This window comes from Nitrospirota bacterium (assembly GCA_016207885.1).
Classification (GTDB): Bacteria; Nitrospirota; Thermodesulfovibrionia; order UBA6902; family UBA6902; genus JACQZG01.
In genome coordinates, this window is the sequence record JACQZE010000006.1 from 115,344 (window position 1) to 165,625 (window position 50,282).

The following is a 50,282-nucleotide window of genomic DNA, read 5'->3' on the forward strand; positions in this document are numbered from 1 at the left end:
CAAAGATAGCAATATCAAAAATTATCCCTGCTTTGATAGCTGCCTCTGAAAGAACTTTGCTTGACTGGTATGTCGAGAAGAGGATTGAGACTGTTGCAGTTTTGGTTGTGAGATACTCCTTCACTGTTTCAACATCGGTTGTAACAGGAATATCCATTTCATAAAGATGCTCAACAGGTGAGTCATTCCCCAGATCAACTGTTGTATCACTGCACAGGCACAAGTAACGAAATGGTTTGATGGAAGAATTTTCAGCCCATTCTCTTAATGTCTGACTCATGAGGGAAAGACTTGGCAACAGCACAAGTATATGTTCACCGCCAAGCTTCTCAGCGATCCACATGGAGACGAGTGTTTTACCTGTTCCGCACGGCAGTATCAGTTGCCCTCTTTTGTTATCCTTAAAATAGTCTGATGCTTTATCTATGGCTTCCTGCTGGGTCATGTTAGGAGTCTTCTTCTCCTGCGGCGGGACAGACTGTTCCTTCAGATATGCCCTGAGACGCTCAAAGAAATCAGGAGCAAGGCTGTCAAGACGGTCAATAAGCACACGGCTGTTTCGAGTCCTGTCATTTATGGCGGAAGGAAGTTTTTTAGCGTTTGTTATTGTGATGCGCCAGTCAGCCTTGTCTGACATCGTAAAGAATGTGGAGAGTTCCCTGAGTGTGGGAGTATTATCGGGATTCTTTCTGAACTTCGCCTGATACGCGAAAAGCTTTCCATCTATCGTTACTGCCAGGCCGTCTATCCCGATGTCCTGAATTCCCGGGTATCCAAGTCGGCTGCGTAAAGAAGGCGAAATCTCATTATGACGAAAGACCTCATTGAACTGATACGTGGGCTCCAGAAGAAAGAACGGTTTACAGAACTCCTCAAACGCCTCTCCTCTCTCATTTTCAGTGGGCAGATTTGAGATACGGGACTCAAGTTCAGCCCACGATGAAACACCATCCAGCAGCTTTAATAGCATTTTCAATTATAATCACCTGAACTATTATACCGAGTAGTGAAAAATTAGAGAATATAAAAAAGTTGTGAACTAATCCTAACCACTTTCATAATTTCAACCGGACTCCTTATTAGTATCAATTATCAATACTTGACAATATTGGTAAAGTATTATAATTTAAATCATGTTAAGGCTTTCTACAAAAGTACAATACGGCGTAAGGGCGATGTTCGAGATCGCGAGGGATTATAAGACCGGCCCTATCACCATCAGGGAGATCTCAAAAAGGCAGGACGTCTCAATATCGTATCTGGAGCAGCTTTTAAATCAGCTCCGTAAAGGCGGTTTGATCACAAGCCAGAAAGGCCCGGGCGGAGGCTACACGCTCTCAAGAAAACCGGAGGAGATCAATATAGGCGAGATACTGAATATTCTTGAAGGGCCGATCGCGATAACTCAATGCCTTGATACGACGGACACATCAGACTGCGGCCGTGTGGACGGCTGTGTTGCAAGGCTGCTCTGGAAGTCACTTGGCGAAAAGATATCAGGATTTCTCACAACGATCACTCTGAAAGACCTTTTAAAAGAAGAAGCAAAGCTTGAAGGATAATTAAATGGATACAAGAGATAATCTGAAATTCCTAACTAAACCGTTGCACGCGGATGCAACCACTGACATAATATATATGATGTGCCCTATTCATCTTCTTACGATAGCGCAGAAGATCAAGGAGATAAAGGTCGGCCAGACGCTTGCGGTGCTGACTGACTATGAAGGCGCGCTTGAGGACATACCGGCATGGTGCGGCACAACAGGCAATGATTTTTTAGGAGTGATGGAAGAACCTGACCACTTTAAATTCTTTATCAGAAAGCTTAAGGAGTCATCATGAAAAATATCTATATGGATTACGCAGCAACAAACCCTCTTCATCCTGAAGTGCTGGATGCGATGATGCCGTATTTCAAAGAGGATTTTGCAAATCCGTTAAGCGTGTATGAACCGGCTGTAAAGGCAAAAGAAGCGATAGAGAATGCGAGGCAGCAGGTCGCTTCGCTCATAAACGCAAAACCGAATGAGATCATCTTTACATCAAGCGGGGCTGAGTCCAATAACTTTGCAATCAAGGGCGCTGCCCTTGCGAACCAGAAGAAGGGCAAGCACATAATCACAACAAAGATCGAGCATCACTCTATCACAAATTCCGCGCGCTTCATGGAGAGGTCGGATTTTACCGTGACATATCTTCCTGTAGACAAATACGGGATCGTCTCCCCTGAATCTGTTGAAAAAGCGATAATGGATGAAACGATCCTGATATCCATAAATCATGCCAACTCTGAGATAGGAACCATTGAGCCGATCGCAGAGATCGCAAAGATAGCAAAGAGTAAAAATATAATTTTCCACACGGACGCGGTTGCATCAACGGGTAATATACCGGTTGATGTCAGGGAGTTGAATGTTGACCTTTTATCGCTCTCCGCGCATCAGTTTTACGGCCCAAAAGGCGCTTCAGCACTTTACCTGAAAGAAGGCACAAGGATAATGCCGCTCATATACGGCGGAATACAGGAAGGCGGAAGGCGCGCAGGCACTGAGAATGTCCCGGCGATAGTCGGCATGGGTAAAGCAGCAGAGATGGCAAGAGAGAACCTCACTGCCCGAATTGCACATAACATTAAATTACGAGACAAAATAATAAGAGATGTTTCATCAATAGAGAAGGTTCACCTTACTGGCCCTATTGAAAATAGGCTTCCGGGACACGCAAGCTTTGTTGTTGAATACATTGAAGGCGAGGCCATGCTTCTGCTTCTTGCTGCCAACGGAATCTATGCCGCGAGCGGTTCAGCCTGCACATCAAAGGCGCTTAAGGCATCTCCTGTCCTGACATCCATCGGCATACCTTCGCACATGGCGCACGGCTCCGTGGTATTCACAATAGGCCAGGAGATAACTGAAGATGATGTTGACTACTTTACTGATAAATTCAAAACTATCATAAAGAGATTAAGAGAGATGTCTCCTATCGCGCAGTGACAGGAGAGAACGGAGGATAACATGTACAGCAAAGAGGTAATGGACCATTTTACAAACCCGAGGAATGTAGGCGAGATACCGGATGCGGACGGCGTAGGCGAAGAGGGAAACCCTACATGCGGCGACATGATGAAGATATTTATAAAGGTCGAGGGCGATAAGATAGTTGATGCCAAGTTTAAGACCTTCGGATGCGGGGCTGCTATCGCGGTATCAAGCATGATAACTGAGATGGTCAAGGGCAAGACGCTTGATGAGGCACTGGCGATATCAAAAGAAAAAGTGGCTGAAGAGCTCGGCGGACTGCCGGCTCAGAAGATGCATTGCTCAAACCTGGGCTCTGACGCACTGAGAAAGGCGATAGAAGATTACAGAAGCAGGAAATAAGGCTAATCCGGTTTTATGGCTTTTATCTTCTTGCTCAGACTTTTTATCACAGGCCTTGTGAATCCCTGATCTTTATAATATATCTCGTTAAAGTCAGTGACAAATGCCGCTGCCTTGCGCCTTATCTGCTCATCATCGATTCGCAGCAGAAACTCATCCAGCCCCTCACTATGGCCGCGCTCATATCCATGCTTACGCATTCTTTTATGGAATTTACGGATGATCTTTATTTCAGCCGGGGTCTTATGAGTAATTACCCTGTAAGTAATTATTAGAACCAAAATTATAGGGATGAGAATAATTATAAAACTGCCAGCGCTCTTTTTGCCGACAGAAAGATCTATATCGAGCCCGGGATTTTTTATGCCCTGCCCTAATCTCATAAAAAGTGTGAACTGTTTTCTAAGGTCATAGTCAATAACAAAGCCGTTCCAGAAATAGTTGACAACATCAAGCGCCATCCCCAGTTTAAAGAATACACCGCTCTGGTAACTCCTGATGATCACTTCACGGGATGCAGGTGTCGGATCAACCCTGACCCAGCCGCGGCCCTTTATATACGCCTCAACCCAGACATGCGCGTTTCTCTGCTGTACTACATAATATCCGCCCACCGCGTTATAGTCAGCGCCTTTGTAGCCGCCCACAACCCTTGCCGGAACACCTGACAGCCTGAGCAGCACAGCCATTGAAGAAGCGTAATATTCACAATTGCCGTACTTGAGATCGAATAAAAAATCTTCCAAAGGCGTTGTTGATACAGGCAGTCCCTCCATCGAGTATGTAAATTTTTCATCAGAATAAAAGCGCAATATTGAATCAAGTTGTTCCTGCGCATCCTTGCCTGCAGAAAGCCTTAATGCCAGGCCGGTTATCTTCCTGGAAATATTATCAGGAAGCTGCAGATAGATATCCTCATTTATAGCATCTTCATAAATGGTCTCATCTAATACAGAGACAACATCATATTTAATCCTTTTATCCGGGCTCCGCGGCAGAGTGTAAGTGAATACCTTGCTTGTTCTGGACCTGTTAATTGACACTGGCCGGTCAATGGCAAAAAGATATTTATAATTATACGGCTCTAAAAATATCGTCTGCTCTACCCTTTCACCCTTTAACGCCTGCTTCCCTAACTTTACCATCTCTCTCTTATCTGACATCTTCCAGCTTTTGCCGTCAAAGTAGTCAAATACAATGCCCCTCCAATAAAGCAGTGAAGACGGTATCTCTTTCATCTCTGCCCTGAATATCGTGCCGGTATCCTCCTGTATCTCAGATACCATGCCGAGATTAATGTCCTCTGAAAAACCTGTCATTGCCTTTTGTCCCGGTGTCGATACCTTTAGAAGAGGCGAGAACGGCCTGGGCAGAATTATAAAGAAGATCACAGTCAAAGGGATCGCTGCCGCAGGGATGAGCAGAGCTTTTGAAACTATCTTAAAGAGAACATCTTTTTTCAGGAGCAGATCCGGTTCCTCGGACAAGTATGCAAGAAGGACTATCGCGACTGTGAATAAAAATACCAGGCTGAGAAAGTATATCAAGAACAAAAGATCCGTAGAGAGCAAAGCAGAGCCAAGGAGGAGAAAGACCGAAATGGTATATATCTGAAGGTGGTCTCTTGTCTTCTTGTCTTCAAGGAATTTAACTGCAAGAAGAAAGATGAACATCTCTATCATCTTTTCGATCAGGTTTTCATAATTCATGTTCATAACCGTAATGAATATGAATATGACCGCTATGGAATTTAAGTCCCATCGCGGGAAGATGAACCTGTTTGTCTTCTCAAATATGGCGGATGTTATTAAAAGCGAAACAAATAGCAGAGAGTATAAATAACTGACATGCTGTACAACAGAGAGAAAACCTATGGCTCCTATCAGGAAAGTTATAAGCTTGACCGCTAACTTAATACTGATATCAGCTTTCATCCGCGGCACCATATAAAGCCAGCTCATTTAAGACTGTGTATTTGTGGGAATTGGCAGTTTCCGGTAAATAGAGTTTATCTCTTATCTTGAAACCGAAAGGCACGCCCTTTTTATAGAGCTGCAGGATTGTATATGTAATGCAGGAGACCTTTTCTTCAAGTATCTTCATATCAATATCATCGAAATCAATTATTAGCGGATTAAAAGAGGCTGAAGATAATTCCTTTGTCTGGAGCTTATCTGTCTTTGCAGTCGCCTTCCAGTTTATATATCTAAGCGGGTCGCCGCTTATATAATCACGTATGGAGATCATCTCAGGATAGAACCCGGCTTTATTGACCGGCAGTTCGCCGGACCTTCGAACCTTCTCTTCAACATGGCTCAAAAGCTCACATCTCTTTGGTTCAGGAAATACTATGAAGTCAAAGCTCTTTTTGATCTTCCTGCACCTTACAAAGAAATTAAAAGGAAACGCGGAACACAGATACAGCTCGTCTATGCTCTGCCTGCCCCTGGCCTCAAAGGTGAAATTAACATATGCTGACGATTCGGACTTTACGCTTATAAACGGCAGGAAGGCGCTTTCTCCGGCGACATGCACCCTGAACATAAAGCCCGGAAGATATCTTCGCCTGTTGATGTTCCTGATCTTTAATGGAAAGGGCCTGTTAGCGTATACTTCGAGCGAAGGCTCAAGCTCAATGTCAATTCCCGATATATTGGCTTTTCCGAGAAGGCCGGAGATAACCATGAAGCTCAAGAGCGCGGAGACGATAAGATAAACAAGATTAAGGCCGCTGTTTGCTGCGACAAGGGCAAGAAAGATAGTTATGACAATATACAGCTTGCCGGCTTTTGTGATCCTGATTAAACGGGAACTGGGACCTCTTTTACTATCGATCTTATGATCTCCTTTTTATCATAGCTCTCATACTCATCCTTAAAAATAACCCTGTGAGGAATAGTAAACTCAGCCATCTCTTTGACATCCTCAGGGATCAAAAAGTCTCTGCCGCTGAAAAAGGCGTTTGTTCTTGCCGTCTCGGTTATGGCAAGCGCTCCTCTTGTTGACAGCCCTGTCAGAAGATACTTGCAGCTCCTTGTAGCCTTTACTACATCCAGAATATATGCAAGAACATTATCAGATATATAGACATTATCCCTGATGCTCTTCTGGATGCTGACAACCTCATCCTTGTCTATCAGGCGCTCAGTCAAAGCCGCTGACTCGCTGCCCATGACCTCTTTGATTATCCTTTTTTCAGAATCCTTGTCAGGATAGCCGATATTGATCTGCATCATAAACCTGTCGACCTGTGATTTGGGAAGCGGGAAGGTTCCGTGATGCTCTACAGGGTTCTGTGTTGCGATAACAAAAAAAGGTTGCTCAAGCTTATAAGTCACCCCCTCCACCGTTATCTGCCTCTCCTGCATCGCCTCGAGCAGCGCGCTCTGTGTCTTTGAGGTAGCCCTGTTTATCTCATCTACCAGAACAATATTGTTGAATATAGGGCCGGGGTGAAACTCAAATGAATCAGTATTCTTGTTGTATATTGATACGCCTGTAATATCGGAAGGCAGAAGGTCATTTGTACACTGGATCCTCCCGAACTTCAGCCCGAAGGCATTGGCGATGCTGACGGCAAGTGTTGTCTTGCCCAGTCCCGGAAGATCTTCTATCAATAAATGCCCCTGTGAAAAGAAGGTGATAAGCGACAGGCGAAGCGCCTTCTCCTTGCCGTGAAGATGCAGCAAGAGCGATTGGAGTATCTCATTGAATTTCTGTATCTTTGTATCCATAATTGCCTTCGTCCGGCCGTTTTCTTATATGATATAATACAAGCGATATAATTGTAAGGATCGCGATATGAAAAATCTATCACTCGGCTACTCGCCCTGCCCTAATGACACATTTATCTTCTATGCAATGGTTCACAGCCTTATTGATTCCATGGGTTTTACATTCAACGAAGTATTGCTTGATGTCGAAACATTAAATCAGATGGCCTTGAGAAAAGAACTGGATATTTCAAAGGTCTCTCATCATGCATTCGGAGGGCTAAGAAAAGATTACTGCATGCTTCGTTCCGGAGGCGCGCTCGGCAAAGGCTGCGGACCGCTTCTGATCGGAGCAGAAGCATATTCCATCAGCGAATTAAAGGATAAAAGGATCGCAATCCCCGGAAGGCTTACAACCGCATACCTTCTGCTTCAGTTGTTTGACCCGGACTTTAAGATCGGAAAAGCAGATATTTCAGTAATGCCTTTTAATGAGATCATGCCAGCCATTAAAAATGGAGATGTCGATGCAGGCCTGATAATCCATGAGAGCAGATTCACATACCCCTCATATGGATTAAAAGAGATTATAGACCTTGGCAAATGGTGGGAAGAAGAGACAGGGCTGCTCCTTCCTCTGGGATGTATAATCGCCAGAAGAGGACTTGGCGCTGAGGCTATCAATGCTGTCGATAATACAATTCATAAGAGTATTGAGTTTGCTTTTAATAATAGAGATGCCGTGATGCGGTATATCAAAGAACATGCTCAGGAACTTTCTGATGATGTAATAAACAGGCACATTGACCTCTATGTCAACAAATATTCGCTGGATACAGGCGCTGACGGTGAAGAGGCTGTTAAAGAGCTGCTGTTACGGGCTGAAGGCGCAGGGATCATTCAAAAGGCTGACGAACCGCTTTTCATATGAAACCCAGACTCCTTGCAGGCATTGACATAGGAACAAACACCTTCAGGCTTCTGATCGCTGAGGCAAGCAATAACAGCCTGAAACCTGTCTGTTCAAAACGTATGATAACAAGGCTGGGCGAAGGTGTCTCCATTAATAATATGCTCAGGCCTGAAGCGATAAAAAGAAGTATTGACGCGCTTAAAGAGTTCCGGAAAATCATTGACGCTCACAAAACGGAAGCAACCTCTGCCATTGGAACAAGCGTTCTCAGGGAAGCAAAAAACAGATCCCTGTTTTTATGTGAAGCGATGCGGGAGACGGGAATTGAGATAAAGACAGCGTCAAAAAGTGAAGAAGCAGCCTTCTCAGCTTCAGGCATGATGATGGACCTGCATGTTCCTGAGTCAGCGCTTCTTATTGACATAGGAGGGGGGAGCACGGAATTCATTTTGACAGATAAAGGGGAACAGGTATTTTTTGAAAGCCTCAATCTTGGCGCGGTTTATTTACACGACATGTATATTAAGAGCAATCCGCCTGCTGCTGAAGAAATATCTATGATGGAGAAGGAGATTTCCAGACAGCTTGATTCAATCGCAGGATCTCTTCATGAACATCTATCAGGAGAATCATCCCTTATCGGAACTGCCGGCACAATAACCGCTCTCTCAGCAATGGTTCAGGGCCTTTCCGAGTTTCAGCATGGCAGAATACATAACTCAAAGCTAACGCTTGAGAATGCAAATTACATATATTCAGAAATGTCAAAAGTTACCATAAAAGAGAGGCTGAGGCTATATCCGGTGCTTGAGCCTTCGAGGGCGGACATTATACTGTCCGGGACTTCCATTCTTTTGAAGACAATGAAAACATTTAATTTCCAGGAGATAACTGTCTCGGATTACGGGCTGAGAGAAGGGATCATTCTGAATCTGTATAATATATTATCTGCCGGTAACTGATATTAAAAAGGAATATGGATAATGAATATAAATAAAGCAACAATTAAAGATGTCAGAGGCATGCAGTCGCTTATAAATAATTTCGCAAAAAAAGACCTTATGCTTCCGAGATCGCTTAATGAGATATACGAGAATATACGGGATTTTTATGTATGTGTTGAAGATGACAAGGTCATTGCCGTATCAGCCCTGCACGTCCTATGGGAAGACATCGCTGAAATAAAATCTCTTGTAGTCTCAAGCGAATACCAGGGACAGGGCATAGGTAAAAAACTGATAAGAAAATGCTTAAAAGAAGCAGCAGCCCTTGGATTAAAGAAAGTCTTTGCCCTCACATATAAACCTGAGTTTTTTATCAGTCAGGGTTTCAGGGAAGCAGATAAGAATGCCCTGCCTCAAAAGATATGGGGGGAATGCCTTAAGTGCCACAAATTCCCTGAATGTGATGAATCAGCTGTTCTTATCGAGCTTTAAGTTTATTTTTTTAGCACAACAAGTATTGTTAATCAGCAGTCTTATGATCATCACCAGGCTGCACTCTTATGTAAGCATTATCTCTTAATTCTTTTATATGCTCAGAAATTCTTATATTTAACTTTTCATCGACAAGTAAAGCCTCTACCTGATCCTGAACATCATAAAAGTTTTTCCCTTTAAACAAAGATGAATTCTTTATGTAATAGTCTTCAACTGCTTCGAATGGTATATGGATAAAGGCTTTTATCCTTCTTTCAAGATATCTTTCTACAAGCAAGTTATCAGAAACCTTAGTGTCAGGAGAAATTTCAAAACTGAATTTCTTTGCCTGTTCCAGGATCAGCTCCGTGTTGACCATCTCATCAAGAAATTCCTCTTTGGATATGCCTCTTCCCGAGGCTATGGCGTTTTCATAGGCATTATTGAATTCACTCAGCAATATCACCTCATCATTGACAATGGCAACCACTCTTTCAATGATCTCAGTATCTGCAAGAACGGATGAGATCTGCAAGAAAAGAATGAATGAGGCAGTCATTGCAATATTAAAGAAAATATCTGCTCTAAGCCGCATTATACATTTACCTTTCCTTTATTAAAATGCATGGCCAAAACTGAAATGGATCTCCCCGGGGCTCTCACCGGCATCCCTGTCAAATTTATGCCCATAATCAATCCTTACCGGGCCGACCGGCGTGATATACCTCAAACCTCCGCCCGCTGAAAACTTTAATTTACCATCGATATCATCTGAAACCTGCCAAACATTCCCGCCATCAAGAAAAATAACACACCCGATACCCTTTCCTACATCTATTCTTAATTCCTCATTAATAAGCGCAAAGATATTGCCTCCTGTCGGAACATCTGCAATCCCCTTTGGCCCGAGCGTATCATGGCTATACCCCCTTACCGTAGTCCTGCCGCCAAGAAAAAATCTTTCAACCAGAGGCAGCTCATCATCCTCTTCATAACTATAAGATGCGCCTCCTTTTAGAGATGTCGCAAAGACCAGGCCTTTCCTTAACTCGTGATACCATGAGCTCTGAAAAGTTCCTTTAATGAATTCGACCTCAGACAGAAAGGCCTTTGACGCAAACTTAATTACAACACCATTGATAGAACCGCTGGAAGGGTCAAACGGATTATTTCGAGTATCATAAAAAACAGATGTTGAGATACTCCCGATAGCGAGCGTGCCGGCATCTTCCCTGCCTAATATCACACCAGGTTCAAGATTTGAAGTTTCATTTAACGAGTACTCGTAACTGACATTGGTTTTTAAACCATCAGCCAACTCTTTTTCAATGCCTGCAATGATCGAGAGTTTGTCAATCTCAAACAGGACATCTCTTGTATCAATGTTTACATTCTTTCTGCCCTCTTTGCTCAGAGACGCCCTGAAATCCAGGCCACGCTTATTAAAAAGCCATGGCTCAACATATTCAATTCCAAACTTTTTTTCCACAGAACTGACCTCTGCCCTGAACCCTGCCTGCCTGTTAGAGCCGCCAAGATTGTTGTAGTTGACATCCAATGAACCCCTGAACTGTTCATAATCACCATATCCAAGAGCAACCTCAACTGAGCCGGCCATGTCTTCCTTTAATGTTACCAGTACGTCCCTGACAGTCTTGTAGGAAAGCTTCTCAGAGGAGAGTTCATCTATTGAGACTTCATTAAAAAGTCCCATTTTATATATGCTCTGCTTTATCTTTAATATCTCATCATAATTGTAAGGGCTCCCCTCAGTAAGGGTAAACTCACGCCTGATGATCTTCTCCTTTGTCTTCCGGTTGCCTCGAATAATGACCTTGCCGAGGACAGAAGGCCTGTTCTCGGTTATATTAAAATGAATGTCAGCCTCGTTTCCGTTTATCTCAGTGGCAATATCAACATCGGCATCAATATAACCAAATCGTTTATACAATGCAAGAACACTGTACCGTGCATCACGGATATCCACGAGATTTAAAGGAGTATTCATTCTAAGGCTGATAGCATTCCTTATTTCTGATACTGACAGATCACTGTTGCCGTTAATATCCAGCCCTTTGACCATGACCTGAATACCTTCATTAATCTCAAAAACAAGGTTAACGATACGCCCGTCATTTTCAAATGCCTTCCTTACATTGATAACTTTCATATTGATATAGCCTAAGGCATTATAGAAATTTTCAATGGAATCGCTGCTGCCGGCCAGAAGGTCTTCATCATACAGGGCATTTTCTTTAAGAGGTATCATTCCTTTGACAATTTTCTCATCAATGCTCATTCCTTCAAAATCAACACTTCCAACAGTAACCTTCTTGCCCTCAAATATAATAAAAGTTATTTTTGTCAGATCTTCAATATTCTCTACTCCAGCAGCAACCTGAACATGATAATAGCCGCTCTTAAGATAAATATCCCTGATCCTGTTTGATGCTTCTTCGATCAGTTCATCCGAAACCATTTCACTCTCGATGAAGGGCATCTCTTTCAATAGCTTTTTGTTGCTGAATACCGTATTCTCCCTGAATTCTATCTCAAACCTGCCACCGGGGTTGACCGGGACATAAAGCTCTCCATCCCTTAATTCATATGGGCCGACCTCAGGCCGGATATAACCTTGCTTTATGTAATAGCCCTTTAGTTTGGTAATTTCCTTATCAATGATATCGCTGTCATAAATATCATTTACAGATACGCCGGTGCGCCTCAAAGCTTCATCAGGCATATTTATACTTTTAATTCTGAGAGGCATCCCCTCATCAATGTTCACATCGATATCGACCTTTGAAATGCTTTTCGGGGTTTTAAAGCTTATTTTTACGGCCGTATTATAAAAACCCTTTCTTTTATACAGGCTGATAATATTCTTTTCCGCTTTTTGAACAAGCTCTTCCCTGAAATCATCGCCTTCATCAAGAGACATCGCCTTCATGACCTGCTTTTTTGAGACTCCATTATTGCCTTTGATATAGATATTGCTGATAACAGGGAACTCCCTCACAAAATATGTAAGTTTTACACCGTCACCGGTCCATTCAGAATCAACCCTGATATCGAGAAAAATACCTTTTTTAAACGTTCTCCTGATACATTTTTTCAAAACTTCCTTATCAAATGTTTCCCCGGCATGAAAACACATCATATCAACAAACGCTTCACTCTCTATCCTTGAAAGCCCGACAACCTTGATATCACGGATCAATTCACGGCCCACTGATTCAGCAGACAACTTAAATAAAGGAATAAAGAAGACAATAAGAAACAAGATTGCCGCAGATATTCTGCTATATGTTTTTTTAGATTTTGAATTACACATCATATATTCAAGCTCTGCCGCTACTTAAATTTAAACTTATATTTGACATCCGCCCCTGTGCTTCCTATTTCATCTCTTGACCCGACGATGGAGATATTGTTGCCAAGGTCATATTCCATTCTCACGACATTCTCTTCTGTGGAGCCTATTGAAGTTGAGTATACAACTGACAGTTTTTCATCCAGAAAACGCTTTCCGACTGTGATCTTGGGGCTTACCGATCCGGTTGCAGTAGTATGCGGCTCGACTTCAAAACGGTCAAAGCCTGTAATATACTTGAATCCCTCTTCAACCTCACTCGTAATTCCGCCTGTCAAAATAGATGTGGCCTGGCTTGTTGCCATCCCGCCCTCGACTCCCTTGCCTTCATTGCTCACGCTTCCGAATGAAAGGAGCGTAAGAATATCCATTTCTGAAAGGTGCGGGTTAGAAAAGAGCGAAAGTGTAAAATTATCAAGCGGGCCGTCAAGGTTCATTTTTACGCGATATCCGCCTGTTGAGGTCTCAGCCTTTAAATGTAATACCGGAGAAACTTTATCAGCTGCGACAAAATCCACACTGCTGGCTTCCAGAAGCTTAAACTCATTTCCCCTGAAAAATATCGATCCCCCGCCGGACTCGACAAGTCCGATCAAACCGTATCTGGCAGGAGTTCCGGTCAGAGTCAGATCAACCTTGACAGGAGTTTTAGCAATATTGTTATCAATATATATGTCTTCAATTCCAACAATTCTTATATTCAGCAATGTCTTGTCAAACCATATCTGATTTGATGAGATCACATCGATTTCTTTAAGCCCCAGAAACAGTTTTTTAAACTCGACATCTTTCTTATACTGAGCTTTTTTAAGAAGTATCTCGCCGGTCAGGCTTGACCCTTTAGATGATGCTTCAAAAAAAAGCTTACTGTCAAAAGCGGCATTGACACCCTTTATCGGGCTGAGTTTAATTGCTGTCATATCAGCTGAAACAAGAAGCCTGTTAAATGATAATTTATCAAGATATCCGGCGCCGTAAAAAACCACCTTCCCTCCGGCAAAATCACCCTTAATTGAATCAAGAATAACCTTGTCCCTGTTAAAAAAGACCTTTCCGTTAAGCGGGCCGGCCTTATGAGGGAAACCTTTAAATCCAAGAGTGGTACCTCTGACATCAAGCTCTCCGATGATCTCCGGTTTCTCCCAGTTTCCGTTAATGTCAACTGCAAAATTGCCGCGCCCCTCAAGAGACGTTATCTTATCTGTCAACACCTGAAGCGGTAACAAGTCAATATCCCCCTCTATGTTAACATCGTAGCTTTTACCCAGGAAAATATCCCCTTGAACATTCAGGTTTGCATCCTTTCCGACAAGAGAAAAAGACTTTATGCTGAGGTCATCATCCTTAAGGTCAAAAATAATATCCCCGTTATTCCTGAAGTCATAACCGTAAAGGCTGAAAGTCAAGGAATTAATCCTGGAGCCCATGGATATCCTGCCTTTTTCAGACTTCACGTTGATATGGCCTTCCACAAATGAGGAGATATCCTCAGGAGGATCTTTAATTAGCGCAGCCAGAAGAAAATCGTATCTGCCTTTCTTAAAATCAACATCAACAGCCCAGGAAGGCACTTCTGACAGAACCGCATTTATATCTGCAGTTATTCTATCGTCTAAAAGACTTCCCCTTGCGGATAACCTCTGCCCTTTTATGCTCCCCGTGATCTCACCTTCACCTGCATCAACCCCTCTAAAACTGCTGTCCATCATGCCAGCAGAAAATCTGATGTCAGGTTTTTCAAATGTGCCCGAGCCATCCAGTTTCAGTGTAAAGAGAGAAGCGAACTGCATACCGGTTAAATATGAGATATCCTCAGAACTGATCTTATCGCTTCTGGCTGATATTTTAAATCGTTTATCAAAATATAAACTCCCGCTTGCTGCAATGCCTGAAACTCCCTTTTTCATATCAACTGCACTAAAATCCAATTTTTCAGAATCAAGCGCAAGATCAGCAGATAGTTTGTCGAACTTCTGGCCGTATATATCGCCTTTAGTGACAATGAGACTTCCGTTACCTGTGAAATTCTCATTATCACCTCTAAAGCTCATTTCACCATTTAAACGGCCTGTCAGTTTCAGCGTTTCAAAAAATGCATCTGTCAATGACCTTGCCTCTATATTATTGAAAACAGTTTTCGCATTGTAATAAGGAGAATCAAAGGAAAAGAGCCCGGGTAACCCTCGGAAATCAATGCCTCCTTTGAGATTAAGGCTGGCTTCGGATTGATTAACGGTCAAGTCACTTACAACGAGCGACTTAACACTGCGGGTTATATCAGCAGATGCATCAGAGATTACGAAACCATTGATGTGCCCCGGCCCCATTTTAAGAGTTCCTCTAATCCCGGGGGCTTCAAAAGGGCCTGACGCCTTACCTGTAAAATTGCAGGAGCCTTTTATATTGCTATAGTACGGCGCTGAAAGGTCTGAAATATCCGTACCGTCAATCTGAAGGTCAAGGTCAAGCATCTTTTTATCAGTATCGGCCATGCCGTCTATAGATAAAGAGGTATTCAATGAAGATATCTTTGAGCCGCTTATGGTTACAACGCTGTCAGAAAAATCAATATTACCTTCAACGCTCTTTATCCTGTCTATAAATTCTTCATCGGAATCAGTGGTATTTTTATAGCTCAAAAATGCATTAACATCTATATCCTTGCCGATGATCTTCAGTAAATCAAAATTACCGCTTATCCTGCCGGGACGGAATGGAGCATCCCACCCGATATAGTTCATAAGCTTGACACTGTCAACTTCTGTGACCGATGCAGCAACTGCAAAATCTCCTTCAGGTATGTCAATATGCGCAGTGCCGCTAAGCACACCTTCATAAGCATGTGCGGTAAAATTTGTCAGAGCGAACCTCTTGTCCTTATATTCTATCTTGCCCAACCCGCTATCAATAGGCAGCGTTCCGAACTCTGCGTCACTAAGCTTAACATCCCCTTCCCCGGCAAGCTCAGGAAAGATGCCTGTAATCTTCCCGTTCACAGCTATTCTGCCATTTACATTCTCATTAACTTTAAGAATATCCATCAGAGTTTCAAGATAGAAATGACCTTTGCCATCCAGATTCAAAGCGAAAACCGGAATATCAGAATGTTCATCCATGGAAATACCGGCTGTACCTGACAATGTCAGTACCCCGTCTGTTTTATTTTCAGCGCCAAAAATTCTGCCGATGTCAGCTTCATGGATAATTGCCTTGCCGCTAAACTCTCCATTACCCATCCTCCAATTATTAAAGGCCGCCTCGCCGGCTGCAGCAACAGTTGAATCTGCGTATGACACGACTATTTCAGGCACCCTGACCCTGCCGTTCGCTATAATAAATCTCCCTTTAAGTTTATAATCAAGCCCGCCGAGATCATTGATATTCAGTGTTCCATTTTCAAGTTTAAAATCAAGTTGGGCAGTGTCTTTGATAAGCATATCCGCATAAAGCCCATTTCCAAGAAATGTATTCAAACCGTCATTAACCGTGTAAGTGAATTTCCCATCGGTCAACTTAAGGCTCTTCAGGCTCACATTGAACTGATCCGGGCTGGAAACTGAAAGCCCGGCTTTTATGTGGTCTACTATTTCAGCTAACTCGTCCTCAGTTATGGTCAAGTTCGGTTCTGTCAGAACAATCCTTCTTATCCTGACTTCTTTTGAAAGAAGTCCAAAGACGTCTAAATAAATTCGTGACTTTGTTATCCACAACAGCCTCTTGCCGTCCTCATCTATAAACTTGACACTCTTCCCCTGAATATAAAAAGGAAAAAGGTTGATGACAGCCTTGTCCATTATTACTTTTTTGCCGGTAACATTTTCCAGAACAGGGATTACGACCCTCTTGATAGAATTGGAAAGGTACGGGCCTCTAAAAAGAAAATGTATGATCGCAAGAATGAATACTGCTATCAGAACGCGTATTACTATCTTTCTTTTTTTATTTGTCTTAACTTCAGCCATTGATTTTGTTATGAATAATGTAAAATGATAATATGTTAATACAGCTTATCAGGCAATGCTTTTGTGTTATATTTATTTAAATAATATATTCAGTATAACAATACAAATGTTATAATACTAAACAATTATTTAAGCGTCAATTAAGTCATTACACTGCCGAAATACAAAATGTTTGAAGGATACGGCTATCTGAGATTTGTTTAATTGGGGAATAAACACTTAGTGATTATCCCCTTTACTGGTTTGACAGGGCGGTTAGCTCAGTTGGGAGAGCACCACGTTCGCAACGTGGGGGTCGGGGGTTCGACTCCCCTACCGTCCACCAGCTATCATATGTAGTCACAATAACATATATATTCATAGTAATAACATAATTGCATTGATATCCTGCATTAAGTATAATATTTCATTCATTTACCATATATAACAGGAGGACTCATGCTGAAGAAACGTGTTGTTATGCCTATGATTTTTATCGCATTATTTCTTGTTTTATTCATGTTCTCAGGCTCATATACGCGCTCATTTGCCCAGGAAACAGGGTGTATCACTTCAGATTGTCATCCCAAGCTCGATAAGGATAAATATGTTCACGGGCCTATAGCTGCCGGAGCATGTGAAGTCTGTCATGGGGCATCACCAAACCATAATTCAAATCCTAAGAAGAACAAATTCAAGCCGTTAGGCGATGTAGCCAAAAAATGCTTTGAATGCCATGATACTTTTGATCCCAAAAAGACCACTCATGCACCTGTCAAGGAAGGCGAATGTCTTGCATGTCATGACCCTCACGGCTCACCCTACAAGTTTCAGCTTAATAAAGAAGGTTCCGCGCTCTGTTTCGATTGTCATGACGATAAGATAGTGGGTGAAAAGTTCGTTCACGGGCCTGCGGCTGTGGGAGGATGTATCGCATGCCATGAACCCCATACTGCAAATTACAACAAAAACCTTAAGGCTCAAAGCCCCGCTCTTTGTTACACATGCCATACTGACAAAGCTGCCGAGTTCCAGGATGCCAAGGTTATTCACACTCCGGTAGCGGAAGACTGTGTAAACTGTCACAACCCGCACTCCGCTCCCAAAAAATATATGCTTTCTGATGAAGCCCCGAACCTCTGCTATGGATGTCATACTGATATGAAAGAGTGGGTAAGCAAAGTAGCTAACAAACACGGGGCTATTGACAAGGACAAATCCTGCCTTAACTGCCACGAACCGCATATTTCAAATATCCCTAAGATGCTCGCAAAACCCCCTATGGATCTGTGCTTAAGCTGCCATAATCAGGACAGAAAAACCCCAAGCGGAGTCATTGTAACCAATCTAAAAAAACTTCTTGATGAGAACAGTGATCATCATGGCCCGATAAAACAGAAAGACTGCTCCGGATGTCACAACACACACGGCTCGGATAATTTCAGAATGCTGAGAGAATTTTATCCAGCTTCTTTTTATGAGCCTTTTTCCGCGCGCAACTACGCACTATGTTTCAGCTGCCATGAGGAATCGATTGTAAAGGACCTGGAGACTACAACACTTACAAACTTTCGCAACGGAAAAGTTAACCTGCATTTCAAACACGTTAACAAGCCTGCCAAAGGCCGTACCTGCCGTTCGTGCCATCAGACACACGCCAGCAATCATCCCAAACATATAAGGGATTCAGTTCCATTCGGTTCATGGGAAGTCCCTATTAACTTCAAGAAAACAAATGAGGGCGGCAGCTGTCTGCCCGGCTGTCACAAGATCAAAGAATATAACAGGACAAAAATGGTAACAAACGAATGATATTATCAATTCTATTGTCAATAATACTTCTGCTAAGCCCTATTGCATACGCTGATGATATTCAGGCCGGTGACGCAGCTCCTGATTTCAGGCTGATGACATTAAAAGGCGAGGTTCTATCATTAACTGACTATAGAAACAGCATCCTGGTTTTTATTTACTGGAATCCGGAACATAAACGTTCAGCCCTTGCCCTTAATGATGCTCAAAGTATCTTCAATAAATACGGCAAAAAGGGTGTTCAATTTGCTGGGATAACGGCTGACGCCGGCAAAAAGGATGTTGTCCTGAATATTGTTGATACTGACAAGATTGAGTTCCCTATTCTTTTAGATAACGAGAGAAAGGTATATGATAATTATCAAATACGTGTTTACCCCACTACAGTGATCATCGATAAAGAGGGCAAACTTTCATATATACTTCCCGGACATCCCCTTACTTATGCAGCTGCGCTTGAAGGCTATATCAGGTTAGCTTTAGGAGAGATCGATAAGGATTCACTGACTGAAATTCTATCGCCCGGAAAAGAGGATGTTGATGAATCTGCGAATGAAGCAGAGAGAAGATACAACCTTGCTCTGGAATTTGCAGGCTCAGGACTTTCAGGCCAGGCAATTGAGACAGTAAAAAAATCTATTGAGTCAAAGCCCGATATCGCAAAGTCTCATATACTGCTGGGCTTTCTGCTGCTTGGGAATAAAGAAGCTGATCAGGCCCTTTCAAGCTTCGACAAAGCCATCGAGCTGGATCCTGACTCCAAAGATGCTAAAACAGGTCTTGGCGAGGTTTATATTCTTAAAAATGAACTTGATAAAGCTATTGAGATCCTCACTTCGGCAACAGTAGCAAACCCCTACTCTCAAAAGGCTTATTATGATCTGGGAAGGGCCTATGAGTTAACGGGTGAAAAAGACAGATCAATTGAAATGTATAAAAAAGCAGTACATAACATATTAGAAAAGAACCTGCTCCCATCATCTTTTTCAAAATGCAAGTAAGATATCTCTATCTGCCTATCATTCTGTCATTCCTTATCCTGCTGAGTCAAAATGTATCCGGTGAACAAAAGATCATTACGATTAATTACCCGCCTGACAAGACGATTAGGGAGTTCTTTGATGCCGGCATCTCTTTAAGTGTGCCTTTAAGCCTGGTAGACAAGATACATGTAAAAGCAGAAAACAACATTGAGGGCGATATCATACCTGACAGCAAATTTGAGTGTTTCAATGTTCCCTTGATCTACGGATTGAACAGTATCACTATAACAGCTTATAAAAATAACAAAACATTAGAACAAGTCATATTAACTATCTTCCGCCGTTCAGACATTGAAAGCTCCTATAAAAATCCACCTTCTGATTTCACAAAAGACCTGTTTCATATGAATGCCCGTAAAGAATGTTCTGCCTGTCATGAACTTACTCCCAGGGAAGCGGATAGAACGCCTGTTAATATTGCTACATATTCAGAGTTATATTTCAAGGATAATTTATCTTATATAAGCAAGACGTCAACATGCTATTCATGCCATAAAAAGATTACATCTTATCCCTTTGTACACGGCCCGGCCTCCGTGTGGAGCTGCCTAAGCTGCCACAACCCTGAGAGCATCCCAAGATACTCAGTTAAGCAACCCGAATCCGATGTCTGTTTTGGGTGCCATACGGAACAAAAAACTGAATGGAAAAGCAAAAAGATCATCCACGGCCCTGTGAACATTGGACGGTGTGCAATCTGCCATAGCCCCCACTCTGCTCCGAATGAATATAATCTCGTCAAACCGGTCTGGGATCTCTGCACGAGCTGCCATGACGATAAAAAATCAGGACAGCATATCGTTGGAGGAATGTTCTTTAAGGATGGGCATCCTACAAAGGGAAAACCCGACCCTGTAAGGCCGGGAAAGGAACTGTCTTGCGCAAGCTGCCACAACCCGCATGCATCAAATTTCCCAAACCTGTGGGCACTCGAAGCTCAGGGGCCATTTGATCTATGTCTGAAATGCCATAAATATTACTATAAATAGCAATAAGATTATTGCTCTCCACTCAGCCCTGCAATTCAATTTCTATTTCTGAATTTTTTCTACTCTGTCATCCGGATCATGATAATATTTGAACCTGAAAAGAGCATCAAGCCCGTGGCAGTCAATACAGATATTGTTATAGCTCACATTTCTTAAGAAGCTGTTTGTGACATCACCATCAAGGTTTTTATTCGGCCCTTTTTCTTTCAGAACAGGGTTCCATTGATGGGCGTTATGGCATGTAGGGCATGATATATTGCCTACACTTATGTAACTACCGTTCTTCTCATCAAACAATGGAGAAAAGTCTATGGAATGTTTATCAGCCCTTAAAATATTATCAACAAGCATGCCAGTGGGATGAGTTGCGATAGGAGGGATCTTTGCTTCAGCGGATTGGCCTTTTGAATGGCAACTGATACACAACGACTCCATAAGGCCACCGCTCACATAATTAAGGATATAGGGTCTTGCCCAGAGCTTAAAGCTGCTTGGGCCGTTATGCACCAGATGGCACGCGCTGCATGCCCCGGATTCAGCTGCAGTATGGCCATTAACATTTTTTTCATCCGGAGCAGTAATATTCAGGTCATGGTCTGTTCCTACAACCAAACTCTGTTTGGCATGGCAATTAACACAGAGCCGGGAAGAATAAGAATTATCCAGCCTCAGAAAACTATTTCTTGAATCACCCTCAATCTTTGAATGATCTTCAGTGATTATATCATCCGGGTCCCAGCGATGGGGGTCATGACAGGTCTGGCATGTCATAAGCCCGTTTTTTGATACTTTACCGTTAAAATCAAAAAGCGGGAGAGTCGTATCAATCTCTTTTTCAGATGGCATGATATTAACCGGATGAGAGTAATCTTTTACGACTTTTTTTCTGGCAATACCTTTATCATTATGACAATTTACACATAAATCCTGAACAACAACCCCGCTTTTTATTTCTATAGGCCTTGCCCATAGATAGTTCTGCTGTCCCCCGTGAACAAGATGACAGATCCCGCATAGGCCCGATTCGCCAGGCTTCTGCCCCAGTATATTCTTTTCGTCAGGTGCAACTTTGTTCATATCATGTTTGGAATTTTTGATAGAAAATTTCCCACTATGACAGCTGCTGCAAAGTTCCGGGGAAGGCTTTCTGAGAAAAGATGTATTAATATCCCCCTTCACTTCCTTTCTTATCTCCCCTTCCGTCGAATCCGAACGCCATCTGTGCGGGTCATGGCAAGTGGCACACGTGATCTCGCCGTTTTTATCCTGAGCGCCGTAAATATTAAAAAGAGGGAGATCAAGTTTTTCTTTTTCAGCGCTTATTGTAGTCAAGATAATCTCTGAATCCGATTTCTTTTTTTCAAAAGGACTCACATCAACCGGGTGTCTGTAATCGTCCGGGATTTTCTCTTCAGCTATATTTTTTTTACTGTGGCAGCTCAGGCATAGGGATGTCGTATAATCTTTTTCAATATAAAGTTTTCTGGCAGCCTTATGAGGCAGATGGCATGAGGAACATACGCCTGCTTCAGAAACGGTCTTGCCGTCAAGGTTCTTTTCACCAGGAGCAGAATTCGCAAGATTATGCTTAGTCTGTTCTATATATTTTTTATCTGTATGGCAGGTAAGGCAGAGGCCTGAACCTTCGTCCTTTATTATCAGCAAGAGTTGTTTCTCAATCATATTATTGTGCACCTTATGACATGTCTGGCAGATAATTTCATTATTCGGCCCCAGCTTTGCTCCTTTTCTAATCAATTCATCCGGTATTCTCACCTTTTCAAATCTTGAGTTAACAACATGGAACGGTTTTCTCCTGCCATCATCCGTAAAAATATTCTTGTCCCTGTGGCATTCAAGGCATAAGCCTGAATTACTGGAGCTCTCGATCAAAAAACTCTCATTAGGTGAACCATGCACAGTATGGCACGTTTCGCAAATGATCTGATTCTTCTCCTCACCCTCTTTAGACCCATAACCAAAAAGCTTCTGAGGCAGGATAAAATCTTTCCGCACTCCTATCGGATGATTGCCCCGGTCGATTCCGCCGTCTTTTTCAGGATGGCACATGATACAGATACTTGAGTTCTTGTTTGATGCCCTAAGAAATATCGTCTTCTCAATTCCCATCTCACTTGAAACACCATGTGCAGTATGACATGTTGAGCATTGCATTTTACCTGCTTCATCCAAGGGGAAAATCTCCGGTATTTTCATATCAGGCGGAGGCACCCTGTTTATCTTGTGCCTGTGGTCATTATAAACTCTTGCCCTCGAATCAACCACGCTGCCATCATGACATGAAAAGCACATCTCAGGCTTTGATTCAACCTTGCGTGACTCAAATTCAACCAGATCCGAACCCTTATGTTCTAAATAAAAAGTGTCGATCCACCTGTAATGACATATCGCGCATTCTTTTGCAGAATCCGGATTCATGGACACATTATTGCTGCCATAAGAACTGACAGCAAAAAATGATAAAAGCCCCGCGAAGAAAAATGAAGAGAAACGTTTATTCAACAGCAGCATTGTTTAACGATCATATTTATTAATTTATTATCTCGTATCAGGTTTAACTTCCGCATCATCAGTTTCATTTTCATCTTCAAGTTTGAACACACTGACCTTTTCGCCAAACATCTCAACAACGTAGAGCCTGTTATTTTTATCAATAAAGAGCCCCGTCGGGGTCTTAAATTTTTTCACAGCCTTTCCCGTTGAATCACCGATTACTGAATAAAAAGTGCCGCGCTCATCAAATACCTGGATTACACCCATATAACTGTCACTCACGTAGATACGTTTATTGCTGTCAATGGCTATCCCCTTCGGCCTGAAAAACTCCCCTTTTTCAACTCCCCACGCTCCGATAAACTCTACGAATAATCCCTCAGGATTCAGTACTTGCACCCTTGTATTGATCACATCCACCACATACAGGTATTTTTCATTATCAAGTGTCATAAGAAAAGGGTAACGGAATTCCAGCTTTTCTGTTCCGGGAACGCCATATGAATTAATCTTCTTCAATGTCTTTAGATCATATACAAGTATGCAATGATTATTATTGTCAACAACATAAAATACGCCCCTTGACTCATCAACTGAGACATCTGTCGGGTCAGAGGTGATTCCGTCATTTGACGTAATTTCGACTTCAGTTATAAAGCCTCCGTCAGATTTAAAGATCTGCACTCTGTTGTTCCCCGAATCAGCAATATAGACATTGCCTGAGTTATCGATTCCGATTCCCATGGGGAAATCAAATTCACCGCTCCTCGATCCTTTCCTTCCAAAGGAATACAGATAAGTTCCTGAGTGGTCAAAGACCTTGATTTTGTTGTTAACACCATCTACAACATATATTAATCCGTTATATGAAACGGCAACATCACTCGGCTGACTGAAATTATAGGATATGTCAAACAGATGCCTGACCCTGGTAAGCTTTATGGCATGGGCAGTGCCGGTTAGAAAAAAGGAGGAAACCAGAAAAATAATTAATATTGCTGAAGGATTGGCTACTGATAGATATCTAAATATTCGGGATAACATACTTATAAAAGTATATTATATTCCGTCACATTCTGTCACTTATATTTATTACAAAACAAATACATATGCGTTAATAAAACCCTACATCCTGCCCTCCTGTTTTCTTTCCTGCTCCTTAACCTGCTCACCCGGGTGCAGCATTCTCGGCATGTAAAACTCAGTATATTTTTTGATCATGCCTACAACTTCTGTACTTAATATCGAATCTATCCTGTCCCTTGGATATCCGAGTTCCAGCAGAGGAAGTAGCGGCGATTCTTTCTGATGACAGTCCTCACATATATATGGCTGTTTGGTGACAATTTCATGGATCATTTTTTTGGCCTTTGACTTCTGCGCTTCAGTAAGTTCTTTCTCCCTATCTTTTAATTCCTTAACAAAGTCGATACGATCCTGAGAGTCAACCCGTTGCTCTTCTCCCATTTTATTAATATCAATCTGAATAATTTTTGCATTATATGAGCCGGCATTATTTCTCAGTACCGGGCTTGGAACCAACTCTCCCGTTTTCCTGTCATACCATTTATAAACTCTGGGACTGCTCCCTTCGAGCTTAACATGACAGGTTTGACAGGCAATAAAAAATGCATGCATATTAAGAAAAGCCCTCAACTCCTTGACATGATCATGTGGCATATCACCATGACACTTGATACAATATGATCTATTGTCAGGCCCTATATCAAAACCTATGTGATGAAAATGTCCTTCAATCCTCTGCTCTTCAATGACCCTGTATCCGAGATAATGTTTCACCCTCTCATCGCTTTCAAGTATTATCCTCTCAAATTTAGTCTTTTCCGCCTCGCGCTTTCTCTTTTCTTTAATATCTGTAACCTCTTTGAGTGCTTTCCTCTGCTCATATTCCTCAATAATATGATGAAAAGTGACATTCCATATAACAATGATAAAGCCGATCGTTAAAAACATAAAAGCTATGACATATAATTTATACAAGACGTGTTTCATTGCTTACCTGCCTCATCAAAAGAGACTTCTGAATGAGATCCATGCGGAGGGCGTATTTCTTTTTCAAGGCCGGCTTTCTTCATGACCTCAACATAGTATTCATAATGTTCTTCTATCATCAGTTCTTCAGGCAAATAGCCTGTAATATATGCCATCCCCATCGGAAAAACCGATATGGAAAAATGAACGTTATACCAATGCCAGATGAATAAGAAAAGCGCGGCAAGGAGCGCCTCATCGCTGTGAGCAATTATAGAGAAATTGATGACAATACCAGGGACGATCTTTGTTGCAACTACCTTGTTCCACATAATAAGGCCTGACAATCCAATTACGACCATACCCCAAAAAGGAGCCCAGTAATCGAATTTCTCCTTCCATGTGAAAAGACCGCCCTCGGGTCTTTTATTCGTTATAAACAACAGATACTTAAAAAGATCCTTTATATCCCTCACATCGTTCATGTTTGGCACAAGCGGCTGATTCGCGAGCAATTTCAAAAACATTCCGGCAGTGAGACGCCCTTCTCTGATTTTCAACGGGACGATCTGAAATTTATAAATGACAAATGCGAGATAAAATATATGGTAAATAAAAAGGATCAGCAGGACGCTGCCAGCCGCTTTATGAACAATCGGAGCGGTATTTATTCCCCCAAATAATTTATATAGATAAGGAGCCCAACCTGCATTATGAAACTTCAAAGGCATCCCGGTTAATACAAGTAATATTACTGACAATGCGAGTACTATGTGCTGGAATCTCTGATTCCTGGAAAACCTGTAAAAATACCTTTGCCCGTTTAGTGTTTTTATAACAGGATATTTTTCCATTGCCTCATCTTCTCCTTCTTATCACAGCGTCCGGAAATAATCTTCTTATCAGATCCAGAAAAATAATAACCATCAAAGGCAACAGCGTACCTCCGGTAAGAATTATGAAAAAGAGAGTGAAATAATACTGCACCGGGCTTTGTTCCAGATTGAATTCCGCATGAACCTTATAGCTGGCAAATTGCGGAGATGCCCCGGGATGACATTCGACATTAGCACATGCTTTATATCTGTTTTCCTTATATGTAATTGATACAGGGTCTGTATGATTCATCATCTGGTGGACGGATTCACCCGTATTTACATGGCAATCGAGACAGTCAGGAACTTTTTCATTAAAGTAACCTGCTGCTTTCCCATGAAAGGTCTCCCTGTATGAAAAAACCGCCCTGGTGCTCAAACCATGCCTTTCAACCAACAGGGGATCATCATGACACCTGGCGCATACCTCGGCAATATTAATAGGATTTCTGGTTCTATGCAGCCTTGTCGTGACATGGTTATAAAATCTCAAGATAAATTCCTCTTTCTTGTGGCAGACTCTGCACCTCCCGAGCGCGGTGTCAGAAATACCGGGACGCACCTGTTTGAAAAATGAGAGGGGCCTGTATAAAGGTTCATCATGACAATTTTTGCAGGTGGGCATATCTTCCTGATATTTTTTCGGCATTCCATATTTATCTACACTGGCATGAACGCTCTTTTTTACATAAGTATCAACATCTTTATGAGAGAACTTTTGTTCACTTGAAGGCTCTATTATATGGCACTCTATCAGGCAGTCGACTTTATTTACGGGATCATGCGGTATCTTCTTGATATCTGCATGACATCCCTCACATTTAACTTTTTGATGAATACTGATATTGAAAATCTCTTCATTGACATAAAGAAGCTTCATTTTGCCTTGCTCATCAATCCTGCTCAGGCCGGGGTATTTATGACATAAAAGACAGTTGCCTACATCAGCGGAGAAAATATCCTGGGGGGTAAAAACACTTAATGCGACAAAAATAAATCCCAAGACAAAAAATATTACTTGTTTTCTTTGTCCCATATTATTTTTTACAACAAAAACAACGGTTAGTAAAATAATAAATAATAATAGGATTATATATCAGTATGTTACCTGGTTTACCCTTTATAAATACCTTACAGCCAAAGAAGGATGGTGTCAATGGATATGAGTTAGTTCCTGCAATAAATCTAAAAGCCTATTTAGGAGTTGTTTGAGGGACTCTGTCTTCAAGGTCATGAAAAAACTTATACCTGAAAAGAGCATCAAACCCGTGACAGTCAATACAGATATTTTTGTAGCTAACATTCCTTAGAAAACTGTTTGTGGCATTACCCTCAATATTTTTGCCGACACCTTTGGTTTTTGATAAAGGGCTCCACTGGTGTGCATTGTGGCATGTGGGGCATGAAATATTGCCGACATTAGTGAAATTTCCGGTCTTATCATCAAACAACGGCGCAAAATCAATCTGTTCTCTTTCACATCTCAGAATATTATTTACCAGTTTATCCTTAGGATGCGTAGCGATTGCCGGGATCTTCGCTTTCGCTATCTTATCCGCTGAATGGCAGCTGTTGCATAAAGATTCAATAACTCCTCCCTGAAATGAATAAGGCAGGTAAGGCCTTGCCCACAACTTTATCTGGTTAGTACTGTTATGAACAAGGTGGCAGGCTCCGCACTGTCCTGATTCATTGACTGTCTGGCCGAGCAGGTTCTTTGCATCAGGCGCTGTAACATTAAGGTCATGGTCAGTTCCGTCAACAAGAGCCTGATCTTTGTGGCAGCTCTCACAAAGGTCCGATGTAGGGGAATTAGGTTTCCTGAGAAAACTGGTGCAGGCATTGCCTTCAACATTTTTATATTGATACTCTTCAATAAAGGATGAGTTTTTAGGATCCCACACATGAGGGTCATGACACGAAAGGCAGACGAGTTTACCTTCAGGTGTTTTGCTCCCCGCATCATCATAAAGCGGCAGATTTGTGATTATTTTAAATTTATCAAGTGTAACGTCTAAAGGATGATAATAATCGCCTATAAGCTTTGCCTTTGCCGGGCCTTTATTATTGTGGCATACGCTGCATAGCTGGGCTGTTATATTCCCTTCAGCAAGCTTCTTTGACCACAGCCGGTATGAAGCCGCGTTATGCGGCAGATGGCATGCGCCGCAAGGACCTGAAGACTTTGTATTAACCCCTTGAATATTCTTCTCTTCAGGTGCTGTCACTTCAAGATTATGGTCAGAATATATCAATTGCTTCTTATCAACATGACACCCTGTACAGAGGCTTGATCCTGAGGTGTTGGATATTCTAAGGAAACTGTTTGATGAATCACCTTCCACATCTTTGCCGCCTTTATTGCTTAAATTTTCCGGATCCCACTTATGAATATCATGACAGGTAAAGCACTGTACATTCCCATTAGAGATCTTTGCTCCTTCAGCAGAGAAAAGAGGAAACTCCGCAGGAATATTTGTTGAGGAAGCCGGGGCAATATTGATAGGGTGTGAGAATGTACCTACTCCTTTTATTTTATATCCTGAATCCTCTGCATGACATGTAAGGCACATCTGGGCAGCAGGATTGCCTTTGCCCATGGTCCTGGCCCACAGTCTTTTGCCGGCAGCGAAATGAGGAGAATGGCACGCGCCGCAAGGGCCTGATTCAGACGGTGTCTGCCCTTTCAAATTCTTTGAATCAGGCAGTGTCAGGCTTAAGTCATGTTTTGTTCCGGCAATGCTCTTTTTGTCTTCATGGCATATCATGCAGAGACTTGAATCATCATTCTCGGTTATTAGCAGTTTTTTCCCTTTTGCGCCATGAACCCTGTGACATGACTGACATATCACTTTGTTTTTATCAGATGCCTTAACACTGCCGTTTTCAAATAACTTATCAGGCAGTTTCATTGAGTTTATATGAACTGGGTGGCTATTAGAGCTCCTGAAATTAGCCTGGTCAACATGACACATCTCGCACAGGCTGGAGTCGATATTGACCTCTCTGAAAAGCGATGTCTTGGTATTTTCAGCAGTAGCTGCAGCGCCTTTGCCATGAGCAGAATGGCATGTGCCGCAATAGATCTCATTCTTAACGCTCAGTGGAAATGAATCAGGAACATTGACCTTACTTGAAGGCTTGACAAACACAGGATGCCTGTTAAATCTCCATGTTATATGACGCGAATCATTCACATAGCCGTCATGACAGCTGTAACATATCTCCTCAGAGCTTTCTACTCCCTGGGTGTCTTTCTTAAGAACATTGCCAGACTGCCACGGTATCAGGGTCTCTTCAGATTCCCTGAAGTCATCCATCCATGTTAGATGACACATACTACAGTCCCGTTTGGCTGAAACATCCATAGCAGCAGACTCAGAAGCCAATGCAGAAAAAATAATTATGAGCAATGAGAACTTAAATAATCTATTTATATAAAACATAAAATAATTGTAATAAGCAGAAACCTAAAACCGTTAATCAACTATTTTCAATACCGTGATCTTATTTGCAATCATCTCAACTACCATCAGCCTGTTGTTTTTATCAACGAAAATACCGACAGGTGTTTTAAATACCCTTTTTTTATTATTTTCACATATCACACCGTCAAACTGGCCCTGATCATTAAATACCTGAACAACACCCATATAGCTGTCACTGACAAATACCCAACCCTGATGTGAGAGTGCAATGCCTTTAGGCCTGAAAAAGTCACCCTGATGTACCCCCCATGAACCTATATCATTAATATAATTGCCTGTAGGAGAAAATTTCTGTGCCCTGGTATTTAATACATCAACAACAAAAACTTCATTATTAGCGTTGCTGGACATCGTAGCCGGATATCTGAAATCACCCGATGCTTCTCCAAACTTTCCCCATTTATATTTAAATTTCCCCTTAAGATCATAAACCTTTATCTCATGATTATTATTGTCAGAAACATAAATATTGCCGTTACTGAATTTGGTTACAAGAACATCTACCGGCTCTGAAGGGTTTCTGTCTGAATCAAGTTTAGTGCTGAACATATATAAGAAATTCCCTTCAGGATCAAAGACCTGAATCCTGCGATTGCCTGTATCCGCAACATATACTCTCCCATCAACATCTACATCGATGCCGAGAGGCATTTTAAATTCTTTATCTCCTGATCCTTCTTTGCCGAATGTAAACTTGAAACTTCCATTACTGTCAACCGCAATAATCCTGTTGTTAACACCATCGACAATATAAATATTCCCATTCGGCCCATCTGAGAGATCACTAGGCTGATCCATATCACCAGTGATATTAAAAAGGAATCTCGTATTAACACAATTTAATGCCAATGACACGTCAGGAAAGCAAATTATAAGAAAGGCAGATATAAATAAAATTATCAGAGAATCTCTATTCATAAAATAAAACCCTTTACGATAAGGCAAAGCTCCATAAATGGAACGACGATAATTATAAATAACCGTCTGCGACATGGTCTCTGCAGTATTTTAAAGAAACTTCCCCCCCTTTAAAAAAAGGGGGGGAAGAAAAAAAGATTTTCAAACTATTTGTTATTAATAAAACTAAATAGCAAACAGCTGCAAAACCTACTCATCCTTGAACAGATTAGGCAGGTAGAACATTTCATACTTAGTTATCATTCCTGTAATATTCAGCTGCTCCAGATCAACGATCCTGTTAGCAGAAAACCCGAGTTTATTAAAATCAAGGATACTGTTTCTGTCATGGCACTTTTTACATTCATGACCTTTTGGCTTGATATTGACATGAAACTTCTTCTTGACGTTGTCGCGCTCATTAGGAGTCAGCTTATCCCGTATCTTCACATAATCCAGAGCTAACGGGGCATCCTGCTTCTGCATTGTTGATTCAAACTCTCCTCCTTTTTTAAAAAAAGCTGAGATCTTTGAAAACTTATCATTCACAACTGCAAGATTTCCGGTCTCTGAATCATAACTCGTACCAAAAAAAGGTCCTTTTGGGCTTGAATCCATTGGGTTATACCATGCATACACCGTCTGTATACCCGACCTATCCTCAATATGGCAGGCCTCACAGGTAAAAAACTGTGTGTGCATATTCAAGAGCGCCCTGACCTTCTTGCTCTTGCTATGCGGATAATCAGAGTGGCATATGAAACAGACAGGCCGCATATCTTCAGGCATCTCGGGAAATTCGGCTATATTATGAAAATGCCTGTGCTTCTCCTGCTCCTCGAGAAATTTAACTTCTTCCATTATGAGCGAGCGATTCTTTTCTTCTATCTTCTCCTTGAAAGGAGTAAGTAAAGCAGGCCCGTGTGGAGAAAATGTCAGATGATAAAAAACAGTAACTATTACAGTTAGGGTTATTATCTTAAAAATTAAACCGATAATGTAAACACTCTTTGGATGATTCAGTCTTACAGGTCTCCCGGACAATTTAAGCTTCACCTCCTTCTGTCTTATATCCTTTCTCTTTTAAAACACTCTTCAAATACTCCCTTTCTTCAGGATTATTTTTAAGATCCTCGATATATTCAAGAAAATGCTCCTCAATCTGATGCTCTCTGGTAATCCTGCCTGTCAGGAAAGTCCACTGGAGAGGAAATCTGCCAGGCACCAGATGCACGTTGGACCAGTGCCAGAATACAACCACCGATGCAGCCATAATAGCCTCATCAGCATGCATAAGCCTCGCGAGATCCTGCGCGAACCTGGGATTAGGCCAGAACTCTGCCATGGCTTCAGGGAAAAGAAGTGTGGTACCGGCAACTACCAAAACAAAAGTTCCCCAGATTATCGCTAAATAATGTAATTTCTGTTTATACATAAATTTCCCCATCTTAGGACGGTACTTCTCTTTTCCCAAGAAATACCTGATATCATGTTTCAAGTCATTCCAATCCTTCAGTGTGGGTATCTGAGTACGTATAATGTCAAATTTCTTCTTGCTGAGCTTATCATAAGTTCCTATTATCAGCGTGAACACATGATACACAGCAACAAATATCATAATTCCTGCAGAAATCCTGTGTATCACCCTTGCAACATCAGGACCTCCGAGTGGAGCGAGTATTAGCGGTGCCCAGAATAGATCTCCAAAATGCAATGAAAGGCCGGTAGATGCTAAGGTAATAAATGTTATAAACATCAGCAAGTGCTGTATAACGATGTGGATTGAATACCGGGGCAAGTCACCGAGTGGATCTGAAAGAACATGTTTATAGATATCCCTCGGAATATGACCGACTCCCTCGACATAATGCATATAATCACTATCTGCAGTTGAATCATTTGCAGAAGTCACAACTGTTTCAGACGAAGTTGCCATGTTACCTCCATTTATCAATTTATAATCTAAAATCCTCTTTTAGACTTTCCACGCCATGATGTACCGTCTTTTATCTGCCACTTTATTCCGTCCTTTTTTCTGCCAATTGTTTCTATAAGAGCCAGGCCAAGAAGCCCGAAGATTGATCCATAAAGGACAAACCCAAGCTGGATCTCAAGAAAATGGAGAAAAGGCTTCTCATTGCTGGTGATACCTGAATGTACATCTATCTGAACAAATTTGGCATTAACATCAAGATGGCATTGCTGACACGTCCTTTTAAGATTATTTTTATTCACAGTGGATGCTGCCTCATCCTTTTTGTATATGTCATGAATTTTGCTTGTGGCATGACAGCTTACACAATCAGCAGTCATCTCCGAGCCTAACGAAACAGCTTTGCCATGAATGGAACGCTTATATGTTTCAACAGATTCAATGCTCTCGTTAGAAACCCCAAACCTCCTCATTTTGTCAGCATCTTCATGACAGTTTTTTGAGCAGAGTTCGACAATCTCCTGACGGGAACGGGATGTCTTGTGTCGCAGGCGATGAGTAATATGTTTGAATGCCTGTGTAACACCCTTTTCCTCATGACAGTTGAAGCATCTCTGCAAAGTTGAACTCGCTACCCTTTCCTCATCAACTTTTGTATAACGCGGATTAAGGTGGCAGTATTTACAGTAAGGCTTTGCAGCCTTAAGTTCTTCAGAATCCGTGCTTTTGGAGCCGTGAACGCTCTTGTTGTAAGTCTCAATTATAGCCTTGTGAGAAAAGTTCTCTTTTGCAAAAGGCGGCTTGATATGGCACTGATTGCCGCAGTTAACCTCTTCAGTTATTGGGTCATGCGGAAGATTCTGTATAGAGGTGTGACAATCCCTGCATGGCACATTTCTGTGGACAGTTTCGTTGTAAATATATTCATCAACATTGTAATTTCTTTTTCTCCCTTGTTCATCGATCCTGCCCAAAAAACGGTATTTGTGGCACATCAGGCAATTTTCACTATCAGCAGCATTGGCAGGAGAAACAAAAACAATACATAAAAACAGCAGCAAAAAAACAAATAATGAAATAAAAGTTATGCCTTTTAAATGTTTCAAACCTCCACCCCCTTGATTTATTTCTTATGACACGCCCTGCATATCTCACCTGTCATGCCTGATAAACGAAGCCTGTATTTCTCGCTTGCGCCTTTTGCAGAAGCCTTTTTGACAGGCAACACACCTTTTTCATGTGGATTGTGACATGTAACGCAGGTAACCTCACCTTTTTCGTTTAAAGGCAAAATAATTTTATAATTCTTCTCCGACTCTTTGATATTCTCCAACGTCGCGGGAGAAGGCGCATGAAGATGGTCAGCGTTTATGGGATGGGATTTACCCTTTTCCGGGTGACATCTAAGGCATAAAAAAGTAAAATTTCCTATAAGTTTAACTTTATGGCCTGACAAAGTCTCCTTATATGAATCTGTCTTCTCATTAGGCATTTCAAGGTGACAGTAGAGGCATTTCTTGCTGATTATATTTTCATACTCATCAATCTGATTATGAGGGTTAAGTTTTGTATACTCATCCTTGTCATGACAGTTAAAACAAATATCGGTTCTGTGCAGAAAAGGCCCGCCCCTGAGAAAATTTCTATTAAAGAGCTTCAAAACAACTCTATCCTGACACTGTAAATATATATCGTGGCAGGTAATACATGTAATCTCTCCATTAGACAAAGGAAAATTATCAGGTATCTTGGACTTCTTCTCTTCGGATGGTTTTATAAAAACAGGATGAAGGTATGTCCCGGGCTCAAACTCGTGGCACCTGCAAGTCCGAATGTAATCATTACCGAACTTCAAGTGTTTCTCTTTTCCTTTTTCAGGTATTTCCGAATGGCATTCTTCACAATAGTCACCTGTGAAGTGAATATCGGTATCAAACGTAATTTCCTGTGCAAAAGCTGTTCCCATAGTCATTAATAAAATTGGGATTAAAAAAAATTTCATATATACCAATTCAAATACAAATTAATTTATGATACACAGTGATGTAAATAAAAGGAATTTAAAAGATATTAAAAAGTTATAAGCATTCTTTATGAATCGGTGAATGACAGCGAGGATTTTTGACGTATTATAATTATGTAATTTGTTATAAGTTAAAGCTAAATTGCTCAGCCTCTTTTATAGCACCCAGGACATCCTCCATCTGAAAAGGCTTGTTAATGCATTTAAATGCTCCTTCGTTCATTATGTCAGACATTATCTTTTCAGAAAAATAAGCTGATGTGATAATAACAGGGATCCTTATCCCGCTTTCCTTCATCTTAATCAAGACCTCCATACCGCTCATGTCCGGCATAAAGAGATCCGTAACAATAATATTATATGCATTGCTCTTAAGACTCTTAAGAGCGTCGCTGCCATTATGAACCATGTCAACATGATATCCATCAGCCTCAAAGTATTTTCTTAAGGACCAGACTATCAGCTCTTCGTCGTCAGCAATTAATATTTTTTTCTTATTCAGATTATCGACCTGGTTCATAATATTTATATAAGCAATTAATGTGCCCAAAAACATATTGATTTATTGCATAAAAATAGAGCAATGAATGGATTTAATGCGTCATAATGCACATAACCGTGACTTTTCCCACATAACTATAGAGGAAAACTGATAACTATTAACCTTAGCGGGTAAATTCCCCGCAGCTTGCTGCTGGGTAGCTCATTGTGATGCCAGTTATAGAATTGATAGTATTGACGGAAACTGGAAATATGACTTAATGCTGGAGATATATTCTTGTTTTATTTTTATTGCTATCTAATAGGTCGATATGACAACTAAGGCATCCAGAAACAGTATTATTAGCGCCATCCATCATAGCTTGGTATTTTGCTGGATTTTTACGCTTTACCTTTTCAATATGCGCGTCCATATTTGCCTTGATATCCCGTTCCAGAATAACAGAAGGTCTTGCGGTCTCTGATACAGCATAATTAATTACACCTGCTGCAAATGTTAAAACAAACAAAATCAGTAATATTAATTTATGCATTTAATATCCCCTTTACTGTTCACAACAGAGGTTCGCCGAACGGCGTACCATCAATATCCTGGTTCCCGTGAGAATGACATTCGGTACATACCCTGTATATATCTCCTGCCTCATGGCATTGAAACGACGAGCAGCCTGAAACTTGAGGGGGGATAAAGAATGGATGTGTATGGTTGCCGTCCGTAGTATCCAATCCATCATGGCATCGGACACATAAAGACATCCACTCTGTATTTTCCCTGCCAAAAGGGCCAAATCCAGTTTCAACATCTACAGTCACCTCTGCGCCATTAACTTCTTTTCTTATTAACATCAGATTCGGAGAGCCATGAGACTCATGACAGTCCGTGCAGGAAAGAACATAAGTTCCGCACTGGGCCACCTGATAAGGGTTAAGAATATCCGGGCAGCCGGCGCTTGCGGCGCCGCCACCGTGCTGCTCAGTACTCCAGCTGAACTTGTTAAGATTTCTTGCAAGAGCAGTACTGTTTATTGTGTTTGTATTATTATGACAATCAGAACAGAATGTAGCAAAATCAGTAAGGTTTGAGCCATCCTGTGTTGTAGTTGAGCCGTCAGGTTCATAATTAGTTGTTGTGCTATAGCGGTATGGCGCCTGATAGTTATATACACTCATCCTCTCTCCTGCAATATCCCCCCATAATCCCCATGCATTATTGTCAGTGCTGTGTAAAGACGGGCGTGAGACCACCCAGCCGCGTGTTGCGTCATTTTTCACACTATTCGCGGCATTCGGAGGATCTCCCTGAAGAGAATGCGGATTATGACATGCTGCACAGGGATTGGAATTCCCAGTATATCCCCATTTGCCTGTAATAAATGTCCTGATATCATCAAGGTTATGAGATGAATCAGGCGAACTGAACGAAAATGCCTCAAGAATATCATTCACTAAATCAGAAGTCCATCCCCCTGCCCTATAGCTATAGCTCCTGTTAATGATGCTTCCACCTGTTTGAAACGACCCTGAATCTTTATGGCACTCGTAGCAGATCCCGTCAGTCTGGGATATATGATTATCATAAAAAAGTTCATACGCGGAAGGAGAACCGCCAGAAGGGCCGGGTTCAGAATTGTCCACACTTGCATGCTGTTCATGACAGTGGGCACATAAACCTTTCGGATAATCAGCAGGAAACCCTGAAGCGCTTCTTTTAGCGCCATATGCGGAGCTGCCATGAGCAGAATTAAGATATGCGCCTGCACCTGCACAGTCAGGATTCAAAAGAAACAAAAACAGAAAACCGCTATAAAAGAAAAGCTTTAATGAAAATAACTTGATGCCAATATTGCTGTATATTTTCATAGAGCAATTAATCCTTTGATGTATGGCATACATTACAGCCTGAAAGAGCAGTAGATAATGTCGAATTCTTGTAGTCCCATCTCAACATCTTATAGTAAGGCGAAGCATGCGCCCGATGACAGGAAAGACACATGATGGTATCGCTCCCAGGATTAACCAAAGTTGTATCAGCCACCAGGTCCGGGGATTGCCTGGCAACCGGTGATAATAAACTGTAATTAGTATATGCTGCGTATTCACCGGCCGCAGGCAGCAAAATATCAGTAGGATGTCTTAGCCATGGTGAAGCAGTACCAACTTCAGTAATGCCGCCTTCCCATGTGTGAAAATTACCGTGGCACTCAGCGCAAAAATAACTTATTGTATCTGTCGAGCCTGCTGTGGATCCCTGATACTCGTTATGGCTCGTATTGACATTATCCTGTTCCCAATCTGTATCTTCAACTCCTTTTATCCCAAGGAGAAACCTGTAGCTTTTCGAGACCTCGGCAATGCTGCCTGTCATAGGAGAACTAAGGCCATGATGGCCGCCCATTACGGCAATCAGCTGGTCATCTATTGCGGTATCTCCGCTCTGCCTTCCGTTATGGCCGTGACATCCATATGTCCCTGAACAGTTCAACTGCTGTCCAATATCCAAACCACCGGGAGGAGTATTGCCTAAACCGTCATCCGGATTAGATAAAAATATGTTATGCCCTTTCTCATCTAACGTCGTGCCAGTATAATAAAAATTTCCGGCTGCAAGGCCTTTATTGCCGTATGAGGGTTCTAAGGTATTGTAGACGATGGGTGCGCCGGCTATCGAACTCTGCCATACAGAGGCTGAAGTAGAAGTATGGCACCCTTCGCATGAACCCCGCAACAGTGCCAGATACGGAACCGGGCTGCCATCAAAAGTTGCAGGCTGATTGCCCTGACTATTATGAATCGTATGACAGTCAGTACATAAGCTTCCGGTCATGTCCGCACTTACATCACCTTTAAAATAAAACTCTGCACTTAAGAGGCATATTAATATTAAAAATACAGATTTCATAAGATATTTTCAAAATATCTTCTTGAAACATCGAGATATATAGCAAAGAAAATGCCATTGATGAACATCAATATTGATGACACTGGATACATAAGGTCCGTTTACCATCATGTGTCAGCATATATTGGGCTTTTGCAGCGTGCATACTGTGACATGTGATACAGGTGACAGGCTGGCCGTTGCGCACATCTATTACATCGGGGCCAAGCGGATGAGTGATCTTATGCTCGGTCTCATGGCATTCGTTGCATAATACGAACTCATCTTCCCTGAAATTAAGTTTCCGGGTGGAATGTTTTGGCACATGGCACTCAAAACATTGCCTATTCTTTATAGGCGCGCACTCCCTCTTGGACTTCAGCGCCTTCTCCATAAATACCGTTCTCTTTTCAGTATCCTGATGACATGCAGTACACATCTTCCCCTCGTCTACGGTCATTTCCTTCCTGTTGGAAGAGTGAGGAGTATGGCACATTGAACAAGAGTTGCTGGAGTCTTTCCCGTGAACATCTGATTCAATGATTAATGCATCTTCTTTATGACAGCTTAAACATAGCTTCTCACCTTCAAGCTTGGTTGTTATTTTACCGCCTTCGCTGAATGGCTTATGGCACTTATCACACTCTTTCTTTATAAACATCTTATGGCCGTAAGGGCCCAACACACCCTTATCATCAGAGCTGTGGCCTGAGTGGCAGGAAATGCAATTCATATTCCTGGTCACTGAAGAGATCGACACATTGCCAGCCTTGCAATTAATAAGGGTATGGCATTTCTTACAGGTCTTACCCGGCTCGCCAACCAGCAGATTAGCCTCCTGAGAACCATGCGCATTATGGCAGGCGGAACATTCCCCTTTCTTAAATGGGCGGCATGCATAGGTTCTCTCAAGCTGTAGTTTAAGATCCTCATGACATTCCAGGCACATCTCTTTTTCATCCTTTTTTATAAGGCCTTTGTTCTTGCTGCTGTGAGGATCATGACATCCCGTACATAAACCGTCCCTGATGGCGCTATGCTGCCGGGCATTATTTACAAGCTTTTTAATAGAATCATGACATCCAAGGCAAAGAGGGTTTATGTCTCCTCTGATGAGCCCCCTGTCCTTGCTTACATGAGGATTATGGCAGGCACTGCACTTACCCTGTTTAAAGAGAAAATGCGTGAAATTATCAGAAAGCCTCTCCTTAAGTCCATTATGGCATTTAAAACATGAAGCAGGCTCCTTCGATTTAAGCCTGATCTCAGCATGGGAATAACTGCAAAAAACCAAGCAAAGCGCAAGCATGCCAGCAAGCATTAATGAAAATACAACTGTTTCATCTGAACTCTTTCCAAGGAAAACTCGTTTAACTATGGTTTTATTCATGGCATTCCTCACATTTACCTCTGTTAAAGGGCTCATGCAGAACCTTCTTCAAAAGCCCCGGCCCTTCTGTAACATGAGGCTCATGGCAGCTGCCGCACTGAGTAATGTCATTAAGCGAAGTTCTATGTGCCTTGAGAAGGCGCTCAGTATCAACAGTATGGCACTTGAGGCATAAAGATGGATCAGAATCCTTCAAGAGATATGCGGAATCCGAATAGTGTGATATATGACAACTTAGACAATCGCCCTCTTCCATGGAAATATGGCCTTTTCTGGAAGTTGTTGTCACTATCCGGTCATGGCATGTCAGGCAGAGCTCATTAGGTGTAGCCAATAGCTGATTTTTCAATTTGCCCCGGTGCGGGTTATGGCATGAATTACATTTACCAGCCTCAACCGGAAGGTGTTTATTAGCGCTTGCATTTAAAGCAGACTCCATTGTTTTATGACAGTTGAAACAAAGCTCAGTCATGGGCGTAACGGTAGTGCCCACATTATCACTTGCGTGGGGATCATGACATGCGCTGCATTTTTTATCCATGAAAGGCTTATGTGTTGTTTCTTCTTCAATTTGAAACATCATACTCTCATGGCATTGCATGCAGATACTATCCTTGTCACCGTTCAAAAGATTAGCGTATTGAGATGAGTGTGACTTATGACATGGGGAGCACTCACTTTTATTGACAGGGGTATGTATATAAGTTTTGAAAAAATCTTTTGCCTTATCTTTATGGCAGGAATAACAAAGTTCAGCAGCCGGATACTTGGCCATATACTGATTATTGCTACCATGCGAATCATGACAACCGGTACACTCTAAACCGGAGAAAGGCTTGTGCAAGACAGTATTCTTCAACTCTCCCTTAACTCCAGGGTGACAGCTTAAACATATTTCCTTCCCGGGCAGTTTCAGATAAAGCGGGTTCTCTGACGCATGAGGATTATGACAGGCAGTACAGCCTTTATCACTTATGGGTTTATGAAGAGAAGACACGTTAATATTAGGCTTGTCAGCATGACATTTAGTACATATAGAATTTTTGTCCCTTAATGTAACAGCGGAAAAATCAGAGGCGTGCGGGCTGTGACAGTTAATGCACTTACCTTCCCTGGTAACAGGATGTGTGTATGCAGTATCAAAACTTTTTTTCTCCTTTGCGTGACATGTATAGCACAATTCTCCGTCAGGAGCAATGGTGTCAAAAGGTTTTGGGTCATCATAAGGCTTATGGCAAGAGGAACACTGGAGGCTTGCAAGCGGGGCATGCACCGACTCCCTCAGCAGTTTATCATTGGATGAAGTGTGAGGAGTGTGACATCCTGTACACTTGCCATTCTCAACAGGATAGTTTTTATGTGCGGCCTTGAATCCGGAAGCAGAATAGCCATGGCAGGACTCACAAAGTTTAACTTCCTCATTAATAAGATTGTTCTTAAAGTTAGAGCCATGCGGCGCATGACATACAAGACAGCCGTCATCAAGCGGCTTGTGGCGCTTGGCCCTGCTGAATGACTCATCTTTATGGCAGACCAGACAATTAGCATTGCCCGCTTCTTTCTGAAGACGGCTATTGTCAGAAGCATGCGGATCATGACAGGGAAGGCACTTCCCGTGCGCTACGATTGTATGGACATTTGACATCTTCTGAATATTTGAGTCCAGCTCAGTGTGGCATATGAAACACAGCTTCTTCTCGTCCCTTTCAACGAGTGACAGTATAGTGAGCCGTCCGTGACGCAGGTGGCACTTCTCACATTCAAGGCTCTTCATGGGTGAGTGTACGACCTTCTTGTTAAGTTCCGGGAGCATGTCCTTATGACAATCAAGGCACTCCTTAGGCTTGAAACGTCCCTTTGCACTCCTTGCAGGAGCAGGGGCACAAGAGCTTAAGAAGCAAGCAATCATAAGAACCGAAAAAATGCTTACTAATATTTTTTTACTCACTCTGATATTTTTCATTTAAATTATATATAGCATAAATTTTATGCTATTTAAAGCCCTTTTCAAAAGCCTTAATAGCATCATCATTGATTATTATCTCGGTGTCTGCCTTTAACTGTTCCATATTAGTATCATGTATCCGGCTGAACTCTTCTGCCATATATGCCCTGTACACATCCGGCTTCACTTCGCTTAATGCCTTTGCTTTCGGCGCTTCAATCTCAAGAATATTATATATACTGTAACGAGAACCCGCTTGAAGAACAGGGCTGATATCACCCGGCTTTAGTGTATCAATTATCTCCTTAAGCGGCAAGGGAAGTTCACCTAAGTTACGCCAGCCCATGTTGCCTCCCTTCTCGGCAGAGACATCTTTGGACCTCATCCTTGCAAACCAGGAAAAATCTGCTCCCTTTATAAGACTGTTATATATTTCAACTGCCTCATCCATCTTCTCTACCGCTATCACCTGTATTTTATAGCGGGAAGGTGTAAGGTAATCTTGCTGATGCTTATCATAATACGCATTCAATATATCATCAGAGACCTGGATATTCGGCAAAATGACCTCATTGATATATAAATTTTGCAAGACTTGGTTTTCATACCGCCTGACCATACCCTCAAGTTTAGGCTGCAGATCGTAGCGGCGCCTCAATGCCTCCTGATCCACCAGCTTGCGGGTTATCCAGCTATTGAGGAGCTGTTCATTAGTGATCTTGATAACAGGAGGCAGCAAAGCAATAAATTCTCCCACGGTCAAAACTTCTCCATTAACAGTCACAAGTGTCCTGTTGTCATTAGCCAGCTTTGCCCTGTCACCATCCTCAACTCCGAGCTTCAAAGATAAGAGGATGTCATTATCAATCTTCAGAGTAGACTGTTCACGCAGCTCCTCTAAATATTGATTGCTCCTCTCTTCTTCCTTAATGCTGCCGAGACTCTTTTCTATATGCGCTCTTACGCTCTCAAGCTTGTCATCAGGCGCACCCGTAACCCCGAGGAGTTTCAAAATATAATAAACGCCTTTGACCTCAACAACATCTGAATATTCGCCTGGGTTCAGCCCTGAGACTGCTTTTTGCATAGACTGAGCAAGTGACCTGTAAGAAAATTCTTTTCCTTCATCTATTCTGTTGATGCCGGCTTCCTCTTTTGAAACCCGGCTTACATCTGATCCCTGCAGGATCAAATCCCTGAACCTCGATGCGTCATCTTTTGAGTTAAACCCTAACACGTCCAATTTAAAGATCTTATAGTTCTCTTTGTAATACTTCTTTATTTCATCTTCATTATTAGATGAAACCTTTTTTAATATTTCATCTTCATGAAGCATTAAAACTGATTCCCTGACAATAAATGCCTGTATCTTCTCTTTTGCCTCAGGGTATTCCTGCATCCCCATACGGCGGGCCTCCTGAATGATAAGCCTCTCATTTATCAGTTTGTTCAGATAATCTTTCATGTCAAGCGCTTTGGCAGTAGAGAGATCCTCTCTCCTGTGCTCAACACCTAAAGAATATGAAAGGTCCTCTCTTGTTATCGGATCCCCGTCCACATATGCAAGCGCATCTGTTTTTTTACCCATAGAAACACAGCCGAAAAGAAGACCTGCTGACAGCAAAAAACAAACCATGAGCAAGTGGCTTACAAATCCGGCATACTGATGCAGATATTTATTCTTCAGTTCCATTTTTTCTTCTCCAGGTTATCAACCAATTTTGTAACTATTTTATCTGTCACTTTATCAACTGACCTGAGCCGGCGCCAGTCGTATATTATAACATCATCATCGCCGCTCATCTGGCCTCGGCCGTACCAAAGGATCTTTTTATTTCCTGATCCGATGAGCCTTGCGGAAACAGACGCTGCCGGAGGGGAATTTTGCAGCACCCCGTTAAAATAAAGTCCCACTTCACCTAATAAATAACCATCCACATCAATAACTTTTGAAAGCTCAGTAATAGTAGTATAGTCAAGATTTCCTTTAACCCTGATCCTCATATCAACCAAATTCTTTTTGATCTCCCCATACTCCAGAGGCATAAAACCGCTATCTTTGAAAAGATGCACTACGAACATCTGAGAGGCTATATTTCCAGCGTCCTTATAATCAGTATCGTTCATAAAAGGCATAACAGCGACCCTGAATGCGGCATCCTTATGCGGCGCTTCTGAAGTGAAGGATGCAAACAGACTGTTAACAACCTTCTGTATTAGTTCATCCATCTCCTTGATCTCTCCAAGCCCTAACACCGTAATGAAATCATCACCCGTGGCAGAGAAATAATCAGCCCATAGTATAGAGCCGTCAGACGGATCTATAAGCCTGGCAATAAGTCCAAGCAAGGGTTTCCCCTCTATGGAGTATGATACTATGGAGCCAAGCAATATGCCTTCAACCTTAAAATTATCTGATATCTTTTTTGCAAGCGCTTTTGATATTGTCCCGGTTTCCCGAACCCTATCCTTGCAGATATTAGAATAAAGCTCCTGTTCCCCGACTATAGAATAGCCCCGGTCCTTCATCTCTTTCTCAATAACAGGCATAACAGCGTTCAACGCATTATCAACCATTGTAAGGTTATCAAAAGGAAATATAGCGATCCTTTTCCCGACAGTTCCTTTTGCAATTTCAGACGTTTCCGAAGATAAAAGGATATCAGATGCTTCTGGTCCTGCTTCAACTTTTATGCTGCTGTCCTGAACAGGAGTTACTTCGTACTGACTAATACCGGCATCTGCCGGGTTGCTTAAGCTATTCACTTCTGCTGATGCCTCGGAAAGATAAAAAAAAAAGATCGGCAGGATGAACAAACATGGCTTTGCAATATATTTAATAAATTTCATATCAGGCTCAACTATTCAAAGAAAGTTATTATAGGAAAATTCAAAATGCAATCAATATGATGACAGGGTCGCTATTGCTTCCCTGACGATATTGGAAGTAGCCTCACTTAAAGTGGGGGTTCTTGCGCCAAAGTGCCTTGCCATAAAACCGGCTCCGGGACTTGTCTTTGTGACAGACCATAGTATATCGCCTGCCCCGGTATCTACCATCATTAATGTTATTGATACTTCAGCAACAGTAACATTATCCCTTCTGACTTCAGCATAATTATCAACTGAACCCGTTACAACAGCCTCGACTTTGAGAAATTTGCCTAATGCCCTGATCTCCTCAACACTGGGAGATGAAATTGACTTTACTCCTACATTGTTGATAGCTGCCATAACATCTCCCGGAACTACAACATCTACAAATCCGGAAGAAAGCATCTCAGTGGTCACTACCTGCCTGACCGCTTCAGAGGCGCTTTTGTTTGAAGTGAAGTTATCAAGCGGAAGAATTGCCACTCTCTTTATGAAACTGAAATCAACATTTTCTTTGATATGATAAGAAGTCACTGAGCTTGCGCATCCGGAAAGAATAGGCGCAAACAAAAATATGAAAAACAATAATATCCGGCTTCTGAAATATATCTGTTTCATTTAGTTATATATATTAATATACATTATATAAATCAGCTGTTATTTTAATGTATCAATAGCCTCTTTTACAACCTTACGGGCTGCCTCATCAAGGGTCTTTCCCTCAATACCAAAGTGCCTCGTCAAAAAACCCGGCCCGCCGGCAGTATTTGAAACAGACCAGACAGTCTCTCCATTTACAGTCTCGATCATTCTTATGGTGACAGCAGCCTCAGGATAATCAACAGATGCCCCTTTTATTATACCCAGCGTTGAAACTGAACCCTTTATAACAGCATCTACCTCAAGGTTTTGCCCGAGGCTCTTGATCTCATCTAAGGTCAATAAAGATACAGACTGAACCTTAAGCTGAGCCAGCTGTCTCATGACCTCTCCTTCTTCAACAACCTCAAACCCTCTTTCCAATAATTCAATAACCACCTTCTCCCTTATCTTTTCCCCGGCATATCTATCAAGGGCAAAGTTCTCAAAAGGAAGTACGGCCACTTTATTTACAAGGGCAATATTATAATCCTGCTTTTTATAATATTTATTATTAAATCCACAGCCGAATACAAATACGATATCAGCCAGCAATAACATAATAAAAACATAAGAAAAATATCTTTTGACAGTGTATCCGGCCAAATCCAATTTAAATATCCCCTGATTAGATCAATCTATTAAAGCATATAGTATACACTATGCTTTTTGTTAAAAAAATAATATCAGAACCTTAAGCTCAACACCCCGTTTACGCTATTATTCTCACTCTTCCGATCTTCCTGTTTCTGTTCATATAAATATGAGGTCCGAAAATCAGCAAACCTCTTTATATGCCATGTCCCGTTTAAAGAGACCGAATCTGTAGTGAAATTATATGGCTTAGAGTCTGAATGGCGATAGGTAGTGCCCAACTGTATGACCGGTATAGGCCGCCAGTCAGCAATAAATATCTCGCTGACCGCTGAGGATCCATCTGAAGAAGACGAATAGTTAATATCTCCAGACAAATTAACAAACCTTCCAGGCCTGTATGTAACGGTTACAGAGCCGCCTCTGGTTTGAACCTGTTCAGCATCAGTTGTACTCCAGCCAAAACTGTACCTTAAAGCGCCTGAGAGTTTTTTTGTCAGATCAGTATCAATAGTTCCGCTTATGTATTTAGATGATGATTGAGATTGAGACACTAAATTTTCAGAACGGGAATATCCTAAATCAGTTACCATATTAAGATACCTGTAAAGCCTTGACCCTATTGTCAATGATATTGAATCATTATTCGATTGTTTCACTTCAAAATTTATTGATTCAGTCCTGTTCAACGACATATTGGCATTCAGGTACTCGATGGGCGCATAAGCAAATTTCAATGAATAACTATTAGCAACGCTATCAGTTTTAAATGCATTATCATACGTCTGGGTGAACTGCATGCGAAAATCAGTGGTCAGCAGCCTGTGTGTCCGCCAGGTGGAAGAAAGCGCAAAGCTCTTTGTGATCCTGCTGCTGTAATCAGGAGCGTCCTCACCACTGCCGGATTTTGAAAATATACTCGTGATAATAGAAGAAACAGAGCTAAATGCTGATGAAGGGTTCTGATCAGATTTATCTATAGAATAATTCACGGCGAATTTAAGCTTTTTAAAGGGCTGGTATGTTGACATGAGGTCGATCCTCTGGAAGATGGAAGTACTGTCGCTTTCAAGGACACCGGATACCGGGATGATCTCTACGCCGTAAGCCTCAACCTGAGTTACAAAAACATTCGAAACTCCGCTGGCCGCCATATTAACCGCCTTGAAATATACAGCCTTTGTTGAAGCCGCAAGCTGTATCTCATAACGGTAAATATTATTGACTGAATCAAAAACAGATACACTTACACTGGAAATGCTTAACAGATTCCATGTGCCGGCCTGATTAAAATCGCTCCAATACACCTTCCAGTTGCCGGGGAGAGTCAGGTTAAGATCACCGCTTACATCTTTATTGACATAAATATACAGCCTGTCAACGGCATCAGCCTTGGAGACCTGGATGCCTATGTTTTGATATTTATCAAAAACAGAACTGCTGAGTCCGATGCCTGTAGAAGTAATAAGGTCAGAGTCGGTCAGGCCGGGTTCTGAAGATAGAATATCAATGTCAGGATCTAACGCTGTCCCCTGAGCAGATAAACCAACCCCTGCCCTTTCAAAAAGCACATTCCCTGTCTTGCTTGAAAAACTCTCCCCGGTACTTCTTGTGAAATTGCCGTCATATACAGCCGAGAAAAAGATCTTGTTGTTAAGGAATTTCTGTGAATGCCCAAGCCTGTAATTCCCTGAAAAATCATCACTTACACTTTTGTAAGTTATATTAAGCGGGTTCTCGTCTACCCTATGCGTATAGTTAAGATACATCCTTAAATCGACTACTTGAGATGGAAGCGTATAAAATGAGTTAAAACTATACCGGTCACTGATGCTGTTCACAGATACACCGTCATTATTATTCTCCCTGTTAAACTCAGCTGAAAGCGAGGGAAGCGCCACAGGATTCACCCTGAAGGCAGTATAGTAGTAGTCTTGAATATTATCCCTTGTATCGCTAAAAGTTCCTGAGTTCGTGTCCTGACGCCTCCTGAAGCCGGCATTGATCTCATACATTGAATTTTTCAATGACAGGTTAAAGGCCGGCTCAAGCGTTTTACGGGAAGTAGTGTTTGTTAATCCATAAGGATTTTCTGTATCAGTATCTGAAAAGCTTGTCCGTAACTCAAGATTGTAAGACAATAACTCGTTAATATATTTTGAAAATGAAAGCCTTAAATTCTTTTGTGTAGTATTTGTTGAAGTCTTTTCCCCGTCATCAACCGCCTCATAAACTGAATGGTCAATATTGCCCATTCCGGTAAGTGCGGCTGAAGAAACCGATGAGTTTATAAATAATAAAAATACCAAAAATACTATTATCCCGAATTTGCTTATCCGCATAGTTTCAATTGCCGCAAATAGTTATTGGTCACCATCTTGTCAGTAATGACCAATAAAATTAATTACTGCCCGGAAAACATTGCTATCCCATATGGGTTCCTGCCGACCGGTATGCCCTTTTCCTCAACCGTGTTGATGGTATTGATCACAGAAACACTGTCCGTACTTCTGCTGACTACATAAAGCTTCCTTGACTCAGGGTCGAGCATAAAGGCCCTTGGTGAGTCCGGCACAGGGATACTGCTTATTATCGGACTGACGTGGGACACGGAATTCCCGGAACCTTCAAAATATGAATTGATGACCATTATCTCTGAAGGCATCTCTTTAAGAATATACACCCTGTCAAAAACCGGGTTTACAGCAACTCCAACAGCTGAAGAGCCGATATTTTCAATAGAATTGATAATCCCGGTAAAGTTCCCGTTAACAATGGAGACTATATCAATGACAGAGATCCTGTCAGAATCATTATTGGCAACATAAAGCCTGCCTCTCACATAATCAACAGAAAGGGCAACAGGGCTCCATTCAACATCAATATTAAAGACATCTTCAACTCTGTTATTGTGAATATTTACTTTTATAACAGAGATACTGTTCGAGTTCTTGTTTGCAACATACACATTAACATACTTGGTACGGTAGTTCTGAAGAATACTGATCTCAGAAGAGTCAAGAAATCTTGAGCCAAAAATATCAGTAACCGGCGGGTCTGCCGCCACTGCTATCGGGCCGTTCCCTACACTGACCTTATCAAACTCATTGAACGTGGCCGGGTCAATAATGGATACCGTGCTTGAGTCATAATTCGCAACAAAGACAAGCTCCCTGTTGGAAGACACTTCTGCAACAGCAATACCTTCAGGAGCCCTGCCAAGCCTTATTGGTATCTCCTGCTCTACCCTGTTTGTGGCCGGATCAATTACAGACACGCTGTTAGAACTCGAATTTGCAACATATATCTTAAGGCGCTCTTTTCTAAGGCCGGCAATTATCCCACGTGGCTTCTTCCCCACCATAATGCTGCCGACAACCTCTCCCGACTGCCTGTTTATCACAGAGACATTGCCTGAGTCCTCATTGGTAACATAAATCATCAGCCTGCTGAGTTCAGGCACCTTCGAACTGACGGAAAATAAAGGGTTGAACATATATCCGCTTTCAACAGAACTATCCGGATTCCATTTAACAAAGAGCGCTTCACTCTGATTATCATGCACTGTTATATTGATTGGGACTTCAATAGCACCAGGAGGAAGCGCAAGTGTAGCAGTTTGCCCATTACTGATGATAGAAGCATCCGTCATGGTAAACTTCAGCTTTTTATACTCACCCTCAGGAATCCGTATTTCGCCAAGCAGTATCTGATGTCCTTTTATTTTAAAAGAGTTGACAGCGACAGGTTTATCAATAACATCCCTGTAATTTCCGTCTTTAGACATAACGCTGACTCCTGAAAGTATAAAACTGATATCCAGTGATGTCTTGTCCGGGCCGTTAAGATATAAGACGATCTGGCTATTGAAAAGATCCTGCTTTTGATTCCCTGGAGAATCATCTTTTATAAGAGTTGTACAGCCGGAAACGAAGAGGATAGAAGAGAAAATTATAATTCGTGAGAAAGATGAAATAAAAGCAGATATAAACAAAGTAGAATAACCCGGACGGCTTTTAAGACAGGACTTACGCCTGGCATTGTCTGAAGTATACCTGATCATGTTAATATGGTTTAAATATCTGCACCCTGTGATTAAACAGGTCCGTTACTATCACATCCCCCTCTTTACTGACACTTATGTCTGTTGGGTGCCAGAACCAACCGTCACTTAAACCCAGACCTCCAAACTCAAAAATTAAGTTGCCGTTTTTATCATAAGTATTGACTGTATGGCGCATATAGTCTAACACATAAATCCAGCCTCTCTTATTATCTATCGCAGCAGCCCTCGGCCTGCTGAGTTTGCCGGAACTGCCGCCTTTTTCTCCGAACTGAAATTTGTATTTTCTGTTTTCATCATAGACATATATATGCCCTGTTTCTTCACTTACAAGGTATATCCATCCGGAATCATCAATTGATACACTTACCAATTTAACCTTCTTCTCATCTTCTTCAGGAGACATGATATCTATCAGCTTAAAGTTATTGTCAAGAACCAGAACTCCTGAAGAATAGATACCCGCAACATAAAGATTTTTATTCTTGTCAAATGCGAGGCGGTAAGGTATAAAAGAGCCTGCGCCTTCAAAACCCTCGAGATATATATCACGCATCCACTTAAGACACGGGTTAAAGACAGATATCCTGTTTCTCGGATAATTATCCGAATACGCCTGCGCTACATATAAATTGCCGTCAGTATCAACAGCAAGCCCTTCAGGCCGTTCTATCTTATCGCTTTTACCAAGTGAATAAAGCGGAAACAGGTCGGATGAATAAATTATTATCCGCCCATTGCCGTCAATCATGTAAATCTCATCCATCACAGGCTCAGACATTGCAAATGAGGGCCTGACAATCCTGTTCCATTCCTCATCATATTCTATCTTATCGAAATACCTTACAAGCGAGCCCTGGGCATGGAGAACATCAGGATAAATAATTATTAAGAAAAATGGAACGAGCAGCAACCGCAAAAAAATGCGTGGAAACATCTCCACCCCGATTTTAAAGTACCAGCGATATCTCATAATTCATAAATAATATTAAATAGTCAATCAATGAGTCAATTATTTTTTTATTGATCTCAGGATAAAAAAAAAGGTTGATCATTTAATATGAGCAACCTTTTGATAATGCTATGTAGAT

General features: G+C 41.7%; 41 protein-coding genes and 1 tRNA gene (1 of these 42 only partly in view). 11 read left to right on the plus strand and 31 right to left on the minus strand.

Going from position 1 to position 50,282, the window contains the following annotated elements:
- A protein-coding gene (locus HY807_06040; GenBank protein ID MBI4825968.1) for a DEAD/DEAH box helicase family protein crosses the window boundary here: on the minus strand, nt 1–976 show its 5' end (the start). The gene continues 1,154 nt to the left of window position 1, outside the view; 976 of the gene's 2,130 nt are visible here — the first part of the coding sequence; it begins with the start codon at nt 974–976; the stop codon falls past the left edge of the window.
- A 157-nt stretch (nt 977–1,133) separates the two neighbouring features.
- On the opposite strand from HY807_06040, the gene HY807_06045 reads away from it, so the two are divergent.
- Genes HY807_06045 through nifU form a run of 4 tightly spaced genes read left to right on the plus strand, consistent with a single transcriptional unit; the run spans nt 1,134 to nt 3,383 of the window.
- On the plus strand, nt 1,134–1,562 hold the full coding sequence (locus HY807_06045; protein MBI4825969.1) for an RrF2 family transcriptional regulator: 429 nt from the start codon (nt 1,134–1,136) through the stop codon (nt 1,560–1,562).
- Between the two features lie 4 nt (nt 1,563–1,566).
- Nucleotides 1,567–1,845, plus strand: a complete 279-nt coding sequence (locus HY807_06050; protein MBI4825970.1) for a sulfurtransferase TusA family protein — start codon at nt 1,567–1,569, stop codon at nt 1,843–1,845.
- Complete coding sequence (locus tag HY807_06055) at nt 1,842–2,996, plus strand: cysteine desulfurase (protein ID MBI4825971.1); 1,155 nt, start codon at nt 1,842–1,844, stop codon at nt 2,994–2,996. Before HY807_06050 ends, HY807_06055 begins: the two co-directional genes overlap by 4 nt.
- Nucleotides 2,997–3,017: 21 nt before the next feature.
- Nucleotides 3,018–3,383, plus strand: coding sequence for a Fe-S cluster assembly scaffold protein NifU (gene nifU, locus HY807_06060; protein MBI4825972.1), 366 nt, complete (start codon nt 3,018–3,020; stop codon nt 3,381–3,383).
- A gap of 2 nt (nt 3,384–3,385) precedes the next feature.
- On the opposite strand, the gene HY807_06065 is transcribed toward nifU, so the two are convergent.
- From HY807_06065 to HY807_06075, 3 genes are all read right to left on the minus strand, one after another.
- The gene (locus HY807_06065) at nt 3,386–5,317 is read right to left on the minus strand and encodes a DUF3488 domain-containing transglutaminase family protein (GenBank protein ID MBI4825973.1); all 1,932 of its coding nucleotides are present in this window, start codon (nt 5,315–5,317) and stop codon (nt 3,386–3,388) included.
- Nucleotides 5,307–6,068, minus strand: a complete 762-nt coding sequence (locus tag HY807_06070) for a DUF58 domain-containing protein (protein MBI4825974.1) — start codon at nt 6,066–6,068, stop codon at nt 5,307–5,309. Before HY807_06070 ends, HY807_06065 begins: the two co-directional genes overlap by 11 nt.
- Nucleotides 6,069–6,184: 116 nt before the next feature.
- Nucleotides 6,185–7,117, minus strand: a complete 933-nt coding sequence (locus HY807_06075) for a MoxR family ATPase (GenBank protein ID MBI4825975.1) — start codon at nt 7,115–7,117, stop codon at nt 6,185–6,187.
- Nucleotides 7,118–7,184: 67 nt separating this feature from the next.
- On the opposite strand from HY807_06075, the gene HY807_06080 reads away from it, so the two are divergent.
- Genes HY807_06080 through HY807_06090 form a run of 3 tightly spaced genes read left to right on the plus strand, consistent with a single transcriptional unit; the run spans nt 7,185 to nt 9,445 of the window.
- Nucleotides 7,185–8,027 (plus strand): 1,4-dihydroxy-6-naphthoate synthase, encoded by an 843-nt coding sequence (locus tag HY807_06080; protein ID MBI4825976.1) that lies wholly within the window; start codon nt 7,185–7,187, stop codon nt 8,025–8,027.
- A complete protein-coding gene (locus HY807_06085; protein ID MBI4825977.1) occupies nt 8,024–8,971 on the plus strand; it encodes a Ppx/GppA family phosphatase in 948 nt (315 codons plus the stop codon). Before HY807_06080 ends, HY807_06085 begins: the two co-directional genes overlap by 4 nt.
- A 21-nt stretch (nt 8,972–8,992) precedes the next feature.
- Entirely contained in the window at nt 8,993–9,445 is a 453-nt protein-coding gene (locus HY807_06090; protein MBI4825978.1) for an N-acetyltransferase, read from the plus strand.
- A gap of 28 nt (nt 9,446–9,473) precedes the next feature.
- Here the strand turns inward: HY807_06090 and HY807_06095 are convergent, their stop codons facing one another.
- The 3 genes from HY807_06095 to HY807_06105 all read right to left on the minus strand — a co-directional run bounded on the left by HY807_06095 (nt 9,474) and on the right by HY807_06105 (nt 16,762).
- Nucleotides 9,474–10,022, minus strand: a complete 549-nt coding sequence (locus HY807_06095; protein ID MBI4825979.1) for a SurA N-terminal domain-containing protein — start codon at nt 10,020–10,022, stop codon at nt 9,474–9,476.
- A 21-nt stretch (nt 10,023–10,043) separates the two neighbouring features.
- Nucleotides 10,044–12,659: an outer membrane protein assembly factor BamA gene (gene bamA / locus HY807_06100; GenBank protein ID MBI4825980.1), complete on the minus strand. Its 2,616-nt coding sequence runs from the start codon at nt 12,657–12,659 to the stop codon at nt 10,044–10,046.
- Between the two features lie 122 nt (nt 12,660–12,781).
- Nucleotides 12,782–16,762: a translocation/assembly module TamB domain-containing protein gene (locus tag HY807_06105; protein ID MBI4825981.1), complete on the minus strand. Its 3,981-nt coding sequence runs from the start codon at nt 16,760–16,762 to the stop codon at nt 12,782–12,784.
- Between the two features lie 249 nt (nt 16,763–17,011).
- Between HY807_06105 and HY807_06110 the strand changes: the two genes are divergently transcribed.
- From HY807_06110 to HY807_06125, 4 genes are all read left to right on the plus strand, one after another.
- A tRNA-Ala gene (locus HY807_06110) sits at nt 17,012–17,087 on the plus strand.
- A 113-nt stretch (nt 17,088–17,200) separates the two neighbouring features.
- On the plus strand, nt 17,201–18,553 hold the full coding sequence (locus tag HY807_06115; GenBank protein MBI4825982.1) for a cytochrome C: 1,353 nt from the start codon (nt 17,201–17,203) through the stop codon (nt 18,551–18,553).
- A 14-nt stretch (nt 18,554–18,567) separates the two neighbouring features.
- Nucleotides 18,568–19,554 carry a redoxin domain-containing protein gene (locus HY807_06120; protein ID MBI4825983.1) on the plus strand — a complete coding sequence of 329 codons (987 nt, stop codon included), beginning with the start codon at nt 18,568–18,570 and terminating at the stop codon, nt 19,552–19,554.
- Complete coding sequence (locus HY807_06125; GenBank protein MBI4825984.1) at nt 19,545–20,585, plus strand: cytochrome c3 family protein; 1,041 nt, start codon at nt 19,545–19,547, stop codon at nt 20,583–20,585. Before HY807_06120 ends, HY807_06125 begins: the two co-directional genes overlap by 10 nt.
- 42 nt (nt 20,586–20,627) lie before the next feature.
- Here the strand turns inward: HY807_06125 and HY807_06130 are convergent, their stop codons facing one another.
- The 24 genes from HY807_06130 to HY807_06245 form a co-directional block, all read right to left on the minus strand.
- A complete protein-coding gene (locus tag HY807_06130) occupies nt 20,628–23,024 on the minus strand; it encodes a cytochrome c3 family protein (protein MBI4825985.1) in 2,397 nt (798 codons plus the stop codon).
- Between the two features lie 120 nt (nt 23,025–23,144).
- The gene (locus tag HY807_06135) at nt 23,145–24,143 is read right to left on the minus strand and encodes an NHL repeat-containing protein (protein MBI4825986.1); all 999 of its coding nucleotides are present in this window, start codon (nt 24,141–24,143) and stop codon (nt 23,145–23,147) included.
- Between the two features lie 81 nt (nt 24,144–24,224).
- Nucleotides 24,225–25,112 carry a cytochrome C gene (locus tag HY807_06140; GenBank protein MBI4825987.1) on the minus strand — a complete coding sequence of 296 codons (888 nt, stop codon included), beginning with the start codon at nt 25,110–25,112 and terminating at the stop codon, nt 24,225–24,227.
- Nucleotides 25,109–25,945, minus strand: a complete 837-nt coding sequence (locus tag HY807_06145) for a cytochrome b/b6 domain-containing protein (protein ID MBI4825988.1) — start codon at nt 25,943–25,945, stop codon at nt 25,109–25,111. The genes HY807_06140 and HY807_06145 overlap by 4 nt, the downstream gene beginning before the upstream one ends.
- Nucleotides 25,946–25,949: 4 nt before the next feature.
- Nucleotides 25,950–26,846 (minus strand): cytochrome C, encoded by an 897-nt coding sequence (locus tag HY807_06150; protein ID MBI4825989.1) that lies wholly within the window; start codon nt 26,844–26,846, stop codon nt 25,950–25,952.
- A 313-nt stretch (nt 26,847–27,159) separates the two neighbouring features.
- Entirely contained in the window at nt 27,160–29,286 is a 2,127-nt protein-coding gene (locus tag HY807_06155) for a cytochrome c3 family protein (protein MBI4825990.1), read from the minus strand.
- A 159-nt stretch (nt 29,287–29,445) separates the two neighbouring features.
- Nucleotides 29,446–30,252, minus strand: coding sequence for an NHL repeat-containing protein (locus HY807_06160; protein MBI4825991.1), 807 nt, complete (start codon nt 30,250–30,252; stop codon nt 29,446–29,448).
- A 309-nt stretch (nt 30,253–30,561) separates the two neighbouring features.
- Nucleotides 30,562–31,395, minus strand: coding sequence for a hypothetical protein (locus HY807_06165; GenBank protein ID MBI4825992.1), 834 nt, complete (start codon nt 31,393–31,395; stop codon nt 30,562–30,564).
- 1 nt (nt 31,396) lies between these two features.
- Complete coding sequence (locus HY807_06170) at nt 31,397–32,287, minus strand: hypothetical protein (protein ID MBI4825993.1); 891 nt, start codon at nt 32,285–32,287, stop codon at nt 31,397–31,399.
- A 26-nt stretch (nt 32,288–32,313) separates the two neighbouring features.
- Complete coding sequence (locus HY807_06175) at nt 32,314–33,390, minus strand: hypothetical protein (protein MBI4825994.1); 1,077 nt, start codon at nt 33,388–33,390, stop codon at nt 32,314–32,316.
- A gap of 17 nt (nt 33,391–33,407) precedes the next feature.
- Nucleotides 33,408–34,250, minus strand: coding sequence for a hypothetical protein (locus HY807_06180; protein MBI4825995.1), 843 nt, complete (start codon nt 34,248–34,250; stop codon nt 33,408–33,410).
- Between the two features lie 181 nt (nt 34,251–34,431).
- On the minus strand, nt 34,432–34,827 hold the full coding sequence (locus HY807_06185; GenBank protein MBI4825996.1) for a response regulator: 396 nt from the start codon (nt 34,825–34,827) through the stop codon (nt 34,432–34,434).
- A 238-nt stretch (nt 34,828–35,065) separates the two neighbouring features.
- Nucleotides 35,066–35,341, minus strand: a complete 276-nt coding sequence (locus HY807_06190; protein ID MBI4825997.1) for a hypothetical protein — start codon at nt 35,339–35,341, stop codon at nt 35,066–35,068.
- Nucleotides 35,342–35,360: 19 nt separating this feature from the next.
- Nucleotides 35,361–36,668, minus strand: coding sequence for a hypothetical protein (locus HY807_06195; protein ID MBI4825998.1), 1,308 nt, complete (start codon nt 36,666–36,668; stop codon nt 35,361–35,363).
- A gap of 7 nt (nt 36,669–36,675) precedes the next feature.
- Nucleotides 36,676–37,632 (minus strand): hypothetical protein, encoded by a 957-nt coding sequence (locus HY807_06200; protein ID MBI4825999.1) that lies wholly within the window; start codon nt 37,630–37,632, stop codon nt 36,676–36,678.
- A 142-nt stretch (nt 37,633–37,774) separates the two neighbouring features.
- The gene (locus HY807_06205) at nt 37,775–39,076 is read right to left on the minus strand and encodes a hypothetical protein (protein ID MBI4826000.1); all 1,302 of its coding nucleotides are present in this window, start codon (nt 39,074–39,076) and stop codon (nt 37,775–37,777) included.
- The gene (locus tag HY807_06210; protein MBI4826001.1) at nt 39,069–40,889 is read right to left on the minus strand and encodes a cytochrome C; all 1,821 of its coding nucleotides are present in this window, start codon (nt 40,887–40,889) and stop codon (nt 39,069–39,071) included. The genes HY807_06205 and HY807_06210 overlap by 8 nt, the downstream gene beginning before the upstream one ends.
- A 178-nt stretch (nt 40,890–41,067) precedes the next feature.
- Entirely contained in the window at nt 41,068–42,714 is a 1,647-nt protein-coding gene (locus HY807_06215) for a peptidyl-prolyl cis-trans isomerase (GenBank protein MBI4826002.1), read from the minus strand.
- Entirely contained in the window at nt 42,705–43,871 is a 1,167-nt protein-coding gene (locus tag HY807_06220; protein ID MBI4826003.1) for a hypothetical protein, read from the minus strand. Before HY807_06220 ends, HY807_06215 begins: the two co-directional genes overlap by 10 nt.
- Before the next feature lie 51 nt (nt 43,872–43,922).
- Nucleotides 43,923–44,429, minus strand: coding sequence for a hypothetical protein (locus tag HY807_06225; GenBank protein ID MBI4826004.1), 507 nt, complete (start codon nt 44,427–44,429; stop codon nt 43,923–43,925).
- 123 nt (nt 44,430–44,552) lie between these two features.
- Nucleotides 44,553–45,140, minus strand: coding sequence for a hypothetical protein (locus HY807_06230; GenBank protein MBI4826005.1), 588 nt, complete (start codon nt 45,138–45,140; stop codon nt 44,553–44,555).
- Nucleotides 45,141–45,220: 80 nt separating this feature from the next.
- Nucleotides 45,221–47,470: a hypothetical protein gene (locus tag HY807_06235; GenBank protein ID MBI4826006.1), complete on the minus strand. Its 2,250-nt coding sequence runs from the start codon at nt 47,468–47,470 to the stop codon at nt 45,221–45,223.
- A 62-nt stretch (nt 47,471–47,532) separates the two neighbouring features.
- A complete protein-coding gene (locus tag HY807_06240) occupies nt 47,533–48,915 on the minus strand; it encodes a YncE family protein (GenBank protein ID MBI4826007.1) in 1,383 nt (460 codons plus the stop codon).
- Between the two features lie 277 nt (nt 48,916–49,192).
- Nucleotides 49,193–50,128 (minus strand): NHL repeat-containing protein, encoded by a 936-nt coding sequence (locus HY807_06245; GenBank protein ID MBI4826008.1) that lies wholly within the window; start codon nt 50,126–50,128, stop codon nt 49,193–49,195.
- Nucleotides 50,129–50,282 lie beyond the last annotated feature (154 nt).

Bases quoted from the DNA above. Each gene is read 5' to 3' on its own strand.
- HY807_06045 (MBI4825969.1), top strand. From the start codon at position 1,134: ATGTTAAGGCTTTCTACAAAAGTACAATACGGCGTAAGGGCGATGTTC.
- HY807_06050 (MBI4825970.1), top strand. From the start codon at position 1,567: ATGGATACAAGAGATAATCTGAAATTCCTAACTAAACCGTTGCACGCG.
- HY807_06055 (MBI4825971.1), top strand. From the start codon at position 1,842: ATGAAAAATATCTATATGGATTACGCAGCAACAAACCCTCTTCATCCT.
- nifU (MBI4825972.1), top strand. From the start codon at position 3,018: ATGTACAGCAAAGAGGTAATGGACCATTTTACAAACCCGAGGAATGTA.
- HY807_06065 (MBI4825973.1), bottom strand. From the start codon at position 5,317: ATGAAAGCTGATATCAGTATTAAGTTAGCGGTCAAGCTTATAACTTTC.
- HY807_06070 (MBI4825974.1), bottom strand. From the start codon at position 6,068: ATGGTTATCTCCGGCCTTCTCGGAAAAGCCAATATATCGGGAATTGAC.
- HY807_06075 (MBI4825975.1), bottom strand. From the start codon at position 7,117: ATGGATACAAAGATACAGAAATTCAATGAGATACTCCAATCGCTCTTG.
- HY807_06080 (MBI4825976.1), top strand. From the start codon at position 7,185: ATGAAAAATCTATCACTCGGCTACTCGCCCTGCCCTAATGACACATTT.
- HY807_06085 (MBI4825977.1), top strand. From the start codon at position 8,024: ATGAAACCCAGACTCCTTGCAGGCATTGACATAGGAACAAACACCTTC.
- HY807_06090 (MBI4825978.1), top strand. From the start codon at position 8,993: ATGAATATAAATAAAGCAACAATTAAAGATGTCAGAGGCATGCAGTCG.
- HY807_06095 (MBI4825979.1), bottom strand. From the start codon at position 10,022: ATGCGGCTTAGAGCAGATATTTTCTTTAATATTGCAATGACTGCCTCA.
- HY807_06105 (MBI4825981.1), bottom strand. From the start codon at position 16,762: ATGGCTGAAGTTAAGACAAATAAAAAAAGAAAGATAGTAATACGCGTT.
- HY807_06115 (MBI4825982.1), top strand. From the start codon at position 17,201: ATGCTGAAGAAACGTGTTGTTATGCCTATGATTTTTATCGCATTATTT.
- HY807_06125 (MBI4825984.1), top strand. From the start codon at position 19,545: ATGCAAGTAAGATATCTCTATCTGCCTATCATTCTGTCATTCCTTATC.
- HY807_06130 (MBI4825985.1), bottom strand. From the start codon at position 23,024: ATGAATCCGGATTCTGCAAAAGAATGCGCGATATGTCATTACAGGTGG.
- HY807_06135 (MBI4825986.1), bottom strand. From the start codon at position 24,143: ATGTTATCCCGAATATTTAGATATCTATCAGTAGCCAATCCTTCAGCA.
- HY807_06140 (MBI4825987.1), bottom strand. From the start codon at position 25,112: ATGAAACACGTCTTGTATAAATTATATGTCATAGCTTTTATGTTTTTA.
- HY807_06145 (MBI4825988.1), bottom strand. From the start codon at position 25,945: ATGGAAAAATATCCTGTTATAAAAACACTAAACGGGCAAAGGTATTTT.
- HY807_06150 (MBI4825989.1), bottom strand. From the start codon at position 26,846: ATGAAGCTTCTTTATGTCAATGAAGAGATTTTCAATATCAGTATTCAT.
- HY807_06155 (MBI4825990.1), bottom strand. From the start codon at position 29,286: ATGGATGACTTCAGGGAATCTGAAGAGACCCTGATACCGTGGCAGTCT.
- HY807_06160 (MBI4825991.1), bottom strand. From the start codon at position 30,252: ATGGATCAGCCTAGTGATCTCTCAGATGGGCCGAATGGGAATATTTAT.
- HY807_06170 (MBI4825993.1), bottom strand. From the start codon at position 32,287: ATGGCAACTTCGTCTGAAACAGTTGTGACTTCTGCAAATGATTCAACT.
- HY807_06180 (MBI4825995.1), bottom strand. From the start codon at position 34,250: ATGGGAACAGCTTTTGCACAGGAAATTACGTTTGATACCGATATTCAC.
- HY807_06185 (MBI4825996.1), bottom strand. From the start codon at position 34,827: ATGAACCAGGTCGATAATCTGAATAAGAAAAAAATATTAATTGCTGAC.
- HY807_06190 (MBI4825997.1), bottom strand. From the start codon at position 35,341: ATGCATAAATTAATATTACTGATTTTGTTTGTTTTAACATTTGCAGCA.
- HY807_06195 (MBI4825998.1), bottom strand. From the start codon at position 36,668: ATGAAAATATACAGCAATATTGGCATCAAGTTATTTTCATTAAAGCTT.
- HY807_06200 (MBI4825999.1), bottom strand. From the start codon at position 37,632: ATGACCGGAAGCTTATGTACTGACTGTCATACGATTCATAATAGTCAG.
- HY807_06205 (MBI4826000.1), bottom strand. From the start codon at position 39,076: ATGAATAAAACCATAGTTAAACGAGTTTTCCTTGGAAAGAGTTCAGAT.
- HY807_06210 (MBI4826001.1), bottom strand. From the start codon at position 40,889: ATGCTCCCGGAACTTAACAAGAAGGTCGTACACTCACCCATGAAGAGC.
- HY807_06215 (MBI4826002.1), bottom strand. From the start codon at position 42,714: ATGGAACTGAAGAATAAATATCTGCATCAGTATGCCGGATTTGTAAGC.
- HY807_06220 (MBI4826003.1), bottom strand. From the start codon at position 43,871: ATGAAATTTATTAAATATATTGCAAAGCCATGTTTGTTCATCCTGCCG.
- HY807_06235 (MBI4826006.1), bottom strand. From the start codon at position 47,470: ATGCGGATAAGCAAATTCGGGATAATAGTATTTTTGGTATTTTTATTA.
- HY807_06240 (MBI4826007.1), bottom strand. From the start codon at position 48,915: ATGTCTAAAGACGGAAATTACAGGGATGTTATTGATAAACCTGTCGCT.
- HY807_06245 (MBI4826008.1), bottom strand. From the start codon at position 50,128: ATGTTTCCACGCATTTTTTTGCGGTTGCTGCTCGTTCCATTTTTCTTA.